Below are 55004 nucleotides of genomic sequence, written 5' to 3' on the forward strand. Positions count from 1 at the left end.
CGTTGATGAGGTTGAGGCTCTGCAGGATCGCGTCGGCGGAGCCCGAGAACCAGCGCTTGCCGAGACGCTGCTGAGCGGGGACGGATGCGACGTACGAGTCCAGCAGCGGCGACATCCGCCACGTCTGCGAGATGTGCCGGTCGAGGCTGTGCGACTTGTACTGCGTCAGCACGACGATCTGTCTGAGTCCCGAGTTGATGAGGTTCGAGATCGCGAAGTCGATCAGCCGATACTGGCCGCCGAACGGCACGGCAGGCTTGGCCCGGTCGGCCGTCAGAGGCATGAGACGCTTGCCCTCGCCTCCGGCGAGGATGATTCCGAAGACCTTTGGCGAAGCCGGCATGCGTCCACCCTAGGACGGGTGTGGCCCGTGTACTAGCGTTCGAGACATGCGCGTCGACCTCATGACGAAGGAGTACCCGCCGGAGATCTACGGGGGTGCCGGAGTGCACGCCGCCGAGCTCGTGAAGGCCCTGCGGGGCCTCGGCGGGCTCGATGTGCGGGTGCGCGCGTTCGGGGCGCCGCGCGACGAGGAGGGCACGACCGCGTACGGCGTTCCGATCGAGCTGCAGGGCGCGAACGCCGCGATCCAGACGCTCGGAACGAACCTCGAGATCGCGACGGATGCCGCCGGCGCCGACGTGGTCCACAGCCACACGTGGTACGCCAACTTCGCCGGGCACCTCTCGTCGCTCCTGCACGGCGTGCCGCACGTCGTGACGGCGCACAGCCTCGAGCCGCTGCGTCCGTGGAAGGCGGAGCAGCTCGGCGGCGGGTACGCGGTGTCGAGCTGGATCGAGCGGACCGCCTACGAGGGTGCGGCGGCGGTCGTCGCCGTGAGCGAGGGGATGCGCGGCGACATCCTGCGGTGCTACCCGGGTCTCGATCCGGCGAAGGTGCGGGTCATCTACAACGGGATCGATGTCGAGGCGTGGCATCCGGTCCAGGATCCCGAGCTCCTCGCGAAGCTCGGGATCGACGCGGACAGGCCGTCGGTCGTGTTCGTCGGGCGCATCACGCGCCAGAAGGGCCTGCCGTACTTCCTGCGGGCAGTGGAGCGGCTGCCCGCCGACGTGCAGGTCGTGCTGTGCGCGGGCGCACCCGACACGCCGCAGATCATGGCGGAGGTCGAGGATCTCGTGCGCGGTCTGCAGCAGACGCGCGAGGGCGTCGTCTGGATCGACCGGATGCTGTCGCGCCACGAGCTCTGCACGATCCTGGGCGCAGCGACGACGTTCGTGTGTCCCTCGGTGTACGAGCCGCTCGGCATCGTGAACCTCGAGGCGATGGCGTGCGGCGCGGCGGTGGTGGGGACCGCGACCGGCGGCATCCCCGAGGTCGTCGTCGACGGCGTCACGGGTCGACTCGTGCCGATCGAGCAGGTGCAGGACGGCACCGGCACGCCGCTCGACCCGGAGCGATTCGTGGCCGACCTCGCGGCCGTGCTCACCGAGGTCGTCACCGATCCGGAGCGCGCTGCGGAATACGGGCGCGCCGGGCGCGAGCGCGCGACGAACGAGTTCAGCTGGTCGCGCATCGCGGAGCAGACGGCCGCGCTGTACGCGGAGGTCGCATCGAGCGGCCGATAGGCTGGAGGCATGGCTCAGGTCCTCCAGTTCTCCGACGTCGTCGTCCGCCGGAACGCTCGCGACATCGTGGACCACGTGGACTGGCAGGTGACCGACGACCAACGCTGGGTGATCCTCGGCCCGAACGGCGCGGGCAAGACGACGATCCTCAAGCTCGCGGCGACGCTCGAGCACCCCACGTCCGGCACGGTGTCGCTGCTCGGTGAGCAGCTGGGCCGCACCGACGTCTTCGAGCTGCGTCCGCGCATCGGCTTCGCGTCGACGGCGATGGCCCGCCGGGTGCCTCAGGAGGAGACCGTCCTCAACGTCGTGCTGACCGCCGCCTACGCGGTGCTCGGCCGGTGGCACGAGGCGTACGAAGACATCGACGAGCGCCGCGCGCTGCGCGTGCTCGCGGAGTGGAAGCTCGACGACCTCGCGGACCGCACGTTCGGCACTCTTTCCGATGGTGAGCAGAAGCGCGTGCAGATCGCCCGCGCGGTCATGACCGATCCCGAGCTGCTGCTGCTCGACGAGCCCACCGCGAGCCTCGATCTGGGGGCGCGCGAAGAGCTGCTGTCGCTCCTGGGTGGATACGCGCAGGCGCCGACGACACCGGCGATGATCATGGTGACCCACCACGTGGAGGAGATCCCCGTGGGATTCACCCATGTGCTGCTTCTGCGCGAGGGGCGTGTCGTCGCGGCGGGGCCGATCCGCGAGACCCTCACGGCCGAGTCGCTCACCGAGACGTTCGGCGTGCCGGTGACGCTCAGCGAAGACGGCGGACGCTACGCGGCGCGCGCCGTCAGCGGCGCCTGAGCCCGCGCGTTCCGCGGCAGCCCTCTTGGACTGATAGAATCGCTCTTCGGTGCGCTCGCACTCAAGACTTTGACCGTCCTGGCAAAATCCAGGGCACCATCCTCAAAGGACTCCAATGAAGACTGACATCCACCCCGACTACCACGCGGTCGTGTTCCGCGACCTCGGCTCGGGCGAGACCTTCCTCACCCGCTCGACGGTGACCAGCGACAAGACGATCGAGCTCGACGGCGTCGAGTACCCGGTCATCGACGTCGAGATCTCGTCGGCGTCGCACCCGTTCTACACGGGCAAGCAGCGCATCCTCGACTCGGCCGGTCGCGTCGAGAAGTTCAACCAGCGCTTCAAGAACTTTGGCGGCAGCGGCTCGAAGTAAGGTACGCTCCGTCGTGAAGGCCCCGCTTCGGCGGGGCCTTCGCCATTCCCGCGACGTCGGAACGCGTCGTCAGCGCACCGGCCAGCGCCCGTCGAGGCGGTCGTCGGGATCGAGCCGGCCGATCTGCACGAAGTACTCTGTGAGGCTCTCCGCCTGCGCCCGCGCCCACGCGATCTGCCGGGTGTGGAGCTCCTGCGCGGTCGGCGGCATGCGCGCGGCGAAGCGACCCGCGAGAGCCTGCGCGATGCGTCCCGCCGCCACGGCATCCGCGGATGCCTCGTGCGCCCCCTCGAGTCGAACGGCGTAGTGCGCCGCGACCACCTCGAGCGTGCGCTTTCCGCGGCGCCACCGGTCGTAGGCCTTGTCGACGACGAGGGGATCGATCACGGGGCACGGATCCTCGATCGGAGTGACGCCGTGGCGCAGCGCCTCGTGCTTGAGCAGCGAGAAATCGAACGCGGCGTTGTACGCCACGATCGGGATGCCGGCGTCGAGCAGCGCGCGAAGCACCTCGACGACCTCCATGACGACCTCGTTCGCGCAGCGGCCTTCGCACCGCGCCCGCTCCGTCGTGATGCCGTGCACGGCGGTGGCGGCATCCGGGATCTCGATCTCGGGGTCGGCGAGCCAGTCGCGCGAGAGGATCACGGTGCCCGTGCCGTCGAGCAGCCCCACGTGGGCGGTGACGATTCGGTCGGCGGTGACGTCGACGCCCGTCGTCTCGAGGTCGAACACGCCCACGACCCGCGTCCACTCCGGCCCCGCGTCGCACGGCCCGCCCGATGCGGGGGAGGCGACGTGGTGACGCGAAGGGTCCATGCGCCTCACGGTATGCGCGTCGTCCGACATCGGTCGTCGAGGGCTCGCACGGATGCGCCCTCCTAGACTCGTGGGGTGACCGTGGCCAACCCGTACGCCGTGCTTCTCGACGCGGTACCCGTCGAGCGGCGCGAAGTCGACGTGCTGGGCGGCCGCACGGCCTATTGGGTGTACGGGCCGCCCGACGCCCCCACGACGATCGTCGCCGTGCACGGATTCCGCGGTGAGCACCACGGATTGGAGCCGGTCGTCGCGCACCTGCCGGAATATCGCATCGTCTCTCCCGACCTCCCGGGGTTCGGCGAGACGGCGCCCGTTCCCGACCGTCGCCACGACCTGGACCTCTACGCCGAGTGGCTGACGGCGTTCGCCGCCGAGGTCGCTCCGGACGCGGTCATCCTCGGTCACTCGTTCGGCTCCATCGTCGTCTCCGCGGCCGTCGCGCGCGGCCTCCGGACGCCGCGCGTCGTGCTCGTGAACCCGATCGGCGCCCCCGCGCTCGAGGGCCCGCGCGGGATCCTCACGCGGCTCGCGGTGTTCTACTACCGGGCGGGCGCGCGGCTTCCGCGCCGGCTCGGTGAGGCGCTGCTGCGCAACCGCGCGATCGTGCGCGCGATGAGCGTGTCGATGGCGAAGACGCGGGAGCGCGACATCCGTCGATTCATCCACGACCAGCACGACACGTACTTCTCGCGCTTCGCAGACCGCGACGTGCTGCACGACGCGTTCGTCGCGTCGGTGTCGCACGACGTGCGCGAGTTCGCACCGCGGATCGAGCAGCCGACACTTCTGGTGGCGGCGCAGCGAGACGACATCACGCCGATCGAGGCGGAGCGGCACCTGGCGACGCTCTTCCCCCACGCGGACCTCGTCGAGATCCCCGACGTGGGGCACCTCATCCACTACGAGACGCCCGCCGAGGCTGCCACAGCCATCAGGCGCTTTCTCGCGCCTTCCTGAGCCGGTACGCGTTCACGTTCATGCGGTTGCCGCAGTTGCCGGTGTCGCAGTACCGCTTCGACCCGTTGCGGGAGTAGTCGATGTAGACCGAGTCGCAGTCGTCGGCGGAGCACACGCGCACGCGGTCGTACTCGTCGGCACGGATGACGTCGACGAACGCCATCGCCGCCTCGACGAGGATGCGGGTCGCCAGCGGCGCGTCGTCGGAGGTCGCGTGGATGTGCCAGTCGTACCCGTCGTGGATGACGAGCTGGGGAAGCGCCTTGCCGTCGCGGAGCATCGCGTTCACGAGCGGCACGGCGCCGTCGCGATCGACGTCCCACAGCTCGCGAAGGCGGGGCCGGATGCGGCGGACCGCCTCGAGCTCGGATTCGTCGCGCCGCACGGCGCCGGAGTAGGGGTTCGCCTCGAGGAAGGCGTCGAAGTCCGCGAGTGTCGTCAGCGTGTCGGGATCGTCGCGCCCGGGGAGCGTGTTGACCAGGTCGGTGACGGCCGTGAGAGCCGTCTTGGTGTCATGAATGAAGACCACGTTGACTCCTGACACGGGCGACCAGTACTGTCATCAGTGTAACCACGGTTCACTCCTGACAGTCGGGCTCGCATGACTTCCACCGCGCCTCTTCCGATCGTCTCTCCGGCGCGGGTCCGCAACGCCGGCACGTCGGGGCTCCTCATGGCCATCGCCTCCGCGCTGGCGTTCTCGTCGAGCGGACCCGTCGTGAAGCCGCTGCTCGAAGCCGGGTGGTCGGTCGGGGCGGCCCTCGTCGTCAGGATGGGGCTCGCCGGCCTCATCCTCATGCCTGCTCTCGTGCGGGCGCTGCGCCGCGACCGCGGATTCGTGCGCCGGCACGGCCTGCTGATCCTGGGATTCGGACTCACCGCCGTCGTCGGCTGCCAGCTCTTCTTCTTCTCGGCGATGCAGCGGATGCCGGTGGCCGTCGCCCTGCTCATCCAATACCTCGCACCCGTGCTGCTCGTGATCTTCGCGTGGATCCGCACGCGGAGGGCCCCCTCGCGGCTCGTGGTGATCGGCTCGGTCGTCGCGATGACGGGTCTCGTTCTCGTCGTCGACATCTCGGGAGCGACGTTCGACCTGCTCGGAACGCTGCTCGCGCTCGCTGCGGCGGTGTGCGCCGGGGCGTACTTCCTCATCTCGGAGCGTGCGGGCGAGGGCCTGCCGCCGCTCGCCCTCGCCTCCGGCGGTCTCATCATCGGCGCCGTGATCATCGGGGCCCTGTGCGCGGTCGGGGTGCTGCCGTTCGCGGCACCCGCCGTCACGGTGCTCCTCGCGGGGTTCGAGCTGCCCGCGTGGGTGCCGCTGCTGTGGGTGGGCGCCATCGCCACGACGCTCGGCTACGCGCTCGGGGTCATGGCCGTGCCGCGCATCGGCTCGCGCGTCGCGTCGTTCGTGGGACTGTCCGAGGTGCTGTTCGCGCTCGGATTCGCATGGCTTCTGCTGAGCGAGGCTCCCGCGCCGATCCAGTTCGTGGGCGGTGCGCTGATCCTCGTCGGAGTCGTGCTCGTGCGGCTCGACGGCGGGGCCCCGCGGGCGTCGGGCCGTCAGTCGACGCGCGGGCCGCGTCCGAAGCGCAGGGTGCGGAAGGCTCGGGTCACGAGCGAGACGGCCGAGACTCGCGTCGCGCGAGCTCCATGAGCGGCCTGACGCGGTAGCCGATCACCTCGCCCATCGCGAGAGAGGTCTCGGTGCGCTCGACGCCGTCGATCGCGAGGATGCGCGCGTCGGTGTCGAAGAGATGCTGCGTGTCGCGGCATGCGACGCGCACGAGAAGGTCCACCGGACCGCTGAGGCCGTGCACCTGCACGACCTCGGGCACGAGCTCGAGCGCGGTCGTGATGCGCGGCAGGTCGGCCTGGCGGACCATCACGTGGATGAACGCCTCGATCGGGAAGCCGAGCGCCGAAGACGAGATCGCGCGCTCGAACGACAGGAACACGCCCGAGCGCTCCAGGCGGGCCATGCGTGCCTGGACCGTGTTGCGCGACAGCCCGAGCCTGTCGGCCAATGCCACGACGGTCGCGCGGGGGTCGTCGGAGAGCGCCGCCAGCAGTTCGAGATCGACGTGGTCAAGAGCGCTCATACTGTGAAGATTATCACGCTTCGAACCCCGGGATCTTGGCAACATGCTCAAGAGGGCGAGTGATGCTTGAGCGAGGTGCAAGAGCGACGTAGTGTCGGCCTTGTCGGCGACGGTGCCGGCGACGACGTGACGAGCGCCCCACGAGGGCGACTCGCACCGAGGAGGTATGACGATGGCGCACACCCTGACCGCTCCCGACCTTGCCGTCGATGTCGATGACGTCGCGCGGCTGCTGACACCCGACGGCGAACGCGTCGCGGACCCCGATCTCGGCCGCTGGGTGGCCGACGTCGACCACGAATTGCTGCGCGGTCTGTACCGCGACATGATGCTCGTCCGCCGCATCGACACCGAAGGCATCGCCCTGCAGCGGCAGGGCCAGGTGGGCCTGTGGGCCCCGTGCCAGGGCCAGGAGGCCGTTCAGGTCGGCACCGCCCGCGCACTGCGTGCGGACGACTTCGCGTTCCCGAGCTATCGCGAGATCGGGGTGAACTTCGTGCGCGGCGCCACACCCGCCGACTTCGTCGTCGCGTGGCGCGGCGAGGAGCACTCGACGTTCAACCCGTACGACATCAACACCGCCGTGCCGCAGATCATCATCGGCGCGCAGACGCTGCATGCCGTCGGCTACGCGATGGGCATCCAGCGCGACGGCGCCGACCAGGTCGCCGCGACCTACTTCGGCGACGGCGCGACGAGCCAGGGAGACGTCAACGAGGCGATGATCTTCGCGTCGTCGTTCCGGGCGCCGGTCGTGTTCGTGTGCTCCAACAACCAGTACGCGATCTCGGAGCCGGTGACGGTGCAGGCGAAGTACCCGATCGCCGGCCGCGCGCCCGGATTCGGCATCCCGAGCGTGCGCATCGACGGCAACGACGTGCTCGCGAGCCTCGCGGCGATGCGCTGGGCGATCGACCACGCCCGCTCGGGCAAGGGCCCCGCCTACATCGAGGCGGTCACGTACCGCATCGGCCCGCACACGACGTCCGACGACCCGACGCGCTACCGCTCGAAGGACGAAGTCGAGCGCTGGAAGCAGCGCGACCCCATCGCCCGCGTCGAGGCGCTGCTGCGCGCCGAGGGCGCGTTCGACGAAGAGTTCGCGATGTCGGTGGCATCCGAGGCCGACGAGCTCGGCGCGCACGTGCGCGAGGCGGCCCTCACGGCGAAGTCCCGCGAGCCCATCGGCGTGCTCGATCATGTGTACGAGGAGCCGCACACCGGCCTCGAGGAGCAGCGTCGCGAGTTCGGCGCCTACCTCGCCGGCTTCGATTCGTCCGAGGAGGCCTCGCGATGACGGAGATGACGCTGGTGAAGGCCATCAACGAGGGCCTGCGCCGCGCGATGGCGGACGACCCGAAGGTCCTCGTGATGGGTGAGGACATCGGTCGCCTCGGAGGCGTCTTCCGCATCACCGACGGGCTGCTCGACGAGTTCGGCGCGGCGCGGGTGGTCGACACGCCGCTGGCCGAGGCGGGCATCATGGGCACCGCGGTGGGTCTCGCGTACCGCGGCTACCGCCCGGTCGTCGAGATCCAGTTCGACGGCTTCGTGTACCCGGCGTTCGACCAGATCGTGTGCCAGGTCGCCAAGCTGCACTACCGCACACGCGGCAACGTCAAGATGCCGATCACGATCCGCATCCCGTGGGCGGGGGGAGTGGGCGCCGCCGAGCACCACTCCGAGTCGCCCGAGGCGTACTTCGTGCACACGTCGGGACTGCGCGTGATCGCGGTCTCGAACCCGCAGGACGCCTACGTCATGCTGCGCCAGGCGATCGCATCCGACGACCCGGTCGTGTACTTCGAGCCGAAGCGCCTGTACCACCAGAAGGGCGAGGTCGATCTCGACGTCGATCTGGCGGATGCGCCGCCCATGGGCCTGGCGCGCGTCGCGCGCGAGGGCGGCGACGTCACGCTCCTCACGTACGGCTCGCAGGTCATGACCGCGCTCGACGCCGCGATCGCGGCGGAGGACGAGGGCGTCTCGATCGAGGTCATCGACCTGCGGTCGCTGTCGCCCGTCGACTACCGCACGGTGACGGCGTCGGTGCGCAAGACCGGTCGCGTCGTCGTGACCCACGAAGCCGCGAAGGAAGCGGGCATGGGCGCGGAGCTCGTCGCGAGCGTCACCGAGCGCTGCTTCCACTACCTCGAGGCGCCGCCGCAGCGCGTGACCGGCCACGACATCCCGTATCCGCCGGCGAAACTCGAGAAGTACCACATCCCGGATCTGGACCGCATCCTCGACGCGGTCGACCGCGTGCTCGACAAGCCGAACAGCCTGACCGGGCTCGAGGAGTGGCGCACGGCCGAGACGGGCCGTGCCGGAGTGGGCGGTGGTGTGCTGTGATCCAGGAGTTCCTGCTCCCCGATCTCGGCGAAGGCCTTCCCGAGGCCGAGCTCGTCCAGTGGACGGTCGCCGAGGGCGACGAGGTCGCCCTGAACCAGACGATCGCCGAGGTCGAGACGGCCAAGGCGGTCGTCGAGCTGCCGTCTCCGTTCGCGGGCATCGTCCGCACGCTGCACGCGCAAGCGGGCGATGTCGTCCAGGTCGGCGCGCCGCTCATCACGTTCGACGTCGCGGGGGCCGAGGCATCCGCTGCATCGGCTCCGGCCGAGGCGGTCGCTTCGACGCCGACGGAGAAGGCGGATGCGGTGCCCGCGCCCGAAGAGAAGGCGCAGCCCAACCTCGTGGGCTACGGTGCCGCGCCGCGCGGCAGCGCGCGTCCGCGGCGCCGAGCGCGCTCGGTCGCCGCGCTCGCACCGACCGGTGGCGGCACCGACACGGCAGTGCTCGAGGCCGCGCCGCACGACGCGATCCGCGTGGCGGAGCCCGAGCGTCCCCTCGAGCGGCCCCGGTCGACTCCGCCCGTGCGACGGTTCGCGAAGGACCTCGGGATCGACCTCGCACTCGTCGAGGCATCCGGCGCGTCGGGCATCATCACGCGCGCGGACGTCGAGGCGTACGCGGCGCGGGTCGGCAGGCTTCCGGGCGCCGAGCCGGCGATGGCGGGTGCCGCGCCGGCCGCATCCGCTCCTCGTCGAGAGGCGGGCGAGCGCACGACGCGAACCCCGATCCGAGGCGTCCGCAAGCACACCGCCGAGGCGATGGTGCGCAGCGCCTTCACCGCACCGCACGTGACGACGTTCCTGACGGTTGACGTGACGGCCACGACCGAGCTCATCGAGTCGTTCAAGGCCGACCGCTCGCTGCAGGGCCACAAGATCGGCGTGCTCGCCGTCGCGGCGAAGGCCGTGTGCCTCGCGCTGCGCAAGCACCCCGAGCTCAACTCCAAGTGGGACGAAGCGGCCGGCGAGATCGTCGAGCACCACTACGTCAACATCGGCATCGCGGCGGCGACCGGCCGCGGGCTCGTCGTGCCGAACATCAAGGACGCGCAGGACATGTCGCTCGTGGAGCTCGCCGACGCGATCCGCGATCTCGCCGAGACGGCCCGTGCGGGCAAGACGGCGCCGGCCGACATGATGGGCGGCACGTTCTCGATCACGAATGTCGGCGTCTTCGGCGTCGACGCCGGCACCCCGATCCTCAACCCGGGGGAGGCGGGGATCCTCGCGGTCGGCGCCGTGCGCCGCCAGCCGTGGGAGCACCGCGGCGAGATCGCGCTGCGCGACGTCATGACACTCGCGCTCTCGTTCGACCACCGCCTCGTCGACGGCGAGCAGGGGTCGAAGTTCCTCGTCGACGTCGGTGACGTGCTGCGCGAGCCCGGACGCGCCATGCTGCTCGGCTGACTTCTCCAGTGGGGCGGCGGCGCGCGCCGAGAGGTCGTGCGTCGCCGCCCGGCGCGCTCAGGGTGTCGCGCCGCGCCGTCGCTCACGCTGCGAGGGCTGCCAGGGCCATCGACTCGAGGATCTGCGAGACGTCCTCGTCGGCGGGGGCGTCGCGCAGCGCGCGCACGCTGTGCGGAGTCGAGTTGATGAGGCCGAAGCACGCGTGGGCACGCACGCGCAGGTCGTTGACGGGACGATCCGGATGCACCGCCGCCAGCACCCCGATCCACAGCTCGACGTACTCGCGCTGCAGACGCCGCACAGCGTGGCGGTCCTCGTCGGCGAGGCTCGCGAGATCCCGGTCCTGCACGCGGATGACGTCGGCGTCGGCAAGAGCGAAGGCGACGTGGAACTCGATGAGCGCGCGCAGCTGCTCGAGGGGCGGCTCACCCGACTCGACGACCGCTCGGCCCCCCGACAGCAGCCGCTCGCTCACACTCACGAGGATCGCGCCGAGCAGAGCCTGCTTGTTCGCGAAGTGCCGATAGACGGCGGGCCCGCTCACGCCGACGGCGGCGCCGAGCTCTTCGAGGCTCACTCCGCTGAAGCCCCGCGCCGCGAACAGCCGGGCCGCCTCTTTCAGAAGAGCGGTCTGGCGGTCGGCCTTGGCGCGACCGCGCTCGGTGAGACCCCTTGCCATTTCAGTTAATCCTCGCTAACCTGACTGCTCAGTTAGTGAACACTAACCAGTCCCATCGCGCGGCGACAACCTGTGTGACGGAATCGTGACGTCGACGGAGATGACATGAGCGCCCTGACGACCTTGGTCGCCCACGACGCGACTTTCGCGCGCACACACGAGGCGCAGAGCGCATTGGCCGAGGAGCTTCACGAGCGGCTCGCGAAGGCCGCACGGGGCGGTCCTGAGCCGTCGCGTGAGCGGCATGTCGCGCGCGGCAAGCTGCTGCCGCGCGACCGGGTGAACCGCCTCCTCGACGAAGGCAGCCCCTTCCTCGAGGTCGCACCGCTCGCCGCCGAGGGGTTGTACGGCGGAGACGCTCCCGCCGCCGGGGTCATCGCGGGCATCGGCCTCGTGCACGGCCGGCACGTGATGGTCGTGTGCAACGACGCGACGGTCAAGGGCGGCACGTATTACCCGCTCACCGTGAAGAAGCACCTTCGCGCGCAGGAGATCGCGCTCGAGAATCGTCTCCCGTGCATCTACCTCGTCGACTCGGGCGGTGCGTTCCTGCCGAAGCAGGACGAGGTGTTCCCCGACCGCGACCACTTCGGGCGCATCTTCTTCAACCAGGCGCGCCTGTCGGCTGAGGGCGTCCCGCAGATCGCCGCGGTGCTCGGCTCGTGCACAGCAGGAGGCGCGTACGTGCCGGCGATGAGCGATGAGACCGTCATCGTCCGAAACCAGGGCACGATCTTCCTCGGTGGTCCGCCGCTCGTGAAGGCGGCGATCGGCGAGGTCGTGACGGCCAAGGAGCTCGGCGGGGGAGAGTTGCACGCCCGCCGCTCCGGAGTCGTCGACCACCTCGCCGAGAACGACGAGCACGCGCTCGAGATCGTGCGCGACATCGTCGCGACCCTGCCGCAGCCCGAAGAGCCCGCGTGGGAGGTCGTCGACGCCGTCGCGCCCGCCGTCGACCCCGCCGACCTCTACGGTGTCGTGCCCGTCGACGTGAACCAGCCGTACGACGTGCGCGAGGTCATCGCACGCCTGGTCGACGCGAGTGAATTCCACGAGTTCAAGCGCGAGTACGGCGATACGCTCGTCACCGGGTTCGCACGCATCCACGGGCATCCGGTCGGCATCGTCGCGAACAACGGCGTGCTGTTCAGCGAGTCGGCCCTCAAGGGCGCGCACTTCATCGAGCTGTGCGACCAGCGCGGCATTCCCCTCCTGTTCCTGCAGAACATCTCCGGCTTCATGGTCGGGCGAGACGCCGAGGCCGGAGGCATCGCGAAGGACGGCGCCAAGATGGTCACCGCCGTCGCGACGACGCGCGTCCCCAAGCTCACGGTCGTGATCGGCGGATCCTTCGGCGCCGGCAACTATGCGATGTGCGGTCGCGCCTACTCACCCCGATTCCTGTGGACGTGGCCCGCGAGCCGCGTCTCGGTCATGGGCGGGACGCAGGCGGCATCCGTCCTCTCGACTGTCAAGGCCGACCAGCTCGCCGCGCGCGGCGAGCAGTGGAGCGACGACGACCGCGCCGCGTTCGAGGCGCCCATCCGCGCGCAGTACGAGGAGCAGGGCAATCCCTATTACGCGACCGCCCGCCTGTGGGATGACGGCGTCATCGACCCGCTCGACACGCGCGACGTGATCGGCCTCGCACTCGACGTCGTCTCGCGCACGCCCCTTCCCGAGCCGAAGTTCGGCGTCTTCCGGATGTGAGACCCATGACCACGAATCCCACCGACTCGGTCCCTGAGCGAGCGCAGCGAGACGAAGGTTTCACCACCGTCCTCGTGGCGAACCGCGGCGAGATCGCGCGACGCGTCCTCCGCACGCTGCGCGAGCTCGGCATCCGCTCGGTCGCCGTCTACAGCGACGCCGATGCGAACGCGCCGCACGTGCGTGAGGCCGACATCGCCGTCCGGATCGGGCCGGCCGCCGCATCCGAGTCGTACCTCAGCATCGACGCCGTGATCGCGGCCGCGCGCGAGACCGGGGCGCAGGCGATCCATCCCGGCTACGGCTTCCTCGCCGAGAACGCCGCGTTCGCGCGCGCGTGCGCCGACGCCGGAATCGTCTTCATCGGGCCGGGCGAGCGTGCGCTCGAGGTCATGGGCGACAAGATCCGCGCGAAGCAGCACGTCGCCGAGTACGGCGTGCCGACGGTTCCCGGATTCTCGGCGGTGGACATGACGGATGCGGCGATCGCCGACGCCGCCCGCGACATCGGCTTCCCCCTGCTCGTCAAGCCGTCGGCGGGCGGCGGCGGAAAAGGCATGCAGGTCGTGCGCTCAGAGAGCGAGCTGCCCGAGGCGCTCGCGACCGCTCGCCGCGTCGCGACGGCCGCATTCGGCGACGACGCGCTCCTGCTCGAACGGCTCATCGAGCGTCCGCGGCACATCGAGGTGCAGGTGCTCGCCGACTCCCACGGAACGGTCGTCCACCTCGGCGAACGCGAGTGCACGCTCCAGCGCCGGCACCAGAAGGTCATCGAGGAGGCTCCGTCGCCCGTCATCGACGCCGCCACGCGCGAGCGCATCGGTGTGGCGGCGTGCGCGGCCGCCGCATCCGTCGACTATCGCGGCGCGGGAACGGTCGAGTTCCTCATCGCGGCCGACCGGCCCGACGAGTTCTTCTTCATCGAGATGAACACTCGTCTGCAGGTCGAGCACCCCGTGACGGAGCTCGTGACCGGCATCGACCTCGTCGAGCAGCAGATCCGCATCGCCGAGGGCGAGCCGATCCCGTTCGAGCAGGACGAGGTGCGCCTCGAAGGGCACGCGATCGAGGCGCGCGTGTACGCCGAGAGCCCCGAGCGCGGCTTCCTGCCGTCGACGGGCGACGTGCTGCTGTGGCGCGCCGCCGAGGGCGTGAGGACGGATGCGGCGATCGAGACCGGCTCCACGGTGACGAGCGACTACGACCCGATGATCGCGAAGGTCATCGCCTTCGGCGCGGATCGGGCCGCGGCGCTCGACACGCTGGACGCCGCGCTCGCCGAGACGGTGGTGCTCGGCGTCGAGACGAACACGGCGTTCCTGCGCGCGCTGATCGCCGATCCCGCCGTGCGCGACGGAGACCTCGACACGGGACTCATCGACCGCCTGCCGCCGTTCGAGGCGCCCGCTCCGTCCGCACGGGCGCTCGCGTGCGCTGCCGCCTTCGTGCGCGGGGGCTCGACATCGAGTCGAGCGCCCGACGGAGGCGCGTCGACAGGTCGCGCACGGCCCACCCGCAGTCGCGCCGGCGGCGCATGGCGCGCGTTGCCCGGCTGGCGCGTGTCGGGCGAGCGCGTGCTGCCGGTGCAGAGGTTCCAGCTCGACGGCGGCGACGTCGTCGAGGTCGCGGACGACGACGCCGCTCCCACGGACCCGGCGGATGCCGCGACCGCACGCGACGGCAGCGTCTGGGTGCACGCCGACGGCGCCACCCACCGGCTGCGGCCCCTCACGCGCCGCGAGGCGATGGAGGTGCGGCTCGCACAGCGCGAGCGCGAGGCCGGCGCATCCGACCCCGATCTCCGCGCGCCCATGCCCGGCGCCGTCGTGGCGATCCACGCCGCCGACGGCGCCGAGGTCGCCGCGGGCGACCGCATCGTCACGATCGAGGCGATGAAGATGGAGCACCCGCTGATCGCCGGACACGGTGGCATCGTGCGCGTGCGCACGGCCGTCGGAGAGCAGGTCTCGCGCGATCAGGTGCTCGCGACCGTGACCGCGCACCCGGCGGAGACCGCAGACCGCGAGGCGCCCGTCGACCAAGCGGGCGCGCCCGGGGCATCCGTCACACCGACCGAGACCGCGGTCGGCTGACCGTCCATCCCACGAGGAGGAGACATGGACCACCACAATCTCACCGAGGACGAGCGTCAGCTCGCCGCGATGGTGCGGGACTTCGCCGAAGAGGTCGTCGCACCCCGCTCGTACGAGGCCGACCGCACGAAGACGCTGCCGCTCGAGGTCGTGAAGCAGATGGGCGACCTCGGGCTGTTCGGTCTGCCGTTCCCCGAGGAGTACGGCGGGCAGGGAGGCGACTACTTCGCGCTGTGCCTCGCGATCGAGGCGCTCGGGCGCGTCGACCAGTCCATCGCCATCACGCTCGAAGCGGGCGTGAGCCTCGGCGCGATGCCGATCTTCCGCTTCGGCACCGAGGAGCAGAAACAGGAGCATCTTCCCGATCTCACGGCGGGTCGCGCACTCGCGGGGTTCGGGCTTACCGAGCCGGAGGCGGGATCCGACGCCGGAGCGACGCGCACGACCGCGCGCCTCGAGGACGGCGAGTGGGTCATCGACGGGTCGAAGCAGTTCATCACGAACTCCGGCACCGCCATCACGCGCTTCGTGACGGTCACCGCGGTCACGGGACAGCAGGACGGCCGCAAGGAGATCTCGACGATCATCGTGCCCAACGGCACTCCCGGCTTCACCGTCGAGCCCGCGTACGACAAGGTCGGCTGGAACGCGTCCGACACGCATCCGCTGACGTTCCAGGGCGCGCGTGTTCCGGAGGGCAACCTGCTGGGGGAGCGCGGCCGCGGATTCGCGAACTTCCTGCACATCCTCGACGAGGGCCGCATCGCGATCGCCGCCCTCGCGACGGGTGCCGCCGAGGGCTGCCTCGAAGCTGCCGTCGACTACGCGAACAAGCGCGTCGTGTTCGGCGACACGCTGTCTAAGCGGCAGGGCATCCAGTTCACGATCGCGCGGATGCAGGCGCGCGTGCACACCGCGCGCCTCGCGTGGCACCACGCGGCGCGCCTCCGCGACGCAGGCAAGCCGTTCAAGACCGAGGCGGCCATAGCGAAGCTCACGGCGAGCGACGCGGCGATGGACAACGCGCGCGACGCGACGCAGATCTTCGGCGGCAACGGCTTCATGAACGAGTTCCCCGTGGCCCGCCACTACCGTGACTCCAAGATCCTCGAGATCGGCGAGGGCACGAACGAGGTGCAGCTCCTCGTCATCTCGCGCGCATTGGGGCTCGAATGAGCGACCCGTCGAACTCCACCCGCTCCGACGGTAGCGTGACGAGGGTGACCGGCGAGCCGATCGTGCAGCGCGGGCTCTACTACGACGAGCTCGAGGTCGGTGCGCGCTACGTGCACCGACCGGGCCGCACCGCGACCGAGGCCGACAACGTCCTGTTCTCGACCCTCACGATGAACACCCAGGCGCTGCACCTCGACGCCGCGCACTCCGAATCGCGGCCGTTCGGACAGCGGCTCATGAACTCGATGTGGACGCTGTCGACGATGGTCGGGGCATCCGTCTCGCAGCTCACGCAGGGCACGCTCGTCGCTCAACTGGGGATGACCGACATCTCGTTCCCCGCACCGCTCTTCCACGGCGACACCCTCTACACCGAGACCGAGGTCGTCGAGAAGCGCCTGTCGAAGTCGCGCCCCGGGCAGGGCATCGTGACGCTGAGGCACACGGGGCGCAACCAGCACGGAGAGGTCGTCGGCGTCGCGACGCGCGTCGCGCTCATGTGGTGCGCGCCGTCGACGGAACAGAGCCCAGGAGGAGACGCGTGACCGGAACACCGTTCGATCTCGGCCCCGCGCTGCTGTTCTGTCCCGCGGATCGTCCCGAGCGCTTCGAGAAGGCGCTCGACCGCTCGGACGGCGTGATCCTCGATCTCGAGGACGCGGTGAGCGCGGATGCCAAGGCGGCGGCGCGCGGCGCGGTGATCGAGTCCGAGCTCGACCCTTCGCGCGTCATCGTGCGGGTCAATCCGCTCGACAGCGACGCGATCGTCGCGGATCTGTCGTCGCTGTCGCAGACCGACTACCGGACGATCATGGTCGCGAAGGCCGAATCGCCCAAGAGGATCGGCCGGCTCGACCCGCGCTTCCGCGTGATCGCGCTGTGCGAGACCGCGCGCGGTGTGCAGGCGGCAGAGCGCATCGCGGCCCTCGACAACGTCGTGGGGCTCATGTGGGGAGCCGAGGACCTCGTCGCATCGCTCGGCGGCACCGCGAGCCGCAACAAGCGCGGGCGGTACCGCGATGTGGCGCGCTACGCGCGCAGCCGCGTGCTCATCGCCGCGGGAGCGCGGCGCAAGGCGGCGATCGACGCCGTGCACCTCGACATCGCAGACCTCAAGGGCCTGCGACGCGAGGCGCGCGATGCCGCCGCGAGCGGCTTCACGGCCACGGCATGCATCCACCCGAGCCATGTGCCGGTGATTCGCGAGGCGTATCGTCCGGACGACGATCTCCTCGCGTGGGCGCAGGGTGTGCTCGCGGCGGCCGAGCACAAGGGCGGCGTGTTCCGACATGAGGGACGCATGGTCGACGAGCCCGTGCTCCGCCACGCGCGCGGGATCGTGCGTCGCGCGGAGTCCTGAGCCCCGCCATGGGGGCTGAGCGAGCGCAGCGCCCTTCGTCTCGTCGCTGCACTCCTCGCTCAGGGACCGGGGGAAGGTCAGCCCTCGAGCGCATCGGCGAGAGCCGAGAGCACCTCGCTCGTGCCGGCGTCGATCTTCACGGTGGCGCGGGCGTCGCCGCGCGTCTGCCCGCGGTTGACGATCACCACGGGCATCCGTCGCCGCCGTGCACGCTCGAGCAGCCGGATGCCCGAGTTCACGACGAGCGATGAGCCGGCGATCACGAGGGCATCGCTCGCGTGGACGAGCTGCTCGGCCTCGCGGAACTTCTCGGCGGGGATGAACTCGCCGAAGAACACGACATCGGGCTTGAGCACGCCCCCGCACACGGTGCACGACGGTACCCGGAAGTCCTCCCAGCTCTCCGGCAGCACGTCGCCGTCGGGGCCGAGCTTCACGTTCTCGGGCACGACGATCCACGGGTTGTCGGCCTCGACACGCACCGCCAGATCGCGGCGGTCGAACACCTGCCCGCAATGCGTGCAGAACACGCGGCGCATCGTTCCGTGCAGCTCGACGACGCGGCGGCTGCCTGCGCGCACGTGGAGCCCGTCGACGTTCTGCGTGATGACACCCGACACGATGCCGCGCTCCTCGAGACTCGCGATCGCGCGGTGGCCGGCGTTCGGCTCGGCGGCCGCGAAGGCGCGCCAGCCGAGGTGGCTGCCGACCCAGTATCGGCGCCGGGCGGCGTCGCTCGAGAGGTACTGGTCCACGGTCATGGGCGTGCGCCGCGGCGCGCCCTCGCCGCGGTAGTCGGGGATGCCGGAATCCGTCGAGACGCCCGCCCCCGTCAGAACGGCGATCCGACGGCCCGACAGCGCGGTGAGCGCCGCGTCGAGCTGCTGCGCGGGAAGCGCGGCAAGGTGCGTTGCGATGCTCACGGATCACCCCCTCCGCTCGCGAGTCTAGGTCTCGTCGTTTTCGGGCATGTTACGCCGGTCGCGGGCTGTGAGCTCCCACAGCGCGACCGCGGACGCCGCGGCGACGTTGAGCGAGTCGACGCCCCCGCGCATCGGGATCGTCACGGTGACGTCGGCCGCCTCGAGCGCCGCACGGCTCAGGCCGTCGCCTTCAGCGCCCAGCATGAGCGCGACCTTGCGCGGCGCATCCGCAGCGAACCTGTCGAGCGGCACCGCGTCGTCGGCCAACGCGAGGGCCGCGAGCCGGAAGCCTGCGTCGTGCAGCAGTTCGCGCGCCACGGGCCACTCGGGAATGCGCGTCCACGGCACCTGGAACACCGTCCCCATGCTCACCCGCACGCTCCGCCGGTACAGGGGGTCGGCGCAGCGCGGGCTCACGAGCACCGCATCGGCGCCGAGGCCTGCGGCACCGCGGAAGATGGCGCCGACGTTCGTGTGATCCACGATGTCGTCGAGCACCACGACCACGCGCGCACCCTCGACGATCGCGCCCACCGTCGCGAGCGGCGGGCGGTGCATCGCCGCGAGGGCTCCGCGGTGCACGGCGTAGCCCGTGAGGTGCTCGGCGACTTCTGCGGGCACGACGAAGATCGGGGCATCCGGATGCGGCGCCGCCAGCCGCTCGATGTCGGGCAGCCACTTGTCCTGCACGAGGAAGGATCGCGGCGTGTGGCCCGCCGCGAGCGCGCGTGCGATGACCTTCGACGATTCGGCGATGTACAGGCCGCCCTCGGGCTCGAGCACGCGGCGCAGCGCGACATCGGTGAGATCGCGGTAGTCGGCGAGCCGCGCATCGGCGGGGTCGTCGACGCGCACGACCGGCATGGCGCCCCTACACCCGGTCGTCGCGCGTCGCGGCGGCGTCGTCAGCCGCCGCCATGGGCTTCGGTGCGTCGTCGCCCTTGCCCGGTGCGAGGGTCGTCACGGGGAGAGGCGACGGGCGCTTCGCCGTGACGTTGTCGCCGGACGACTGGTGACGCAGGCGGCGCAGCACCCACGGCACGAGGTGCTCGCGGGCCCACACGAGGTCGTGTGCACGCGCTTCGCGCCAAGTGCGACGCGGCAGAGGATCGGGCTGCATCGGCTGCAGGTCGTTCGGCACGTTGAGCGCACGAAGCACCATGCGGGCGACCTCGTGGTGACCGAGCGAGTTCAGGTGGAGTCGGTCGTCGTCGAAGAACCTCGGGTCCTGGATCTCCTTGAGGGCCCACTGGTCGGCGACGATGCAGTCGTAGCGGTCGGCGATGGCGCGGACGTTCTCGTTGTAGATGGCGATCTTGCCGCGGAACGGCCGGAACACCGGCGTGAAGTTCGTGTCGATGCCCGTGAACACCACGACGGTCGCGCCCCCGCTGCTGAGCCGGATGACCGCGTCCTCGAACTGGCCCGCGATCTCGTCGGGGTCGGTGCCCGGCCGGATCACGTCGTTGCCGCCCGCGCAGAACGTGATCAGGTCGGGCTTGAGCTCGAGCGCCGGATCGACCTGTTCGGCGACGATCTGGGCGATGAGCTTGCCGCGCACGGCGAGGTTCGCGTACGCGAAGTCGTCGACCTGCTGCGACAGCACCTCGGCGACGCGGTCCGCCCAGCCACGGTGCCCTCCCGGGCTGTTCGGCTCGGGATCGCCGATGCCCTCGGTGAACGAGTCGCCGAGCGCGACGTAGCGGCGCCATGGGTGGGGCTGCGCGTTCGCGACGTACGGAGTGCGCGGATCGTCTTCGTTCGTCATCATCTTCCTCGCTTGTGGCCGGTTACGAGGTTAGCCCGCCTCGCGGACGTCTGCGCCGACGCGTCGCCGGCCTCGTCTATCGTGGTGACTCGTTGTGCCGAGACGAGGGGAGGGCGTCGATGGACGACGAGGCGCTGGTCGCCGAGCACGCGACCGACACCGAGTCGTTTGACCACAGACATGCGGATGCCGCGCACCACGGCACCCGTCACATCGGGTCCTTCGCCGCCGAGCACCTGTCGCCGTCGTTCCCGCAGCGTGCCCCGTGGGGCACCGCGCAGCGCCTCCGCGCGTGGCAGGCCGAGGCTCTCGACCTGTACTTCAGCCTCGACGGTCCGGACGGCCCCGGCGCGGGTCCGCGCGACTTCCTCGCCGCCGCGACCCCCGGCGCCGGAAAGACGACGTTCGCCCTCCGGCTCGCGAGCGAGCTGCTGCGCCGCCGGGTGGTCGACCGCATCATCGTCGTCGCGCCCACCGAGCACCTCAAGACCCAATGGGCGGATGCGGCGGCCCGTGTGTCGATCCGACTCGACCCCGCCTTCTCGAACCGCCACGTCGCCCCCGCGCGCCACTACCACGGGGTGGCCGTCACCTACGCGCAGGTGGCGGTCAAGGCATCCGTCCATCAGCGCCTCACGCTCGATGCGCGCACGCTCGTGATCCTCGATGAGGTGCACCACGGCGGCGACGCGCTCAGCTGGGGCGATGCGCTGCGCGAGGCGTACTCGCGCGCGACGCGGCGGCTGCTGCTGTCGGGGACGCCGTTCCGCAGCGACACCGCGCCGATCCCGTTCGTCGAGTACCACCCCGACGAGAAGGGCATCCGCGTCTCGCGCACCGACTACAGCTACGGCTACGCGCGAGCCCTCGAGGACGGCGTCGTGCGCCCGGTGATCTTCCTCGTGTACGCGGGCTCGATGCGCTGGCGCACCAAGACCGGCGACGAGATGGAAGCGCAGCTCGGGCAGGACAACACGAAGGACGTCACCGCGCAGGCATGGCGTACCGCGCTCGACCCGGCGGGGGAGTGGATCCCGGCCGTGCTGCGGTCGGCCGACCGGCGCCTCAGCGAGGTGCGCGAGCAGGTGCCGGATGCCGGCGGCCTCGTCATCGCGACCGATCAGACCGCCGCGCGCGCCTACGCCGAGATCCTGCGCGGCATCACCGGCGAGGCACCCACTGTCGTGCTCTCCGACGAGGCCGAGGCGTCGTCGCGCATCGAGGAGTTCTCGCAGGGCACGTCGCGGTGGATGGTCGCGGTCCGCATGGTGTCGGAGGGTGTCGACGTTCCGCGGCTGTGCGTCGGCGTCTACGCGACGAGCGCCTCGACCCCGCTCTTCTTCGCGCAGGCGATCGGCCGGTTCGTGCGCGCACGCCGGCGCGGCGAGACCGCGAGCGTGTTCCTCCCGAACGTTCCGCAGCTGCTCGCCCTCGCGAACGAGCTCGAGCGTCAGCGAGATCACGCGCTGGACCGCGACACCGACGGCGACGACGAGTGGAACGCCGAGGAGGACCTGCTCGCGGCGGCGGAGCGGGAGGACAAGGCATCCGATGCTCTCACCGAGGAGTTCTCGTTCCAGGCACTCGGCTCCGCCGCGCACTTCGACCGCGTGCTCTACGACGGGCGCGAGTTCGGGCAGCTCGCGGTGCCCGGAACGCCCGAAGAGGAGGAGTTCCTGGGCCTGCCCGGACTGCTCGAGCCCGAGCACGTCCATGAGCTGCTCATGCAGCGCCAGGCGCGTCAGGGAAGGCACCGCAAGGCGCGCGAGGCACGGCAAGCGGTCGCGGGAACCCCGGTGGAGCCCGCGCCGCCGCCCGCGCTCCACCGCACCCTCAAGGAGCAGCGACAGCTTCTGAACAGCCTCGTGGGGCTCTACGCGCGCCAGTCGGGCGAGCCGCACGGCGCCGTGCACGCCGAGCTTCGACGGATCTGCGGCGGACCGCCCGTCGCTCAGGCCACCGTCGCCCAGCTGCAGGCGCGCATCGACGTGCTGCGCAAGCGCGTGCGCTCCTGAACCGCCCGCGACGCCGGGGCTCGTTCGGAGCCCCGAAATGCTGTCAATCCGCGAGATCGCGGGGCTGCACGGCGTGCTCCCGGCTAGCGTGGAGGCGACCCCCGGCCCCGAATCCTCAGAGGAGGACCGTTGAGCGCGCCCGCCGCACACCATCCTGCGCCTTCGCCCGCGCCGAGCGAACGCGACCGGAGGCGCTGGGCGCGGTTCCTCGTCGACGAGCGTGCCGAGGCGCGCCTGTACCGCCAGCTGGCGAGCCGGCGCACGGGGGAGGAGCGCGCCATCCTCGAGGCCCTCGCCGACGCGGAGGGGCGGCACGAGGCGCACTGGCTCGAGCTGCTGGGCGGCGAGCCCAAGCGCCTTCCGCGGCGCAGCCTCGACACGGTCGTGCTCGGATGGATGGCGAAGCGCTTCGGGTGGATCTTCGTGCTCGCGCTCGCGCAGAACGCAGAGCGGCGATCGCCCTACGACGACGAGCCGTTCGCGACGGCGGCCATGGCGGCGGACGAGAAGATCCACGGCGAGGTCATCCGCACACTGGCCGCTCGTGGGCGCCGTCGCCTGTCGGGAACCTTCCGCGCGGCGGTCTTCGGCGCGAACGACGGTCTCGTCTCGAACCTCGCGCTCGTCATGGGCATCGGTGCGACGGGCGTCGCATCCCAGTTCGTGCTCTTCAGCGGCATCGCGGGCCTCCTCGCGGGCGCTCTGTCGATGGGCGCGGGCGAGTTCGTGTCGGTGCGATCGCAGCGCGAGCTGCTGTCGGCGACCGAGCCCAACGACGACGCCCAGCACGCCCTCATCGACCTCGACCTCGACGCGAACGAGCTGGCTCTGGTCTATCGGGCGCGAGGGATGAGCGAAGCGGATGCCACGGCCCGCGCCCGCCGCGTGATCCAGGTCGCCCAGGGGAGTGAGGCAGACTCCGCGGTCACGGCGCCGATCGGCACGCACGACGACAACGAGGTGGTCGGACGGGCCTGGGGGGCGGCGATCTCGAGCTTCCTGTTCTTCGCCTCCGGAGCGATCATCCCCGTGCTGCCGTGGATCTTCGGTCTGAGCGGCCTCGCCGCGGTGATCACGGCTCTCGTGCTCGTCGGGATCGCTCTCATGCTCACCGGCGCGACGGTCGGGGTGCTGTCGGGCGGTCCGCCCCTCAAGCGCGCCCTCCGGCAGCTCGCGATCGGCTACGGCGCCGCGGCGGTGACGTACGCGCTCGGGCTCCTGTTCGGCGTGACACTGGGGTGACCGGGGCGAGCCGCTCGATTCGTTCCGGAGCGCCGAACGTGCTATCGTCGATCCTCGGTTGCGAAACCGAAAACCACCTCGCGCGGGTGGCGGAATAGGTAGACGCGCTAGCTTGAGGTGCTAGTGCCCGTATAGGGCGTGGGGGTTCAAGTCCCCCCTCGCGCACAAGCAATCTGGGCCCCTTTCGAGGGGCCCAGATTCGTTTCGATGCTCGTTCCAGACAGCGTGAAGGCCCCCTCGCAGTGGGGGCCTTCGTCGTCGAGAGGATAGGTTGGAGCGCATGCCCGAAGCCCCCCTTCCCGAGGTCGTCGAGGTCGCGCGGGACCTCATCCGCTTCGACACCACGAACTACGGCGGCGGCCGCTCGAAGGGCGAGCGTGAGGCAGCCGAGTACGTCGGCGCCTACCTCGAGTCGATCGGCCTGACCCCCGAGTACTACGAGCCGATTCCGCTCCGCACGAACGTCATGGCGCGCGTCCCCGGTCGCGACCGCTCCAAGCCGGCGCTCGTGCTGCACGGACACCTCGACGTCGTCCCGGCGATCGCGGAGGACTGGAGCGTCGACCCGTTCGCGGGAGAGATCAAGGACGGACTGCTGTGGGGCCGGGGCGCCGTCGACATGAAGGACATGGACGCCATGATCCTCACGTCCGTCGCCGACATCCTCCGCGCAGGCGACCAGCCCGAGCGCGACCTCGTCCTCACGTTCTTCGCCGACGAGGAGAACGGGGGCGTGGAGGGCTCTGCGCTCGTCGTGCGCGACCGTCCCGAATGGTTCGCGGGCGCGACCGAGGCGATCAGCGAAGTCGGCGGATACTCGATCACCGCCGGCGGCCGCCGGGCCTACCTGCTCCAGACCGGCGAGAAGGCGCTCATCTGGATCCGGCTCGTCGCGCGCGGAATCGCCGCCCACGGCAGCCGCTTCCATCCCGAGAACGCCATCACGCGCCTCACCGAGGCCGTCGCGGCGCTCGGCCGCACCGAATGGCCCGTGCGCCTCACCGACACGACACGCGAGCTCCTCGAAGGGCTCGCGGCGCTGACGGGCGCATCCGCCGACGACCCCGACGCCCTCGCCGACGCGACGGGTGCGGCATCCGGCTTCATCCGCTCGACGCTGCGCACGACCGCCAACCCGACGGGCCTCACCGCCGGTTACAAGCACAACGTGATCCCCGATCGAGCCGAAGCGCTCATCGACGTCCGCGTGCTCCCCGGCACCGAGGAGGCGGCCCTCGCCGACATCCGTCGCATCGTGGGCGACGACGTCGAGGTCGAGGTCGTCGTGCAGGACATCGGCCTCGAGGTGCCGTTCGAGGGGGCCCTCGTCGACGCGATGGTCGCGGCGCTCGGCCGCCACGACCCGGGCACGCCGGTGATCCCGTACCTCATGGGCGGCGGCACCGACAACAAGGCGCTCTCACGCCTGGGCATCGCGGGCTTCGGCTTCGCACCGCTGCGACTGCCCGCCGACCTCGACTTCACCGGCATGTTCCACGGCGTCGACGAGCGCGTGCCCATCGATGCCCTCGTGTTCGGCAAGACTGTCCTCACCGACCTCCTTCGCACCTACTGACTCACGTCGCCGCGCGCGACACGACATGAGGGATGCCCCGCCCGCGGCATCCCGCACCGAAAGGCGTGCATGCAGCATCTGTTCGAGGCGATCATCCTGGGGCTCGTCCAGGGCCTGACCGAGTTCCTCCCCGTCTCGTCGAGCGCGCACCTGCGCATCGTGGGGGAGTTCCTGCCGAGCGCCGAGGATCCCGGCGCGGCGTTCACCGCGATCACGCAGATCGGCACCGAGGCGGCGGTCGTCGTCTTCTTCTGGCGTGACATCGTGCGCATCATCGGCGCGTGGTTCAAAGCGCTCTTCGGACGCATCCCCCGCAACGACCCCGACGCGCGCCTCGGGTGGCTCATCATCATCGGCAGCATCCCGATCGTGGTGCTCGGTCTGCTGTTCCAGGACCAGATCGAGACCGTATTCCGCTCGCTGTGGCTCGTCGCCGGCATGCTCATCCTCTTCGGCGTGCTGCTCGGCATCGCCGACCACATCGGCGCGAAGCGGCGCAGGCTCCAGGACATCACCGTGCCGCACGGCATCATCTACGGGTTCGCGCAGGCGCTCGCCCTCATCCCCGGCGTCTCACGCTCGGGCGGCACGATCACGGCAGGCCTGCTCATGGGGTACGAGCGGTCCGCTGCCGCGCGGTACGCGTTCCTGCTCGCGATCCCTGCGGTGTTCGGCAGCGGCTTCTACCAGCTCTTCAAGAGCTGGGACGAGCCGGGCGTCTTCACCCTCGGCGAGACGGCCATCGCGACGATCGTCGCGTTCCTCGTCGCGCTCGGCGTGATCGCGTTCTTCATGAACTGGATCTCGAAGCACAGCTTCCTGCCGTTCGTCGTCTACCGTGTCGCGCTCGGCTCGACGATCCTCGTGCTGCTGAGCACGGGGGTGCTCCAACCGCTCTGACGCGGCCTCTCCGACGAGGCGTCAGCGGCGCGGAGGGTCGTCGCGGCCGGGCTTCGCGGGCCCGTCGCCGCGGCGGCGCAGGTACCGCTCGAACTCCTGGGCGATGGCATCGCCGGATGCCTCGGGCGAGTCCCACGTGTCGCGCGTGCGCTCGAGCTGGCGGATGTACTCCGTCATCTCCTCGTCGTCTGCCGCAGCCGCGTCGATCGACGCCTCCCACGCGGCCGCCTCGGTCGCGAGCGTTCCGCGATCGACGGGTGCGCCGGTGAGGTCCTCGAGACGGTCGAGCAGCGCGAGCGTGGCCTTCGGGGACGGCGTGTGACCCGCGACGTAGTGCGGCACGCTGGCCCACAGGCTCGCGGAGGGGATGCCCGCGGCATCCGCCGCGTGGGACAGGACGCTCAGGATGCCGACCGGTCCTTCGTACGTGCTGCGCTCGAGGCCCAGCGACTGGCGCAGCTTCTCGCTGTCGCTGCCGGCGAAGACGGAGATCGGGCGCGTGTGCGGCACGTCGGACATCATCGAGCCGAGGCTCACGAACCCCGTGACGTCTTCGCGCAGTGCGACGTCGATGAGCTCGCCCGCGAACGCCTGCCATGCACGAGCCGGCTCGACGCCGGTGAGGAGCCACAGCTGCGTGCCGCGCGTCGCGTGCACGGGGCGGTGGATCGTCGCCTCGGGCCACTTGAGCCGACGTCGGCCCTCGCCGTCGATCTCGATGTGCGGGCGCGTGTACTGGTAGTCGAAGTACAGCTCGGGGTCCACGGAGTAGACGGGTTCGTACGATCCGCTCGTCTTCAACTGCGCGATGGCGGACGAAGCGGCCTCACCGGCGTCGTTCCATCCGTCGAACGCGGCGACGAGCACTCGGCGTCCCAGTCCGTCCACGCGACCTCCTCCGACCGCGGCGCCCGCCGCCGGTCAGTTCCAGGATAGGCGTCGCGGCCGACGAGGGGGCCGCTCCCGTGCCGACGGCGGTGCCCGCGCACCCCTCGTTAGGATTGAGCGGTGAATCACCGCCTCCCCGCCGCCGTCCTGTGGGACATGGACGGCACCCTCGTCGACACCGAGCCGTACTGGATCGCGGCCGAGACGCCGCTGGTCGAGAGCTTCGGGGGGTCGTGGTCGCACGAGCAGTCGCTCCGGCTCGTCGGGCTGGGACTCGACGACGCCGCGCGCATCTTCCAGGACGCGGGCGTGCGCATGGCGGTCGACGAGATCGTGAACCACCTGACCGACGAGGTCCTGTCGCAGCTCGCGACGAAGGGCGTCCCCTTCCGCCCGGGCGCGCGCGAACTGCTTGCGAGCCTGCGCGAGGCGGGCGTGCGGACGGCGCTCGTCACGATGTCGCTGCGCCGCATGGCGCAGTCCGTCGTCGATCTCATCGACTTCGAGGCGTTCGACGTCATCGTCGCGGGCGACGACGTCGCCCGACCCAAGCCGTACCCCGATCCGTATCTGCGTGCGAGCGAGCTGCTGGGCGTAGACCCCGCCGACACGATCTCCATCGAGGACTCGCCCAACGGGCTGCGCTCGGCCGTGGCCGCCGGCACGGTCGCGATCGGCGTGCCGAACATGATCGGTCTCGAGGGCACCGGCGCCCACGCCCTGTGGACCACGCTCGAGGGCCGCACCGCCGACGACATCGCCGCGCTGCACGGCGCTCATTTCCGGGGAGTCCGCCGATGACCGACCAGCCGCCGGCAGAGAACCGGATTCCGCACCCCGCGTCGCGTCCGAGCGGCCCGTTCCGCGCGGGCGACCGCGTGCAGCTGACGGGTCCGAAGGGCCGCCTGCACACGATCACGCTGCGCCCCGGCGGCGAGTTGCACACCCACCACGGCGTGCTCAAGCACGAGCAGCTCATCGGTCTGCCCGACGGCTCGGTCGTCGCCAACAGCGGCGGGCACGAGTACCTGGCGCTGCGACCGCTCCTGCGCGACTTCGTCATGTCGATGCCGCGCGGCGCGGCGATCGTGTATCCGAAAGACGCGGCGCAGATCCTCGCGGAGGCGGACGTCTTCCCCGGAGCGACGGTCGTCGAAGCGGGCGTCGGGTCGGGCGCGCTCTCGCTGTGGCTGCTGCGGGCGGTCGGCGCATCCGGTCGTCTCCTCTCGTTCGAGCGCCGCGCCGATTTCGCGGAGGTCGCGAAGGCCAACGTCGAGACGTTCTTCGGCCGGATGCCCGCCAACTGGGACGTCGTCGTCGGCGACCTCGTCGAGGCTCTGCCCGCGACCGTGGGCGCGGCGTCCGTCGACCGTGTGATCCTCGACATGCTCGCGCCGTGGGAGTGCATCGACGCCGTCGCCGACGCGCTCACGCCGGGCGGTGTCGTCGTCTGCTACGTCGCGACGGCGACGCAGCTCAGCCGCGTCGCGGAGTACATCCGCAACACCGGGCTGTTCACCGAGCCCGACGCGAGCGAGACGATGGTGCGCGGATGGCACGTCGATGGCCTCGCGGTGCGCCCCGACCACCGCATGGTCGCCCACACGGGCTTCCTCCTGTGGGCGCGCCGCCTCGCACCGGGTGCCGTCCCGCCCGAGCGCAAGCGCCGCGCCTCGAAGTCGAGCTACAGCGATGAGGATGTCGAGCTGTGGACGCCGGGCGCCGTCGGAGACCGCGAGATCACCGACAAGAACCTGCGCAAGCGCGTGCGCGAGGCGCAGCGGGCCGCCGAGGGCGCTCGGCAGGCGGCCGCGGCGGACGACGCCGGATCTGCCGAGTAGGCCGTGAGGGGCGGTGTGCGATGCCGCCTAGACTGTTCCGGTGCGCAAGATCCCCGCTGCCCTCACGGTTGTCGCCCTCGCAGCCGTCGCTCTGACCGGCTGCTCCCCGTCCGCCGCAGACGCCTGCCCGCGTCCTTCCGCCGATCCCGAGGTGGCGAAGCTCGTCACGGTGACCGGCGATCAGGAGGATGTGCCGCGCGTCAAGGTCTACACGCCGCTGCACACCGACGAGCTCGTCGTCGCGGACGTCACGCGCGGCGAGGGCACGCCGATCACGACGCCCGATCAGGTGGCGGTCGTCGACATCTCGGTCATCAGCGCCGAGACGGGGGAGGAGATCGTCTCGACGCCGTATGACGGCGACCTGTCGCGCGCGTTCGCGCTCTCGCGATGGGAGCAGACGTTCCCGACGTTCGACCGGATCGTCGAGTGCGCCACCGAGGGCTCGCGCATCGTCGCAGCGCTCCCGCCCGGTGACGTCGCGCCCGATGCGGCGGCGAGCTTCGGCATGTCCGAAGAGGACTCGGTCGTCCTCGTCGTCGACGTCCGCAAGGTGTTCCTACCTCGCGCGGACGGCGCGAACCAGTTCAACGCCGACCGCGGCGTGCCGAGTGTGGTGCGGGCGCCCGACGGTCGCCCGGGCATCATCGTGCCCGACGGCGCCGCGCCTTCGGAACTCGTCGTCCAGACGCTCAAGAAGGGTGACGGCGAGGCCGTCTCTTCCGATGCGCCATTCCGCGCGCACTACACGGGGCTGACGTGGGATGACCGCGACGCGTTCGAGACGACGTGGGACGGCGAGCCGGCCTCGCTCACACTCGACTCGCTCGTTCCCGGTGTCGCAGAAGCGCTCGAGGGTGCGACAGTGGGCTCGCAGGTGCTCGTGGTGGTGCCGCCCGAGCTGGGGTACGGCGACGAGGAGCGCGCGGGCATCCCCGCCGGTTCGACGCTCGTATTCGTGTTCGACATCCTCGGCATCGACGCGGCTCCGGCGGAGTAGCGGAACGCACTTCGCGAAACCCGGAAGTGGCGGGGCACCGACGCCTAAGATGAGGGAGTGCCTGCCAAAGTCGCCGTGAAGAGCCCGCCCGATGAGCGGCTCGTGAACCTGGTCGTCGCCCTCATGGCGACCGACGTGGGGCTCACGAAAGACACGATCCTCACGTCGGTGGCCGGCTACCGCGAGCAGTACGAGTCGGGCGCGTCGAAGGACGCCCTCGAGAAGATGTTCGAGCGCGACAAGGAGAGTCTGCGCGCGCTCGGCGTGCCCATCGAGACGATCGGAGACTGGGCCGACCCCGACGATCTGCGCGAGGCGCGCTATCGCGTGCCGACGACGGAATACGAGCTCCCCGAAGACATCACGTTCACGCCCGCCGAGGTGGCGCTGCTGAACCTCGCGGGCACCGTGTGGGGCGAGAGCTCGATGTCGGCCGAAGCGCGCACGGGTCTTCGCAAGATCCGGGCACTCGGCATCGACGTCGATGAGCCGATCATCGGCTACACCCCGCGCATCAGCGTGCGCGAGCCGTCGTTCGCACCGCTGCAGCAGGCGATCGAGCACTGCCGCGTCGTGACGTTCCCCTACCTCAAGCCGGGTGAGGCGGAGCCGCGGATGCGGCACGTGCAGCCGCTCGCACTCGTCGAGTTCGAGGGCCGCTGGCACCTCTTCTCGAACGACCTCGACATGAACGCCGACCGCACGTTCCTGCTCGCGCGCATCGTGGGCGACGTCACGATCACGCGTCAGCGCTTCCCCCGCGAGCTGCGGGACGGCGCCGGCGACCGCGCTCTCGCCGGACTCGACGCCGTCGCCGCGCGCAACCGGGCTCTGCTCGAGGTGAACCCGGGCACCGAGGCCGCGCTGCGGCTCAGCCGACGCTCCACGCCCGCCGAGCAGGGCATCTACGTGAACTTCGTCGACATCAACATCTTCGCCGACGAACTGGCGTCCTACGGCCCCGAGGTGCGCGTCGTCGAGCCCGAAGACCTCCGCGAGCACGTCATCCGGCGTCTGCGCGCGACGGCCGAGGTGCACGGGGCATTCGAAGGAGGACGACCGTGAGCGCCCGCCGCCAGCCGCTCGTCGCAACCGACCGCGCCGCGCTCATGCTGCAGCTCGTGCCGTACCTCATCTCGAAGGGCGAGGTGTCGATCGCGGAGGCCGCCGACGAGTTCGACGTCACCCCGCAGCAGATGCGCGCCATGGTCGAGAAGCTGCCGATGATCGGCCTGCCCGGAGACAGCGGCTATTGGCAGATGCCGAACGACCTCTTCGACATCGACTGGGACCTCCTCGACGAGCAGGACCTCATCGTGATCACGAACGCCGTCGGCCTCGAGCGCGCACCGAAGCTGACCGCCCGTGAGGCGGCGGCCCTGCTCACGGGCCTCCAGCTCGCGCGCTCGATCCCCGGCGTGGGCGACTCCGAGCTCTTCGCGGGGCTGCTGCGCAAGCTCTCGCGTGGCGCGTCGAGCGCGCCCGCCGAGGTGATCGTCGCACCGGCCCCCGTCGACGCCGTCCGCGACGCGGTCGCGCGCGCCGTGCGGCAGGGCGTGGCGGTCTCGTTCACCTACAAGGCTCCGGATGCGCCGCCCACGACCCGCACGGTCGATCCGGTCAAGGTGCACATCGCCGACGGCCAGTGGTACCTGCAGGGCTGGTGCCACCTGCGCGAGGCGATGCGCACATTCCACCTCGACCGCGTGAGCGACATCGAGCTGACCGACATCCCGATCTCGCACGGCCACGACCCCGTACCCGACTGGTTCGAGGAGGGCAAGGGCGACATCGTCGCGCGCGTGCGGTTCCCGGCATCCGTCGCCCCGCTCCTCGGCGACTACCTCGACCGCGCCCGCGTCGAGACCGACGGGGAGTGGTCGGTCGCGACGATGCGCATCGCCGACGAGCAGAGCCTCAAGCGGCTCGCCGCTCGCCGCGGCGGGGCCGTCGAGGTGCTCGAGCCCGAGGGCGCGCGGGCCGCGGCGCGGTCGTGGGCCGAGGCCGGTCTCGCGCAGTATCACTGAACACCCGGCGAGTCACACGTGGGTCTCGGCCGCTGAAGCAGGCTGCGGGTTACACTGTCAGCGGACCCGCCGAAAGGAATCGACAATGCTGCAAGGCCTCACAGGGTGGCACTTCCTGATCATCCTCGCCGTGATCCTGCTGCTGTTCGGCGCGGCCAAACTCCCCGCGCTGGCGAAGAGCATGGGTCAGTCCGCCCGCGTGTTCAAGGGTGAGATGAAGGCCATGAAAGACGAAGACGCGGCGCGTGACACCGCGAACACCAGCGGCTCGGCCTCCTCGACCGAGGCTCCGGCAGCGGACGTGCGCACCGACGCGGGCGGAACCTCCGAATCCAAGCCCTGACCGCCGTGGCGACGGCAGGACCGCCGCGCGTGGGAGAGTCCGACCTTCCACGGCGCGACAAGCGCATGTCGCTCGGCCAGCACCTGGTCGAGCTGCGCAAGCGCCTCATGATCGCGGCGATCGGCGTCGTCGCGGGAATGGTCGTCGCGTTCTTCATCACCGACCCGGTCATCTGGCTCATCACCGAGCCCATCCGCGCGATCGCCGAGACGTCGGAGGAGCGCAGCAAGGTCGAGCTCATGTTCACGACGGTGACATCGGCCTTCGATCTCCGCCTGCGCATGTCGTTCGCGATCGGTCTGCTCCTGTCGGCGCCGATCTGGATGTGGCAGATCTGGGCGTTCATCATGCCCGGCCTGACGCGTAAGGAGATCCGGTACACGGTCGCGTTCCTCGCAGCCGCGATCCCTCTCTTCTTCGCGGGAGCCTATGTGGGCCTGCTCGTCATGCCGCACATCGTCGAACTGATGGCGTCGTTCGTGCCCGAGGGTGCGGCGTCGTTCTTCGATGCGGTCTACTACTACGACTTCGTCTTCAAGCTGCTCATCGTGGTGGGCGTCTCGTTCGTGCTGCCCGTGTTCCTCGTCGCGCTGAACTTCGCGGGCATCGTCTCGGGCAAGGCGATCCTCAAGGGCTGGCGGGTCGCGGTGCTCATCGCGTGCATCTTCGCGGCCCTCGCAACCCCCGCGGCGGATGTCGTGAGCATGCTGCTGCTGGCAGGGATCCTCGTCGTGCTGTTCTTCGCCGCGGCATCCGTCTCGCTCATCTTCGACCGCCGTCGGGCGAAGCGCGACGCGGCGCTCCTCGGTGACGGGGCGTCGTGACCGACCTGGGTCCCGCCGAACGCTACGCGCGGGCGCGCGAGGCCTCGGAGAGCGACCGACGGCACCCGATCACGGCGGCTTTCGCCGCGTCGCAGCCGTTCGAGCTCGATCCGTTCCAGCTCGAGGCCTGTCGCGCGCTCGAAGAGGGGCGCGGCGTGCTCGTCGCCGCTCCGACGGGCGCCGGAAAGACGATCGTCGGCGAGTTCGCGGTGCACCTCGCGATGCGCGAGCCCGACACGAAGGCGTTCTACACGACCCCGATCAAGGCGCTGTCGAACCAGAAGTTCCGCGAGCTGCAGGACGCGTACGGGGCCGACCAGGTCGGTCTGCTCACGGGCGACACGAACATCAACGGCAGTGCCCGCGTCGTCGTCATGACGACCGAGGTGCTGCGGAACATGCTCTACGCCGACTCGCCGGCGCTGCGCGGCCTGCGCTACGTCGTGATGGACGAGGTGCACTACCTCGCCGACCGGTTCCGCGGCGCGGTGTGGGAGGAGATCATCATCCATCTGCCGCGCAGCGTGCGGCTCGTGTCGCTTTCGGCGACGGTCTCGAACGCCGAGGAGTTCGGCGACTGGCTCGACACGGTGCGCGGCGACACCGAGGTGATCGTGTCGGAGACCCGCCCGGTGCCCCTCGAGCAGCACGTGCTCGTGCGCGGCGATCTGCTGCCGCTGTTCGATGACCGAGCCGGAGTCGCGACGGCGCAGGTGAACCAGGAGCTCATGCGCATCCGCTCCTTCAAGGGCCCGCTGTACGAGGGCAACCGCCGTGCCCAGTCCTACAACAGTGCCCGGCACGCCGGCTACGAAGCGGCGCGACGTCGTCCGCAGAGAGGCGGCAGGCGACCCGTCCGGTCGGCGAACGTGCGGCGCGTCGAGCGGCTCGACCGACCCGAGGTCGTGGAGCTGCTGCGGCGCTCGAACCTGCTTCCCGCGATCTTCTTCATCTTCAGCCGAGCCGGATGCGACGGGGCCGTGCAGCAGGTGCGGCGAGCCGGCCTGCGGCTGACCACGCCCGACGAGCGGCGCGAGATCCGCCGGACGGTCGAGGAGCGCACGCGCACGCTCCTCGACGAGGACCTCGCCGTGCTCGGCTATCACGAGTGGCTGGACAACCTCGAGCGCGGTGTCGCGTCGCACCACGCGGGACTGCTGCCGGCGTTCAAGGAGGTCGTGGAGGAGCTCTTCCAGCGCAAGCTCGTGAAGGTCGTGTTCGCGACCGAGACGCTCGCGCTCGGCATCAACATGCCGGCGCGCACCGTCGTGCTCGAGAAACTCGAGAAGTTCAACGGCGAGGCGCGCGTCGCGATCACCTCGGGGGAGTACACGCAGCTCACCGGCCGCGCGGGCCGGCGCGGCATCGACGTCGAAGGACACGCCGTCATCCAGTGGACCGAGGGCCTCGACCCGCAGGCTGTGGCGGCCCTCGCGTCTCGACGCACGTACCCGCTCAACTCGAGCTTCCGGCCGACGTACAACATGGCGGTCAACCTCATCGACCGGTTCGGCCGCGCGCGGGCGCGCGAGATCCTCGAGTCCTCGTTCGCCCAGTTCCAGGCCGACCGCGCGGTCGTCGGGCTCGCTCGCCAGGTGCGCGAGCAGGAGGAGTCGCTCGCCGGGTACGAGAAGGCGATGACGTGCGACCGCGGCGACTTCACCGAGTACTCCGCCATCCGGCGCGAGCTGAGCGATCTCGAGAAGCTCAACCGCAAGGACGCGAACGCGAGCCGTGCGACGCGTGACAAGCGTCTGCGCGAGATCGCCGCGTTGCGGAAGCGGATGCAGCGGCATCCGTGCCATCAGTGCCCCGACCGTGAGCGCCACGCGCGCTGGGCCGAGCGGTACTGGAAGCTCAAGCGGCAGATCGACCGGCTGCGACAGCAGATCGACACGCGCACGGGCACGGTGGCGCGCATCTTCGACCGCGTCGTCGAGGTGCTCGAGGTGCTCGACTACGTGCGCGTCGCGGAAGACGGCACGACGACTCTCACCCCGGCGGGGCGAACGATGCGCCGCATCTACGGAGAGCGAGACCTGCTCGTCGCGGAGTCGCTGCGGGTCGGGACGTGGAACGATCTCGATGCGGCCTCGGTCGCGGCGCTGGCGTGCTGCCTCGTGTACGAGCCGCGGCGAGACGAGTCGGGACCGGGGGAGCACGGGCTCCCGCGCGGTCCCTTCCGGCGCGCCCTCTCCGACACGCAGACCCTTTGGCAGCAGCTCGACGATCTGGAGCGCGACCACCGCCTGCCGGGATCCGAGCCACTCGGCACGGGCCTCGCCCTCGCGATGCACTCATGGGCGCGCGGCATGCCGCTCGACCGCGTGCTGAGCGAGGCGGACCTCGCCGCCGGCGACTTCGTGCGATGGGCGAAGCAGACGATCGACCTGCTCGACCAGCTATCGATCGTGGCAGACCAGTCCGTCGCATCGACGGCGCGCAAGGCCCTCGAGTCGGTGCGTCGGGGCATCGTCGCGCACACGACCGTCTGAGAGCGCCCGTAGGGTTGTTCCGTGCCCCTCTCCGAGCCCGAGCGACCCGTCCTGCCGCTGTGGGCCGCCGTCGTCGCATCGGCCGCCGGTGGGCTTCTGCTCGACGTGGCGTTCCCATCGGTGGGATGGTGGCCGATGGCGTTCGCGGCGATCGCGCTCGCGCTCGTGAGTCTCATCGGGCGCACAGCCGGCGGCGCGTTGCTCGCGGGGTTCGTCTTCGGAGTCGCGTTCTATCTCATGAACGTCGACTTCACGGCACGTTGGGTCGGGCCGCTGCCGTGGGTCGCGCTCTCGGTCTTCGAGTCGCTGTTCGTCGCCGCCGGAGCACTGCTCCTGACCCTGGCCTACCGCTGGGTGCCCCGTGTGCTGCCCGCGCGCTGGGCTCGGCTCACGGTGCTCCCGGCGATCGTGGCGGGGCTGTGGACGGCCCGCGAGGAGGTCACGGGCGGCTTCCCGTACGGCGGGTTCCCGTGGGGCAGAGTCGGAACGAGTCAGGTCGGCGGCCCGCTCATCGAGGTCGTCTCGTGGATCGGGACGGCCGGACTGTCGTTCCTCGTCGTCGCGCTCACCGCCGCCGCGATCGAGATCGTCCGCACGGCGTCGTGGCGGGAGCGGGCCACTGCCGTCCGCGAGAGTGCGATCCCGCTCGGGACGGTCGTCGTCGCGCTGGTCGCGCTCGGCATCGTCCCCGCGTGGCAGACGACGCCGGACGGCGACATCCGCGTCGTGAGCGTGCAGGGCAACGGACCTGCAGGCTACTTCGACGTGCGGGAACGGGGCGACATCCTCGTGTCTCAGTTCGATGCGACGGAGCCGCTGTTCGGCGAGCAGGACGTCGACGCCGTGGTGTGGCCCGAGGGCTCGGTCGACCTCGATCCGCGCGACTCGGCGGTCGCGGCATCCGCCCTCAACCGCGTCTCGCGCTCGTTCGACGCGCCGCTCGTCGCGAACATGGTGCGCCTCGAGGGCGACGAGTTCTTCAACACGTCGTTCGTGTGGATCGCGGGCGAGGGTATGACGCAGACGTACGACAAGCGCAATCCCGTGCCCTTCGGCGAGTACGTGCCCGACCGCGCGTTCTATCGCGCGATCGCCCCGGACCTCATCGACATGATCGGCCGGGACTACACACCCGGAGTGAACCCGCCCGTGTTCGACCTCGACCGGTTCCGCGCGGGCCTCGCGATCTGCTTCGACGTCATCTACGACGCGCTCGTGTGGGAGGGCGCCACAGACGGCGCGGACGTGTACTTCTTCCAGACGAACAACGCCGACTTCCGCGGCACCGACGAGAATCTGCAGCAGCTCGCCGTCGCGCGCCTGCGCGCGATCGAGACGGGCCGCTCGGTCGTCAACATCTCGACGGTCGGCACGAGCCAGGTGATCGCTCCCGACGGTACGACGGTGGACTCGCTGCCGGCGGATGAGCCGGGGGCGATGCTCACCGACGTCGAGCTGCGGACGGGGCTCACGCCCGCCGTCGTCGCCGGCGTTTGGGTCAAAGCCGTCGTCGGGTGGGGGAGCGTGGCCACCCTCGCCGTCATCGCGGGGCTCGTCGCCGCCCGCCTGCGTGCGAACGCGAAAACGCCGGCCCCCGAAGGGACCGGCGTCTCTGAGCCGATGTGACCGCGTCAGGCGGTCATGCGGTCGGCTGACTCCTTGGTGACGTCCTCGCCGGCGCCGCGACGCGCGCGGATGTAGGCGAGACGCTCCTCCAGGAGCTCCTCGAGCTCCGGGATGGTGCGACGCTCCAGCAGCATGTCCCAGTGGGTGCGCGGAGCCTTGTCGTCACTGTGGTCGACCGACGCGGTCTTGTCGCCGATGCGCAGAAGAGCCTCGGCGCCGCACGTGCGGCACTCCCAGGTCGGGGGCACCTCGGCGTCGGCTGCGAAAGTAAGGGTCGTGTCACGTCCACACGACGTACACGAGTACGTGTGCTGTGCGCGCTCATGAAAGACGACGCCCTCTTCGCTCTGTAAGCTCTGGGCGCCGATCCGGATGCCGCGCAGGCTGCGGTCTGCCATTGTGTGGTCCTCTCGTCGCTATAGAGGTATAACGAAGCGACCTGTGCGGATACTCCAAACGGAGGCCTCGAGGGCGGCTTTCACAGCGCGCGAGCGGGCCTTTCACAGTGGACGCACAGGCGCGCGATCCACCCGATCAGGACAGCGCGTCGAGGGCGATGTCGGCGCGGTCCGTGACGATCCCGTCGACCCCCATCGCGACGAGCCTGCGCATGTCGGCCGGGTCGTTCACGGTCCACACGTGCACCTCGAGGCCGTGCCTGTGCGCGGCCGCCACGAGACGGGGAGTGACGACCCGCAGTGCGCCTCGCCGCTCCGGCACCTGGAGCGCGTCGACGCCCGCCAGGACGCGCCTCACGAGCCGCTCGGAGCGCACCGCGAGGGCCGACAGGAGGCGCACGACCGTCTCGGTGCCGGGAGAGGTGGCGGGACGGATGCCGCCGCTTTCCTCCGCCGTGCGCAGCGCCTCGCGCCGCCGCGCGTCCGAGAAGCTCGTCACGAGCACGCGGTCGCCGTGCTTCGCCACGAGGCGGCCTACCGGGGTCGCGGCATCCGCCGCCTTCACATCGAGGTTGAACCGCAGAGTCGGGAACGCCTCGAGCGCCTGCTCGAGCGTGATGAGTCCGCCGCGCGACTCCATGAGCCCCTCGAGCTCGCGCGTCGTCACCTGGGCGACGGTGCGCGGATCCCCCGTCACGCGGACGAGGCTCTCGTCGTGGAAGAGCACGACGGTGCCGTCGGCGGTGAGGTGGCAGTCTGACTCGACGTACGTCACGCCCGCGGCGTGCGCGGCGGCGACGGCCGCGAAGGAGTTCTCGACGACGCCGTCACGCGCGTCGGAGGGCACGACGAGACCCCGGTGGGCGAGCACTCGCGGCGCGTCGGTGGCGGTGAACCACGGATGCCGCGCCCCTGGTTCCGGCCGCTCAGGCGCCGGCATCCGCCTCTCGGTTCGTCTCGTTCGCGTCGCCTGCGGCGTCACCCGACGACGGGGCGGGCGGAACAGGAGGCAGCGGCGGCACGGGCGGGATGTCCATCTCCGGCGCGGGCGGGGTCGCCGGTTCGGGCGGGGTGACGTGTCGCTCATCGGGCAGCCTGCCGCTCACGTCGGCGCGCGCTTCGCTCGCGATCTCGTCGGCCTCCGAGGCCGCTTCGTGCGCGGCCGCGACCGCCTCTTCTGCCGTCGAGTGCGCCGCGGTGAAGGACGACCGACGAGGTGTGGAAGAGCCGGCGGCACCGCCACCGCCGCTTCCCGCGGCCCGACCGGCGAACGCCTGCCCGATGCCGTTGAGGGCCTCGGTGAACTCGCTCGGGATGATCCACAGCTTGCTCGAGGGGCTCTCGGCGATCTTGGGCAGCGTCTGCAGGTACTGGTACGCGAGCAGCTTGTCATCGGGGTCGCCGACGTGGATCGCGTTGAACACCGTCTCGATGGCCTCGGCCTCGCCCTGGGCGCGCAGCACCGCTGCCTGCTTGTCGCCCTCGGCGCGCAGGATCTCGGCCTGGCGCATACCCTCGGCCTCGAGGATCGCCGACTGCTTGGTTCCCTCGGCGGTGAGGATCGCGGCGCGACGGTCTCGCTCGGCGCGCATCTGCTTCTCCATCGAGTCCTGGATCGACAGGGGCGGGTCGATCGCCTTGAGCTCGACACGGGACACGCGCAAGCCCCACTTGCCGGTCGCCTCGTCGAGCACGACGCGAAGCTGGCCGTTGATCTCGTCACGGCTCGTGAGCGCCTCTTCGAGGTTCAGGCCGCCGACGACGTTGCGGAGCGTGGTGGTCGTGAGCTGCTCGACCGCGCTCAGGTAGTTCGCGATCTCGTACGTCGCGGCGCGGGCGTCGGTGACCTGGAAGTACACGACGGTGTCGATCGAGACGACCAGGTTGTCTTCGGTGATGACCGGCTGCGGCGGGAACGAGACGACCTGCTCGCGCATGTCGACGAGCGGGCGGAGCCGGTCGATGAACGGCACGAGGAGGTTCAGGCCGGGTTGCAGCGTGCGCTGATAGCGGCCGAGACGCTCGACGATGCCGGCGTACGCCTGGGGGATGATCCGGATCGATCGGAAGATCACCACGACGACGAAGATCGCCAGGACGATCAGCAGGACGATGATGAAGATCTGGCCGATGAAGGCGCCGGGATCGACGGTGTTCATGTGGGGAGCCCTTCGTCGGGTGCAGGGGGAGAGGGCGGAGGGGACGAATCGGCGGCGGGCGTGACCTCGACGATCGCTCCGCGGACCGCTGCCACGACGACACGATCGCCCACATCCAGCGGCGCGGATTCGTGGCCGGGTGCGAGCAGCGCGGTCCACGTCTCGCCGTTGTCGAGGCGCACCGACCCGTTGCCGTCGACGAACCGCACGGTCACGCGGGCGCCGAGGCCCGGGAGCGCGTCGACGTTCGTCTTGACCAGTTCGGAGCTGCGGCGCAGCGTGCGCAGCAGGAGCGGCCGGATCGTGAAGAGGAGCAGGACGGAGAGCGTCGCGGCGACCGCGATCTGCAGCCACCACGGGCCGCCGACCAGCCAGACGCCGAGGCCCCCGATGAGTGCACCGGCGGCGAGCATGAGGAACGTGAACTCGAGCGTGAGCAACTCGATGATGATGAACAACAGCGCCAGGACGAGCCATGCGATCCACGTGTACTGCGTGAGATCCGGCAGCATCGCCCCTCCCGTCCGGTCGGCCTGTTTGAACACTAACACCGGCGGTGAGCGGAACGCCGCTTGATAGGGTCGAGACCGCCCGGCGCGGTGTGCCGCGGCATCCGATTCCCCAGGAGTGCCCCATGTCACAGCCTCTGGCCCCCGATTCGCTGCGCGGCAAGACCGCCCTCGTCACCGGGTCGTCGCGCGGCATCGGCGCCGACACCGCGCGCTATCTCGCGCAGGCCGGCGCGGACGTCGTCATCAACTACCGCAACAAGGCGCCTCGCGCCGAGAAGCTCGCGAACGAGCTCCGCGAGCTCGGCGTGCAGGTGCTCGTCGTGGGCGCCGACCTGACCGACGAGCACTCGGTCGCGGCGATGTTCGCCGAGGTGGAGAGCGCGTTCGGCGGACTCGACATCCTCGTGCTCAATGCGTCCGGCGGCATGGAGTCGGGCATGGGCGAGGACTATGCGCTGCGGCTCAACCGCGACGCTCAGCTCGGCGTGCTCGACGCGGCGCTGCCGCTCATGCGCGACGGCTCCCGAGTGGTGTTCGTCACGAGTCACCAGGCGCACTTCATCCGCACGACGCCGACGATGCCGGAGTACGAGCCGGTGGCGCTGTCCAAGCGCGCGGGTGAGGACGCCTTGCGCGAGCGCATCCCCGAGCTCGCGGAGCGCGGCATCGGATTCGTGGTCGTGTCGGGCGACATGATCGAGGGCACGATCACCGCGACCCTGCTCGAGCGCGCGAACCCGGGCGCGATCGCGTCGCGCCGCGAGTCGGCCGGGCGCCTCTACAACGTGTCCGAGTTCGCGGCCGAGGTCGCGCAGGCAGCCGTCGACCCGATCCCCGACGACAACACCCGCCTCGTGGGCGACATCAGCTCGTTCGCGGGGGAGTGACATGCGCGCCGAAGACATCGAAGCCCTCATCGCGGTCGGGCGGCCCACGATCGCGCGGGACGGATCGTTCGCGGTGTTCGCGATGTCCCGTCCCGACATCGCCGCCAACAGCAACGTCGGCCAGTTGTGGCGCGTCGACCTCCCCGACGGAACTCCTCGCCGCCTGACGCGCGGCAAAGCCGACGGCTCGCCCCGCCTGTCTCCCGACGGCGCACGCATCGCGTTCACCAGGCTCGACGCCAAGGGCAGGCCGCAGCTGTTCGTCGTGGATGCGACAGGCGGCGAGCCGGTTCAGGCGACGGACGCCCCGCTGGGCGTGGGCGACTTCGACTGGTCACCCGACGGCACCGTCCTCGGCTTCACGGCCCGCGTGCCCGAGAAGGGCCGCTACGGCACCGTGGAAGGGCTTGACCCCAACGCCGAATCGCCCCGCCGCATCACCGGCGTCCGGTGGCACGCGAACGGCCTCGGGTACATCGCCGACCGCCCCGCGCACGTGTTCGTCGTGGCCGCACCGCAGACCGACTCCGAGCCCTTCTACGAGCCTGCGCCCGCGGTGATCGCCGAGGGAGACGAACCGCCGAAGAAGAGGATCGTCGCCCACGAGGCGACCCAACTGACGCACGGTGACCGCTCGCACTCGGGCATCGCCTTCTCCGGCGACGAGATCCTCACGACCGTCGACGAGATCGAGCGCGAGCGTCGCGACCTCCGCTCGCCGCTCATCGCGGTGCGCACCGACGGCTCGGGGGAGCGCGAGCTCATCGGCCGCGACGCGAATCTCGGAATCGGCGGTGTGGCGGTCGCCGACGACGGCACGATCGCGTTCCTCGGCGACGACGTCGGGCCCGAGGGCGTGGACTTCGTCGCGCCGATCACGTCGCTGTGGGTGCTCGAGGCCGACGGTCCGCGACGCGTGACGGATGCCGAGACCGTCGACCTCGGTGAGGTCGGCAGCCACATCACGCCACTCGGCGAAGACTTCCTCGTGCAGGACCGAACGCGCGGCCGTGTGCGCCTGCTCCGCGTCACCCGCGCCGGCGCCGTGACCGAGGTGCTCGGCGGAGACGTCGAGGTGGGCGGGCACGACGCCGCGGGCGACCGCATCGTCGCCGCCGCCGCGACGCCGGATTCGTACGGCGAGCTCTTCCTCATCGACGGCGGCGCCGCGCCTCGCGTGCTCACCGCGTTCGGCGCGCGTGCCGCCGCGGCGGGGATCGTCGCCCCGACCGAGCTCTCGGTCGACGCACGAGACGGCTACCCGGTGCACGGATGGGTCGCCAAGCCTGAGGGCGAAGGACCGTTCCCCGTCATCCTCCAGATCCACGGCGGCCCGTACGCCTCTTACGGCGTGCACCTCTTCGACGAGACGCAGGTGCTCGTCGACGCCGGCTACGCGGTCGTGTACTGCAACCCGCGCGGCTCGGCCGGCTACGGGCGAGAGCACGGGCGGAGCATCCGTCAGGCCATGGGGACCGTCGACTTCACCGACGTCATCGACTTCCTCGACGGCGCGGTCGCAGCCGACTCCGCGCTCGACGGCGACCGCCTCGGCGTGATGGGCGGCTCGTACGGCGGATACCTCACGGCATGGGTCATCGCACACGACCACCGGTTCGCCGGAGCCATCGTGGAGCGCGGGTTCCTCGACCCGACTTCGTTCCAGGGAACGAGCGACATCGGCTCGTTCTTCGGGGACGAGTACGTCGGCACCGACCCCGACGCGATCGCGCGGCAGAGCCCCCTCGCGGTCGTCGATCAGGTGCGCACCCCGACGCTCGTCATGCACTCCGAGCTCGACTTCCGGTGCCCGCTCGAGCAGGCGACCCGGTACTACAGCGCGCTCGTGCGCAACGGCGTTGACGCGGAGCTGCTCGTCTTCCCCGGCGAGAATCACGAGCTGTCGCGGTCCGGCCAGCCGCGCCACCGCATCGAGCGCTTCGCGGCGATCCTCGACTGGTGGGCGCGCAGGCTGCCCGTCAAGACGCCCTCCTGACAGATCACGCGAAGAGCCCCCGGAACCGCGGTTCCGGGGGCTCTCGTCGTACGAGGTCAGGCGTTCTTGCCGAAGCGGAACGCGCGGATGATGTTGAGCAGACCGAGCACGATCAGCGCGATGCCCAGGATCAGCCACAGCACCGCGGCGCCCCACGCCGGCGAGAACAGCAGGATGATGCCGGCGATGATGCTGAGGATCGCGAAGAAGATCGTCCAGGCCTTCGAGGCTGCGTCACCGAGCGTCGACAGCGCCACGATGCCCTCGACGATCCACATGATTCCGACGAGGATCCCGAGGAAGACCGCCAGCCACGCCGTCGTCGCACCGAGGTTGAACAGCGCCACGATGCCCGCGATGATGAACAGCACTCCGAGCATGATGTGCCCGATGCGCGCCCAGCCGCCCTTGTGCTTCGAGAAGATGCCGAGGCCCGCGTACACGAGCCCCGCCGCGATCGCGTAGATCGCGATGATCGCGGTCACGACCATCGCCGTCTTCGCCGGCCACACGAGGATGAGGATGCCGACGATGACGGCGAGCACGCCGCCGACGCCGAGAGCGGTGCGGATGCCGTTGACTGCCGTCCTGTCGGCTGCGGATGCGGTGGACATACAACGACCTCTTTTCTGGGAATTCCCTGAGAAGGTTGACCCGATCAGACTAGACCCGCGGCCGGGGGAGCGGGCAAGCGATGTCGCGTGTGTCGCGGCATCCGCAATGTGTCGCAATAACCCCTCGCGCGCACGTTCCCGGGGGCAGTACCGTGTGCCTGCAGGCACTCGAGCACGGAGGTGCGCATGGCGGTGTTCTCTCGAGGATTCGGCGCGCGACGGCGTGAGAGCGATGAGCGGCTGCCGCCCGGGCAGTATCTGACCGAGGACTTCCCGGTGCTGTCGGCGGGCCCGACGCCGCGCGTGGAGCCGGCCGAGTGGCGCTTCACGATACGGAACGAGAACGGCGACGCGACGTCGTGGACATGGGACGAGTTCATGGCGCTCCCGATCGAAGAGATCACGACCGACATCCACTGCGTGACGCGTTGGTCGAAGCTCGGCACCCACTGGCGCGGTGTATCGATCGACACGCTCTTCGAAGGCGTCGAGACGGATGCCGGGTACGCGATGGCCCATTCGTACGGCGGCTACACGACGAACGTGCCGATGGAGGACCTCCTCGACGGCAAGTCGTGGGTCGTGTTCGAGTTCGAGGGCGAGCCGCTCGATCCCGAGCACGGCGGCCCCGCACGGCTCATCGTGCCGCACCTGTACTTCTGGAAGAGCGCCAAGTGGGTGCGGGGCCTCACGCTCATGGATGAGGACGCCCCCGGGTTCTGGGAGCAGAACGGCTACAACATGCACGGCGATCCGTGGACGGAGGAGCGGTACTGGTGATCGTCGGCGACTGGCGTCCGGCCACGGTGTCCGAGGTCGCCGACGTCACCCCGACCGCGCGCGTGCTGCGCATCACGGTGCCCGGGTGGCCCGGCAGCGAGCCCGGACAGCACGTCGACGTGCGCCTCACGGCGGAGGACGGCTACCAGGCGGTGCGCTCGTACTCGCTCGGCTCCTACGGGGGCGGCGACACGATCGAGCTCGCGGTCGACGAGGTTCCCGACGGCGAGGTGTCGCCTTACCTCGTGCGAGACGTGCAGCCGGGCGACATGCTCGAGGTCAAAGGGCCGCTCGGCGGGTACTTCGTGTGGCGGCCCGGGGGAGTGAACCCCGTGCAGCTCATCGCGGGCGGGTCGGGGATCGTGCCGCTGGCCGCGATGGCGAAGGCGAGGGCGGATGCAGGCACCGGTCCGCCGTTCCGGCTGCTGTACTCCGTGCGCCGGCCGGAATCCGCGATATATCGCGATGAGCTCGAGCGGCTGGCAGGCGACGGGGGAGTGAACCTCACGTGGGTCTACACGCGCGGCGGACCCCCGGGATGGACAGGCCGCGTCGGGCGCATCGACGACGAGGTCATCGCGTCGACCGTGTGGCCCGTGGATCAGATGCCGGACGTCTTCGTGTGCGGGCCGACGTCGTTCGTCGAGCAGGTCGCCGACGCGCTCGTGCGGCTCGGGCATCCGCCCGCGAAGATCCGGACCGAGCGCTTCGGAGGTGCATGATGCGGGCCGAGAACGCGAGATCGGTCGTCGACGGCAACGCGATCGCCGGGCTGCTGGCCGAGCTCTTTACGCAGGATATGACGATGATGACGGGAACCTGCGGCGGATGCGGCGCTCAGGCGCCGTTCGCGCACAACGTCGTCGAGCTCGATGAGACGGCCGCGATCGTGCGGTGCCGCTCCTGCACGCACACGCTGTTCACCGTGCTGCGCGACGGGGAGACACTGCGGCTACGGATCGGCTCGCTCGTCGCGCTCGAGGCGCCGTGAGCGGCGCATCCGCTGGATTCCGTCGGCGGTTCGTGACACCATCGCCAACGTGACGAGCGACCCCGAGGCACTCCGGCGACTGCATGAGATCGCACTGCTGCGGCGTGTGCGCGACCGCATCGACCGCGAGTTCTCGCAGCCCCTCGATGTCGAGGCGCTTGCGCGCGGCGTGAACATGTCGGCCGGTCACCTGAGCCGCCGATTCCGCGCGACGTACGGCGAGTCGCCCTACTCGTACCTCATGACCCGACGCATCGAGCGTGCGATGGCGCTCCTGCGGCGCGGCGACCTCAGCGTGACCGAGGTGTGCTTCACGGTCGGGTGCTCGTCGCTCGGCACCTTCAGCACGCGCTTCACCGAACTCGTCGGCATGTCGCCGAGCGCGTACCGGCGGTGGGCCGCGGAGTCGCTCGACGGCGAGCTGCCCTCCTGTCACGCGAAGCAGGTCGTCAGGCCGATCAGGAATCGAGAAGCACGCGGGGTGCCCGCCGGTTAGCGTGGCGGCATGGACATCAAGATTCAGTACGCGTTCCTGCCCCACACCGACGCAGACGCCGCCCTCGCGTTCTACCGCGACGCGCTGGGCTTCGAGGTGCGCAAGGACGTCGGCTACGAAGGCATGCGCTGGATCACCGTCGGACCGGTCGGGCAGCCCGAGACGTCGATCGTGCTGCATCCGCCGGCCGTCGACCCGGGCATAACAGAGGCCGAGCGTCAGACGATCCTCGAGCTCATCGCGAAGGGCAGCTACGCATCGGTGACGCTCTCGACCGACGACCTCGACGGGCTGTTCGAGACGCTGCAGGCGTCAGGCGCCGACGTATTGCAGGAGCCCACCGACCAACCGTACGGCGTGCGCGACTGCGCGTTCCGCGACCCCGCAGGAAACATCCTCCGCATCGACCAGCGAGTCTGACCGGCCCGCCTCACCAGCCCGCCTCGGTGTCGGCCGGGGTCGATAGGCTCGACCCCGCGCCGACGAGCTCAATGGATGGAGACCGATGACCAGCGCCCCCGCGTCCGCCGCACCCCTCGCCGACAGCCACGAGCTGATCCGCGTGCGCGGTGCCCGCGAGAACAACCTCAAGAACGTCGACGTCGATCTGCCCAAGAGAAGACTGGCCGTCTTCACCGGCGTGTCGGGGTCGGGCAAGAGCTCGCTCGTGTTCGACACGATCGCCGCCGAGTCCCGGCGCCTCATCGACGAGACCTACAGTGCGTTCGTACAGGGCTTCATGCCCTCGGTCCCGCGCCCCGACGTCGATGTGCTCGAGGGCCTCACGACGGCGATCATCGTCGACCAGGAGCGGCTGGGAGCCAACCCGCGGTCGACGGTCGGCACGGTGACCGACGCGAACGCGATGCTGCGCATCCTGTTCAGCAAGCTGGGGGAGCCGTACATCGGCGGGCCGACGGCGTTCTCGTTCAACATCCCGACGCAGAAGGCGAGCGGCGTGATGGTCGGACCGAACGGCGAGAAGAAGATCGTGAAGGAGGCGATCTATCTCGGCGGCATGTGCCCGCGCTGCGAGGGCCGCGGATCGGTGTCCGACATCGACCTCTCGCAGGTGATCGACGAGTCGAAGTCGCTCAACGAGGGCGCGATCATGGTGCCGGGTTACACGCCCGACGGCTGGATGGTGAAGGGCTTCTCCGAGTCGGGCTTCTATCCGGCTGACAAGCCGATCAAGGACTTCACCGAGAAGCAGCGCCACCTCTTCCTCTACGGCGAGGTCACGAAGGTCAAGATCCAGGGGATCAACATGACCTACGAGGGCCTCATCCCGAAGATCACGAAGTCGATGCTCTCGAAGGACCTCGACGCACTGCAGCCGCACATCCGCGCGTTCGTCGAGCGCGTCGCGACGTTCACGAAATGCCCCGAGTGCGACGGGACGCGCCTCACAGAGGGGGCGCGGTCGTCGAAGATCGACGGCGTCAGCATCGCCGACGCGTGCCGGATGCAGGTGACCGACCTCGCCGAGTGGGTGAAGGGCCTCGACCGCCCGGAGGCGGGGCCGCTCCTCGACGCACTGCGCGCGAACCTCGAGGCGTTCGTGACGCTCGGACTCGGCTATCTCAGCCTGGAGCGTCCGTCGGGAACGCTGTCCGGAGGAGAGGCGCAGCGCATCAAGATGCTGCGGCACCTCGGATCGTCGCTCACCGATGTCACCTACGTCTTCGACGAGCCGACGGTCGGGCTGCATCCGCACGACATCCAGCGAATGAACGAGCTGCTGCTCCGCCTGCGCGACAAGGGCAACACCGTGCTCGTCGTCGAGCACAAGCCCGAGATGATCGCGATCGCCGACCACGTGGTGGATCTCGGTCCGGGCGCGGGTGCCGCCGGGGGAGAGATCTGCTACGAAGGCACCGTCGAGGGGCTCCGTGCGAGCGGCACGCTCACCGGGCGCCACCTCGACGACAGGGCGTCGCTCAAGCCCGAGGTGCGCGCACCCAAGGGCAGCATCGAGATCAGGGGCGCGAACGACAACAACCTGCAGAACGTCGACGTCGACATCCCGCTCGGCGTGCTGACGGTCGTGACGGGCGTCGCCGGTTCGGGCAAGAGCTCGCTCATCCACGGTTCGGTCTCCAAGCGCGAGGGCGTCGTCGCGATCGACCAGAGCGCGATCCGCGGCTCGCGTCGCAGCAACCCGGCGACGTACACGGGCATGCTCGAGCCGATCCGCAAAGCGTTCGCCAAGGCCAACGGCGTCAAGCCTGCGCTGTTCAGCGCGAACTCCGAAGGAGCGTGCCCGACGTGCAAGGGCGCGGGGATCATCGTCACCGAGCTGGGCTTCATGGACACCGTCGAGACGCCGTGCGAGGACTGCGGCGGCAAGCGGTTCCAGGCGGCGGTGCTGGACTACAAGCTCGGCGGGAAAGACATCACCCAGGTGCTGGATCTGCCTGTGAGCGAAGCGCGGCGGTTCTTCGCCGAAGGCGAGGCGAAGATCCCTGCCGCCGTCGCGATCCTCAGCCGCCTCGAGGACGCGGGTCTCGGATACCTGACCCTCGGTCAGCCGCTGTCGACGCTGTCGGGCGGTGAGCGCCAGCGCATCAAGCTCGCGATCCAGATGGGCGAGTCGGGTGACGTGTACGTGCTCGACGAACCAACGACGGGTCTGCACCTCGCCGACGTCGAGAACATGCTCGCGCTGCTCGATCGGCTGGTGGACTCGGGCAAGTCCGTCATCGTGATCGAGCACCACCAGGCGGTCATGGCGCACGCCGATTGGATCATCGACCTCGGGCCCGGCGCGGGTCATGACGGAGGACGCATCGTGTTCGAGGGAACGCCCGCCGAGCTCGTGAAGGCCAAGTCGACACTCACGGGCAAGCACCTGGCGGAGTACGTGAGCGCTTGAGCGTCGCTGATCCGGATGCGCCTGCGCCGCGGCGCATCCTGCTGTACGGCGCCACAGGATCGGGAAAGACGACCGCTGCACAGCGGATCGCAGAGCGCCTCGGTGTACCGGTGATCCTCGCAGACGAGATCGGATGGCTTCCGAATTGGATGCAACGTCCGCCGGAGGAGCAGATCGAACTGATCGAGCACGCCATCGCGGGCGGTGAGTGGGTTCTCGACAGTGCGTACAGCGCGTGGCAGCACGTCGTGCTCCCGCACGTCGATCTGATCGTCGCACTCGACTATCCGCGCTGGTTCTCGCTCCAGCGCCTCGTACGGCGAACCGTCCGGCGTGTTGTCTCGCGTGAGGAGCTGTTCGCCGGCAATCGGGAGTCCTGGCGCTTGATGCTGTCGCGCGACTCGATCATCGTGTGGCATTTCCGGTCATGGCGCGACAAACGACAGACGATGCGCGCATGGGCCGCCGATCCGGATGCGCCACCGGTGTTGCTCGTCCGGCGCGCTCGTGACATGGAGAAGTGGATCGCTTCGCTGTGACGGTGTTCTGGAGCGTCGAGACCGGGGGTTTCCGGCAGAGCGGCTGAATCAACCCTTCGCCGATAATGCACATTATGTCAGTTCACTTCTAATGCATCCCTGGTTCCTCGATCGGGCGGTCCTCCCCTGGCGGTCGAAGAGGTCGCGGCGCTTAGGATCGCCCCATGAGCGACGACGTCCGGAACATCGACGAGGCACTGTCCCGCATCACCGCCTACTGGCAGCCCCACCGCCTCACGAGCATCAACGACTACGACGTGAAGGTCGTCAAGCTGCACGGAGAGTTCGTGTGGCACGACCACCCCGAAACGGATGAGCTCTTCATGGTTCTGAGCGGCGAGCTCACCATCCAACTGCGCGATCGCGATGTCGTGCTCGGCCCGAACGACGTCTTCGTGGTTCCCCGCGGCGTCGAGCACTGTCCGAAGGCCGACAACGAGGTTCACGCGCTGCTGTTCGAGCCCCAAGGCACCGTGAACACAGGTTCAGCGGGCGGCGAGATGACCTCTCCCCTGCGCGAACTGACCTGACGGCTTCCGCTGGATCGTCGGCGATCTTCAGATCGACACGCCGGCCCGCAGAGGTTCTCACACGTGCGAGAAGGCAGCTCCCTCGTCGGAAGCTGCCTTCTCCTGCGGCCGCACGCGGCCGGCAGTCTGTGGTCGACCGGGCGCTTACACGTACGGGTCGTCGTCGGTGGTCGCCGTGCTCTGGCGTGTGACCCGCTCGTTCGCGGCGGGATCGACAGCGGTGCGCGTGACCGTGTCGGAACGCCGGCGACGCATGAGGAGCACCAGCCCCACAATGAAGACGACGAGTCCGGCACCCATAAGGATGTAGCCGATCAGATCGATGTTCACCCACTCCGTCTCGACGTTGACGGCGAACGTGAGGATGGCGCCGATGGCGAACAGCGCGATTCCGGCTCCGATGCTCATGCGAGTTCCTTTCCGGGGTCCGGGGTCACCCCTCCCCTGCTGTGGGCCGCTTCGGCCCGCAATCCACGATTCCGGGTCGCCGTCAAACGACCCAAGGGGTTGACAAATCCCGGATGCCTCGGATTCCGGTATCGCTCGGTGTTCGGAACTCCCCGGACGCGGGGCTCCCATGGACGTGAATAGGGTGTGAGAAGACCTGGAAGGAGACCGCGTGCCCACCACTCCCCTCTCCGTCTCAGAGGAGGTGCGCGATGCGATCGACCGCGGCGCGCCTGTGCTCGCCCTCGAGTCGACGATCTTCACTCACGGGCTGCCGCGTCCGCGCAACATCGAGGTCGCTCGCGACGCGGAGCAGCTCGTGCGGTCGCTCGGTGTCGTGCCGGCCACGATCGGCGTCATCGAAGGTCGCCCGACGGTGGGCCTCTCCCCCGACGAGATCGAGCGGCTCGCGACCGCAGAAGGTGTCGTCAAGGCGAGCCTGCGAGACCTCCCACTTGCGATGGCCAAGGGGCTGAGCGCCGGCACGACGGTCGCCGCGACCGCATTTCTGGCTGATCGCACCGGAATTCGAGTGTTCTCGACGGGCGGGCTCGGCGGCGTGCACCGCGGTGCGCAGCAGACGTTCGACGAGTCGGCCGACCTGCCGACGCTCGCCGCACTCCCCCTCGTGCTTGTGAGCGCCGGCGTGAAGTCGATCCTCGACATTCCGCTCACGCTCGAGCGACTCGAGACTCTGAGCCTCGCGGTGGTCGGCTACCGCACGACCGACTATCCCGGCTTCTACATCTCGGATTCCGGGTATGACCTGGACTTCTCCGTCGACTCCCCCGAAGAGATCGCGCGCGTCGTCGACGCGCGCGACGGTCTCGGCATCCGTTCCGCCCTCCTCGTGGCGAACCCTGTCGGGGCAGAGCGGGAACTTCCGCGCGAGCTGCACGACGACGTGCTCGCGCGTGCGCTCGACGAAGCGCACCGGCTCGGCGTGACCGGTCACGACACGACGCCGTTCCTGTTGGACTTCCTGCAGCGTGAGACGGGCGGGCGCAGCCTCGACGTCAATGTGGACGTCTACCGCGGCAACGTCGCGCTCGGCGCGCGCATCGCGGCCGCCCTCGCCACCAGTCCCCTCTCCCCCGCCGTCTGATGCTGCTCACGATCGGCGACCTCATCGACGATGTGCTCGTCCGCCGCGCCGGGGGCCTCGAACGCGGCACCGACAACGCCGCCACGATCCGGCACGCGCGCGGAGGAAGCGCCGCGAACGTCGCCGCCGCGGCGGCGGCATCCGTCGCCACTCGATTCATCGGATGCGTCGGCGACGACCCCGCAGGTGACGCGCTCGTCCGCCGGCTCGAGCGGGCCGGGGTCGATGTCCGGGTGCAGCGGGGCGAGCGCACCGGCACGATCGTGATCCTCGTCGATGATGAGGGCGAGCGCACGATGATCACCGATCGAGGCGCCGCGGCCGAACTGGGTGCGATCGATCCGTCGTGGCTCGACGGCGTCGACTGGGTGCACGCGCCGCTCTACGGATTCTCGAGGGAGCCGTCGCGCTCCGCGATCGTCGAGGCGATCGAGCGGATGCCGCGACCTCCCGCCCGCGTGAGCCTCGACCTCTCGAGCATCGCCACGATGCGCGACCTCGGCGCCGGAAGGCTGCAGACGCTCATCGCGAGGCTCCGGCCCGACGTGGTCTTCGCGAACCGCGACGAAGCGCGGTGCGCGGGCGACCTCGGCATCGATCTCTCGTCCGTCGAGGCGTACATCGTCAAGCGCGGAGGCGCGCCGGTCGTCGTCTCGGCGCGCGGCGACGAGGTGCACGTCCCGGTCGAGCCGGTGGAGGGCCTCATCGACTCCACCGGTGCGGGCGACGCGTTCGCCGCCGGCTACATCGCGGCCGCGATGAGCGGGACGGATGCCGCAGACGCCGCCCGCGCCGGAGCAGACCTCGCCCGGCGCGCTCTCACCGAGCTCGGGGCGCTCTAGGTCGACGATCGGAGCGATGTCGGCGGCCGCCGCTACCGTGTCGGCATGCCTCGCGTGGTCTACTACACCGCAACGACTCTGAACGGTTTCCTCGCCGACGACAACCACTCCCTCGACTGGCTCTTCGCCGTTCCGGGCGGCGAGGGCGGCGACGCCGACTTCATGGAGTTCCTCGACGGCATCGGCGTCCTCGTGCAGGGTTCGTCCACCTACGAGTGGGTGCTCGAGCACGAAGACCTCATCGCGCACCCCGAGAAGTGGCCGAAGTACTACGGCGCTCGGCCCACGTATGTGTTCACGAGCCGCAGCCTGCCCAGCGTGCCCGGTGCCGACATCCGGTTCGTCTCGGGCGACGTGAACGAGCCGTGGCCCGAGATCCGCGAAGCGGCAGGCGACCGCGACGTGTGGATCGTCGGCGGTGGCGATCTTGCGGGCCAGTTCGCAGACGCGGGGCTCCTCGACGAGATCCGGGTCTCCGTCGCACCCGCGACGCTCGTGTCGGGCAAGCCGCTGCTCCCTCGCAACCTGGGTTCCGACCGCGTGACGCTGCAGGCTGTGCGCCAGATGGGTCAGTTCGCCGAACTCACCTTCTCGGTCTCGAGCTGACGCCGCCCCGGCGGATCAGCATGGCAGCAGCACGCCGGCACCCACAAGCAGTCCGACGAGGATGTGGAGGGCGAACGACACGCTCCACGGGGCACCCGTCGCGCCGAACAGGCGTGCAGCCCAGTGGCGCGGCGGTTCGCTCATGACGGGGTCGCTTCGTGCGGTGTCGGTTCGATCGTCACCCAGTCCGGGTACTTCGGCTCGCGTCCGTCGCCGGACGATGTTCCCGTGAGCCTGCGTCGCACCCACGGCCCGACATGTGTGCGATAGTACGCGGCGCCACGCGCCGCGGCGGGCGGCAGTTCGGGAAGCGACCACCACTCCTGCGGAGGGTCCATCCCGAGGGCATCGAGCACACGCGCCGCGACGCGGTGGTGCCCGCGCACGTTCATGTGCAGCCGATCCTCCGACCAGTAACCGGACGACGAAAGCTCACGGTCGGGCCAGTTGAGTGCTCGCACCACATCCGGACGATCGCTCACGCGCGCGACGACCGCCGCCGAGAGCAGGTCTCCGCGGCGCTGGATCAGTCGACTCATCGGCAGCTGCGCGGACGGGTTCGCCCCCGACAGAAGGATGAGCTTCACGCCCTCGTCGTCGCAGCGCTTGAGCACGAGGCTGAACGCGTCCGCGACGCTCGCGATGGAGGTGCGCGGGCGCAGCATGTCGTTGCCGCCGCCGTTGAACGACAAGTGGGTCGGCTGGAGCGCGAGGGCCGGCTCGAGCTGCTCCTCGACGATCTGCCACACGAGCTTGCCGCGGATGGCCAGGTTCGCGTACTCGATCGGCTCGCCCGTGGCATCCGCCCACCCCTGCGCGACGAGGTCGGCCCACCCTCTCACGCGCCCGTCGGGAAGCTCGTCGCCGACTCCTTCAGTGAACGAATCGCCGATGGCGACATATCGAACGGATGCCACGGCCTCAGCCTACGGCCGCTCAGCGGTCGTCGAGGGACCGCCCGCGCCGGTCGATGAGACCCCAGGCGCCGCTGGCCGCGGCCACGAAGAACAGCGCGAAGACGATGAACAGCACCGGCGCCCCGCCGAGCGCGAGCAGCGGCGGAACCGTGAGCGGCGCCACGATCGATGCCACACGGCCGACACCGGCGGCCCATCCCGAGCCCGTCGCACGCAAAGACGTCGGATACATCTCGGGCGTGACGGCGTAGAGCGCGCCCCACGCCCCGAGGTTGAAGAACGACAGCGCCATCCCCGCCGCGAGCACCGACCACTCCGCGCCGGCGGTGCCGAAGAGGATCGCGGAGACGGCGGACCCGGCGAGGAAGACCGAGAGCGTGAGCCGCCTCCCCCACACCTCGATGAGCCACGCGGCGGCGGCGTACCCCGGAAGCTGTGCGAGCGTGATGACGAGCGTGAACCCGAACGAGCGCACCAGGTCGTAGCCCTGCGCGACGAGGATCGACGGGATCCAGATGAACGCGCCGTAATACGAGAAGTTCACGCAGAACCACACGAGCCACAGGCACGCGGTCCGGACGCGGAACTCCGCCGACCAGAGCGCGGCGAGCCGCTCGCGGGCGGTCTGTGCAGCCGGCGGCAGCTCGATCGGGCCGGTCGTCAGCCGACGTGCCGATTCGGCCGTCACCGACGATGACTCCTCGAACCCCCGGATGACGGCCTCAGCCTGTTCGTGGCGCCCGCGCCGCTCGAGCCACCGCGGCGACTCCGGCAGCCCCCACCGCACGATGAGCGCGTATGCCGCGGGGATCGCGCCGAGCGCGAACGCCCAGCGCCAACCGGCATCGGATGCGGGGATCACGAGGAACCCGATGAGCGCCGCTGCCGTCCACCCGACGGCCCAGAACGCCTCGAGGATCACGATGAGCCGGCCGCGCATGCGCGCCGGCGCGAACTCGCTCACGTACGTCGAGGCGACCGGCAGCTCCGCCCCGAGCCCGAGTCCGACGAAGAAGCGCAGGATGAGCAGCAGCATGATCCCGCCCACGAGGGCGCTCGCTCCAGTCGCGACGCCGTACACGAGCAGCGTCAGCGCGAACACCTGGCGGCGGCCGAAGCGATCGGCGAGCAGCCCGCCGAGTGCTGCGCCGACCGCCATGCCGACGAAGCCCATCGACGCGATCCACGCCGTATCTTCGGGTGCGAGGCTCCATTCCTGCGCGAGCGCGGCGAGGATGAACGAGATGAGCCCGACGTCCATGGCGTCGAGTGCCCACCCGATCCCGGAGCCGGTCAGCACACGCAGGTGCGCACGCGTGAACGGAAGGCGATCCAGCCTCTGCGACAGCGACGCGGTCGTGGCGGGCGTGGGTGGCGTCGGGACCGACATGACTGAATCGTAGAGCCGTGCGACCGCCTGCG

At 70.1% G+C, this 55004-nt stretch carries 57 protein-coding genes and 1 tRNA gene (1 of these 58 running past the window's edge); 40 read left to right on the forward strand and 18 right to left on the reverse strand.

All coding sequences use genetic code 11. From position 1 onward, the window contains the following. Positions 1 to 343, reverse strand: partial view of a glucose-1-phosphate adenylyltransferase gene (locus tag VNR19_RS15340; RefSeq protein WP_325728143.1) — the start only. Its footprint begins 902 nt before the window's first position; the window shows 343 of its 1245 coding nt (coding positions 1–343); its start codon is at positions 341 to 343; its stop codon lies off the left edge, out of view. Between the two features lie 46 nt (positions 344 to 389). Between VNR19_RS15340 and glgA the strand changes: the two genes are divergently transcribed. The 3 genes from glgA (at position 390) to VNR19_RS15355 (ending at position 2766) form a co-directional block, all read left to right on the forward strand. Then, positions 390 to 1589: a glycogen synthase gene (glgA, locus tag VNR19_RS15345; protein WP_325728144.1), complete on the forward strand. Its 1200-nt coding sequence runs from the start codon at positions 390 to 392 to the stop codon at positions 1587 to 1589. A 9-nt stretch (positions 1590 to 1598) separates the two neighbouring features. Continuing rightward, positions 1599 to 2390, forward strand: coding sequence for an ABC transporter ATP-binding protein (locus VNR19_RS15350; protein WP_325728145.1), 792 nt, complete (start codon positions 1599 to 1601; stop codon positions 2388 to 2390). A 115-nt stretch (positions 2391 to 2505) separates the two neighbouring features. Then, positions 2506 to 2766: a type B 50S ribosomal protein L31 gene (locus VNR19_RS15355; protein WP_325033268.1), complete on the forward strand. Its 261-nt coding sequence runs from the start codon at positions 2506 to 2508 to the stop codon at positions 2764 to 2766. A 69-nt stretch (positions 2767 to 2835) separates the two neighbouring features. On the opposite strand, the gene VNR19_RS15360 is transcribed toward VNR19_RS15355, so the two are convergent. Beyond that, on the reverse strand, positions 2836 to 3585 hold the full coding sequence (locus VNR19_RS15360) for an exonuclease domain-containing protein (RefSeq protein WP_325728146.1): 750 nt from the start codon (positions 3583 to 3585) through the stop codon (positions 2836 to 2838). Between the two features lie 75 nt (positions 3586 to 3660). On the opposite strand from VNR19_RS15360, the gene VNR19_RS15365 reads away from it, so the two are divergent. Then, a complete protein-coding gene (locus tag VNR19_RS15365; protein WP_325728147.1) occupies positions 3661 to 4545 on the forward strand; it encodes an alpha/beta fold hydrolase in 885 nt (294 codons plus the stop codon). Here VNR19_RS15365 and VNR19_RS15370 read toward each other — a convergent pair. Then, on the reverse strand, positions 4520 to 5074 hold the full coding sequence (locus VNR19_RS15370) for a CGNR zinc finger domain-containing protein (RefSeq protein WP_325728148.1): 555 nt from the start codon (positions 5072 to 5074) through the stop codon (positions 4520 to 4522). The genes VNR19_RS15365 and VNR19_RS15370 overlap by 26 nt on opposite strands. Positions 5075 to 5146: 72 nt before the next feature. On the opposite strand from VNR19_RS15370, the gene VNR19_RS15375 reads away from it, so the two are divergent. Then, positions 5147 to 6199 (forward strand): EamA family transporter, encoded by a 1053-nt coding sequence (locus VNR19_RS15375; protein WP_325728149.1) that lies wholly within the window; start codon positions 5147 to 5149, stop codon positions 6197 to 6199. On the opposite strand, the gene VNR19_RS15380 is transcribed toward VNR19_RS15375, so the two are convergent. After that, positions 6156 to 6644, reverse strand: coding sequence for an Lrp/AsnC family transcriptional regulator (locus tag VNR19_RS15380; RefSeq protein WP_325728150.1), 489 nt, complete (start codon positions 6642 to 6644; stop codon positions 6156 to 6158). The genes VNR19_RS15375 and VNR19_RS15380 overlap by 44 nt on opposite strands. 166 nt (positions 6645 to 6810) lie before the next feature. On the opposite strand from VNR19_RS15380, the gene pdhA reads away from it, so the two are divergent. Genes pdhA through VNR19_RS15395 form a run of 3 tightly spaced genes read left to right on the forward strand, consistent with a single transcriptional unit; the run spans position 6811 to position 10402 of the window. Next, positions 6811 to 7941, forward strand: a complete 1131-nt coding sequence (gene pdhA / locus VNR19_RS15385) for a pyruvate dehydrogenase (acetyl-transferring) E1 component subunit alpha (RefSeq protein WP_325728151.1) — start codon at positions 6811 to 6813, stop codon at positions 7939 to 7941. Continuing rightward, the gene (locus tag VNR19_RS15390) at positions 7938 to 8996 is read left to right on the forward strand and encodes an alpha-ketoacid dehydrogenase subunit beta (RefSeq protein WP_325728152.1); all 1059 of its coding nucleotides are present in this window, start codon (positions 7938 to 7940) and stop codon (positions 8994 to 8996) included. The genes pdhA and VNR19_RS15390 overlap by 4 nt, the downstream gene beginning before the upstream one ends. Further along, entirely contained in the window at positions 8993 to 10402 is a 1410-nt protein-coding gene (locus VNR19_RS15395) for a dihydrolipoamide acetyltransferase family protein (protein WP_325728153.1), read from the forward strand. Before VNR19_RS15390 ends, VNR19_RS15395 begins: the two co-directional genes overlap by 4 nt. A gap of 82 nt (positions 10403 to 10484) precedes the next feature. Here the strand turns inward: VNR19_RS15395 and VNR19_RS15400 are convergent, their stop codons facing one another. Beyond that, entirely contained in the window at positions 10485 to 11081 is a 597-nt protein-coding gene (locus VNR19_RS15400; RefSeq protein ID WP_325728154.1) for an SACE_7040 family transcriptional regulator, read from the reverse strand. A 105-nt stretch (positions 11082 to 11186) separates the two neighbouring features. Between VNR19_RS15400 and VNR19_RS15405 the strand changes: the two genes are divergently transcribed. Genes VNR19_RS15405 through VNR19_RS15425 form a run of 5 tightly spaced genes read left to right on the forward strand, consistent with a single transcriptional unit; the run spans position 11187 to position 17420 of the window. Beyond that, positions 11187 to 12791 (forward strand): carboxyl transferase domain-containing protein, encoded by a 1605-nt coding sequence (locus tag VNR19_RS15405; protein WP_325728155.1) that lies wholly within the window; start codon positions 11187 to 11189, stop codon positions 12789 to 12791. Positions 12792 to 12796: 5 nt separating this feature from the next. Further along, positions 12797 to 14884 carry an acetyl/propionyl/methylcrotonyl-CoA carboxylase subunit alpha gene (locus VNR19_RS15410; RefSeq protein ID WP_325728156.1) on the forward strand — a complete coding sequence of 696 codons (2088 nt, stop codon included), beginning with the start codon at positions 12797 to 12799 and terminating at the stop codon, positions 14882 to 14884. Between the two features lie 24 nt (positions 14885 to 14908). Then, a complete protein-coding gene (locus VNR19_RS15415; RefSeq protein WP_325728157.1) occupies positions 14909 to 16060 on the forward strand; it encodes an acyl-CoA dehydrogenase family protein in 1152 nt (383 codons plus the stop codon). Next, positions 16057 to 16605: a MaoC family dehydratase gene (locus VNR19_RS15420; protein ID WP_325728158.1), complete on the forward strand. Its 549-nt coding sequence runs from the start codon at positions 16057 to 16059 to the stop codon at positions 16603 to 16605. The genes VNR19_RS15415 and VNR19_RS15420 overlap by 4 nt, the downstream gene beginning before the upstream one ends. Continuing rightward, complete coding sequence (locus VNR19_RS15425) at positions 16602 to 17420, forward strand: HpcH/HpaI aldolase/citrate lyase family protein (RefSeq protein WP_325728159.1); 819 nt, start codon at positions 16602 to 16604, stop codon at positions 17418 to 17420. Before VNR19_RS15420 ends, VNR19_RS15425 begins: the two co-directional genes overlap by 4 nt. A gap of 77 nt (positions 17421 to 17497) precedes the next feature. Here VNR19_RS15425 and VNR19_RS15430 read toward each other — a convergent pair whose 3' ends face one another. From VNR19_RS15430 to VNR19_RS15440, 3 genes are read right to left on the reverse strand one after another with little or no spacing between them, the layout of a single operon-like run. Continuing rightward, positions 17498 to 18343, reverse strand: coding sequence for a Sir2 family NAD-dependent protein deacetylase (locus VNR19_RS15430; RefSeq protein WP_414684192.1), 846 nt, complete (start codon positions 18341 to 18343; stop codon positions 17498 to 17500). Between the two features lie 24 nt (positions 18344 to 18367). Continuing rightward, entirely contained in the window at positions 18368 to 19207 is an 840-nt protein-coding gene (locus VNR19_RS15435) for a TrmH family RNA methyltransferase (RefSeq protein WP_325728160.1), read from the reverse strand. A gap of 7 nt (positions 19208 to 19214) precedes the next feature. Further along, positions 19215 to 20111 carry an SGNH/GDSL hydrolase family protein gene (locus VNR19_RS15440; protein ID WP_325728161.1) on the reverse strand — a complete coding sequence of 299 codons (897 nt, stop codon included), beginning with the start codon at positions 20109 to 20111 and terminating at the stop codon, positions 19215 to 19217. A 119-nt stretch (positions 20112 to 20230) separates the two neighbouring features. Here VNR19_RS15440 and VNR19_RS15445 point away from each other — a divergent pair, with 119 nt between their 5' ends. The 5 genes from VNR19_RS15445 (at position 20231) to VNR19_RS15465 (ending at position 25844) form a co-directional block, all read left to right on the forward strand. Beyond that, a complete protein-coding gene (locus VNR19_RS15445) occupies positions 20231 to 22126 on the forward strand; it encodes a DEAD/DEAH box helicase (protein ID WP_325728162.1) in 1896 nt (631 codons plus the stop codon). 129 nt (positions 22127 to 22255) lie between these two features. After that, positions 22256 to 23368 (forward strand): VIT1/CCC1 transporter family protein, encoded by a 1113-nt coding sequence (locus VNR19_RS15450; protein WP_325728163.1) that lies wholly within the window; start codon positions 22256 to 22258, stop codon positions 23366 to 23368. Between the two features lie 80 nt (positions 23369 to 23448). Beyond that, a tRNA-Leu gene (locus VNR19_RS15455) sits at positions 23449 to 23533 on the forward strand. A gap of 115 nt (positions 23534 to 23648) precedes the next feature. Next, a complete protein-coding gene (locus tag VNR19_RS15460; protein ID WP_325728164.1) occupies positions 23649 to 24944 on the forward strand; it encodes a M20/M25/M40 family metallo-hydrolase in 1296 nt (431 codons plus the stop codon). A gap of 69 nt (positions 24945 to 25013) precedes the next feature. Then, positions 25014 to 25844: an undecaprenyl-diphosphate phosphatase gene (locus VNR19_RS15465; RefSeq protein WP_325031614.1), complete on the forward strand. Its 831-nt coding sequence runs from the start codon at positions 25014 to 25016 to the stop codon at positions 25842 to 25844. A gap of 21 nt (positions 25845 to 25865) precedes the next feature. Here VNR19_RS15465 and VNR19_RS15470 read toward each other — a convergent pair whose 3' ends face one another. Continuing rightward, on the reverse strand, positions 25866 to 26732 hold the full coding sequence (locus VNR19_RS15470; protein ID WP_325728165.1) for a PAC2 family protein: 867 nt from the start codon (positions 26730 to 26732) through the stop codon (positions 25866 to 25868). A 120-nt stretch (positions 26733 to 26852) separates the two neighbouring features. Between VNR19_RS15470 and VNR19_RS15475 the strand changes: the two genes are divergently transcribed. The 9 genes from VNR19_RS15475 to lnt all read left to right on the forward strand — a co-directional run bounded on the left by VNR19_RS15475 (position 26853) and on the right by lnt (position 36888). Further along, positions 26853 to 27533: an HAD family hydrolase gene (locus VNR19_RS15475; RefSeq protein WP_325728166.1), complete on the forward strand. Its 681-nt coding sequence runs from the start codon at positions 26853 to 26855 to the stop codon at positions 27531 to 27533. Continuing rightward, positions 27530 to 28573: a tRNA (adenine-N1)-methyltransferase gene (locus tag VNR19_RS15480; protein WP_325728167.1), complete on the forward strand. Its 1044-nt coding sequence runs from the start codon at positions 27530 to 27532 to the stop codon at positions 28571 to 28573. The genes VNR19_RS15475 and VNR19_RS15480 overlap by 4 nt, the downstream gene beginning before the upstream one ends. 40 nt (positions 28574 to 28613) lie before the next feature. Continuing rightward, positions 28614 to 29573 (forward strand): FKBP-type peptidyl-prolyl cis-trans isomerase, encoded by a 960-nt coding sequence (locus tag VNR19_RS15485; RefSeq protein WP_325728168.1) that lies wholly within the window; start codon positions 28614 to 28616, stop codon positions 29571 to 29573. Between the two features lie 123 nt (positions 29574 to 29696). Next, positions 29697 to 30638 carry a helix-turn-helix transcriptional regulator gene (locus tag VNR19_RS15490; RefSeq protein ID WP_414684195.1) on the forward strand — a complete coding sequence of 314 codons (942 nt, stop codon included), beginning with the start codon at positions 29697 to 29699 and terminating at the stop codon, positions 30636 to 30638. After that, positions 30635 to 31600 carry a helix-turn-helix transcriptional regulator gene (locus tag VNR19_RS15495; protein ID WP_325728170.1) on the forward strand — a complete coding sequence of 322 codons (966 nt, stop codon included), beginning with the start codon at positions 30635 to 30637 and terminating at the stop codon, positions 31598 to 31600. The genes VNR19_RS15490 and VNR19_RS15495 overlap by 4 nt, the downstream gene beginning before the upstream one ends. A gap of 85 nt (positions 31601 to 31685) precedes the next feature. Beyond that, positions 31686 to 31943, forward strand: a complete 258-nt coding sequence (gene tatA, locus VNR19_RS15500) for a Sec-independent protein translocase subunit TatA (RefSeq protein WP_325031621.1) — start codon at positions 31686 to 31688, stop codon at positions 31941 to 31943. Positions 31944 to 32008: 65 nt separating this feature from the next. After that, a complete protein-coding gene (gene tatC, locus VNR19_RS15505) occupies positions 32009 to 32767 on the forward strand; it encodes a twin-arginine translocase subunit TatC (RefSeq protein WP_325728247.1) in 759 nt (252 codons plus the stop codon). Then, the gene (locus tag VNR19_RS15510; RefSeq protein ID WP_325728171.1) at positions 32764 to 35262 is read left to right on the forward strand and encodes a DEAD/DEAH box helicase; all 2499 of its coding nucleotides are present in this window, start codon (positions 32764 to 32766) and stop codon (positions 35260 to 35262) included. The genes tatC and VNR19_RS15510 overlap by 4 nt, the downstream gene beginning before the upstream one ends. Before the next feature lie 21 nt (positions 35263 to 35283). Beyond that, on the forward strand, positions 35284 to 36888 hold the full coding sequence (gene lnt / locus VNR19_RS15515; RefSeq protein ID WP_325728172.1) for an apolipoprotein N-acyltransferase: 1605 nt from the start codon (positions 35284 to 35286) through the stop codon (positions 36886 to 36888). A gap of 5 nt (positions 36889 to 36893) precedes the next feature. On the opposite strand, the gene VNR19_RS15520 is transcribed toward lnt, so the two are convergent. The 4 genes from VNR19_RS15520 to VNR19_RS15535 all read right to left on the reverse strand — a co-directional run bounded on the left by VNR19_RS15520 (position 36894) and on the right by VNR19_RS15535 (position 39957). Next, the gene (locus VNR19_RS15520; RefSeq protein ID WP_325031624.1) at positions 36894 to 37286 is read right to left on the reverse strand and encodes an RNA polymerase-binding protein RbpA; all 393 of its coding nucleotides are present in this window, start codon (positions 37284 to 37286) and stop codon (positions 36894 to 36896) included. Between the two features lie 136 nt (positions 37287 to 37422). Continuing rightward, positions 37423 to 38226, reverse strand: a complete 804-nt coding sequence (locus VNR19_RS15525) for a glycerophosphodiester phosphodiesterase family protein (protein WP_325728173.1) — start codon at positions 38224 to 38226, stop codon at positions 37423 to 37425. Further along, the gene (locus tag VNR19_RS15530) at positions 38213 to 39445 is read right to left on the reverse strand and encodes an SPFH domain-containing protein (RefSeq protein ID WP_325728174.1); all 1233 of its coding nucleotides are present in this window, start codon (positions 39443 to 39445) and stop codon (positions 38213 to 38215) included. The genes VNR19_RS15525 and VNR19_RS15530 overlap by 14 nt, the downstream gene beginning before the upstream one ends. Then, the gene (locus tag VNR19_RS15535) at positions 39442 to 39957 is read right to left on the reverse strand and encodes an NfeD family protein (protein ID WP_325728175.1); all 516 of its coding nucleotides are present in this window, start codon (positions 39955 to 39957) and stop codon (positions 39442 to 39444) included. The genes VNR19_RS15530 and VNR19_RS15535 overlap by 4 nt, the downstream gene beginning before the upstream one ends. A gap of 122 nt (positions 39958 to 40079) precedes the next feature. Here VNR19_RS15535 and VNR19_RS15540 point away from each other — a divergent pair, with 122 nt between their 5' ends. Continuing rightward, positions 40080 to 40844 (forward strand): SDR family oxidoreductase, encoded by a 765-nt coding sequence (locus tag VNR19_RS15540; protein WP_325728176.1) that lies wholly within the window; start codon positions 40080 to 40082, stop codon positions 40842 to 40844. 1 nt (position 40845) lies between these two features. After that, positions 40846 to 42840 carry a S9 family peptidase gene (locus VNR19_RS15545; RefSeq protein ID WP_325728177.1) on the forward strand — a complete coding sequence of 665 codons (1995 nt, stop codon included), beginning with the start codon at positions 40846 to 40848 and terminating at the stop codon, positions 42838 to 42840. Positions 42841 to 42896: 56 nt separating this feature from the next. On the opposite strand, the gene VNR19_RS15550 is transcribed toward VNR19_RS15545, so the two are convergent. Beyond that, entirely contained in the window at positions 42897 to 43454 is a 558-nt protein-coding gene (locus tag VNR19_RS15550; RefSeq protein WP_325728178.1) for an HdeD family acid-resistance protein, read from the reverse strand. 186 nt (positions 43455 to 43640) lie between these two features. Here VNR19_RS15550 and VNR19_RS15555 point away from each other — a divergent pair, with 186 nt between their 5' ends. The 8 genes from VNR19_RS15555 to VNR19_RS15590 all read left to right on the forward strand — a co-directional run bounded on the left by VNR19_RS15555 (position 43641) and on the right by VNR19_RS15590 (position 49665). Then, complete coding sequence (locus tag VNR19_RS15555; RefSeq protein WP_325728179.1) at positions 43641 to 44234, forward strand: sulfite oxidase-like oxidoreductase; 594 nt, start codon at positions 43641 to 43643, stop codon at positions 44232 to 44234. Further along, a complete protein-coding gene (locus VNR19_RS15560) occupies positions 44231 to 44956 on the forward strand; it encodes a ferredoxin reductase (protein WP_325728180.1) in 726 nt (241 codons plus the stop codon). Before VNR19_RS15555 ends, VNR19_RS15560 begins: the two co-directional genes overlap by 4 nt. Further along, positions 44953 to 45225, forward strand: a complete 273-nt coding sequence (locus tag VNR19_RS15565) for a DUF6510 family protein (protein WP_325728181.1) — start codon at positions 44953 to 44955, stop codon at positions 45223 to 45225. The genes VNR19_RS15560 and VNR19_RS15565 overlap by 4 nt, the downstream gene beginning before the upstream one ends. Positions 45226 to 45274: 49 nt before the next feature. Further along, on the forward strand, positions 45275 to 45721 hold the full coding sequence (locus VNR19_RS15570) for a helix-turn-helix transcriptional regulator (protein WP_325728182.1): 447 nt from the start codon (positions 45275 to 45277) through the stop codon (positions 45719 to 45721). A 9-nt stretch (positions 45722 to 45730) separates the two neighbouring features. Next, a complete protein-coding gene (locus tag VNR19_RS15575; RefSeq protein ID WP_325728183.1) occupies positions 45731 to 46141 on the forward strand; it encodes a VOC family protein in 411 nt (136 codons plus the stop codon). 85 nt (positions 46142 to 46226) lie between these two features. Beyond that, positions 46227 to 48596, forward strand: a complete 2370-nt coding sequence (locus VNR19_RS15580; RefSeq protein WP_325728184.1) for an excinuclease ABC subunit UvrA — start codon at positions 46227 to 46229, stop codon at positions 48594 to 48596. After that, positions 48593 to 49135 carry an isopentenyl transferase family protein gene (locus VNR19_RS15585; RefSeq protein ID WP_325728185.1) on the forward strand — a complete coding sequence of 181 codons (543 nt, stop codon included), beginning with the start codon at positions 48593 to 48595 and terminating at the stop codon, positions 49133 to 49135. The genes VNR19_RS15580 and VNR19_RS15585 overlap by 4 nt, the downstream gene beginning before the upstream one ends. 164 nt (positions 49136 to 49299) lie before the next feature. Continuing rightward, complete coding sequence (locus VNR19_RS15590; protein WP_325728186.1) at positions 49300 to 49665, forward strand: cupin domain-containing protein; 366 nt, start codon at positions 49300 to 49302, stop codon at positions 49663 to 49665. Positions 49666 to 49809: 144 nt separating this feature from the next. Here VNR19_RS15590 and VNR19_RS15595 read toward each other — a convergent pair whose 3' ends face one another. After that, positions 49810 to 50073: a DUF6458 family protein gene (locus tag VNR19_RS15595; protein ID WP_325728187.1), complete on the reverse strand. Its 264-nt coding sequence runs from the start codon at positions 50071 to 50073 to the stop codon at positions 49810 to 49812. 211 nt (positions 50074 to 50284) lie between these two features. On the opposite strand from VNR19_RS15595, the gene VNR19_RS15600 reads away from it, so the two are divergent. From VNR19_RS15600 to VNR19_RS15610, 3 genes are read left to right on the forward strand one after another with little or no spacing between them, the layout of a single operon-like run. Continuing rightward, entirely contained in the window at positions 50285 to 51217 is a 933-nt protein-coding gene (locus tag VNR19_RS15600; protein WP_325728188.1) for a pseudouridine-5'-phosphate glycosidase, read from the forward strand. Next, a complete protein-coding gene (locus VNR19_RS15605; protein ID WP_325728189.1) occupies positions 51217 to 52059 on the forward strand; it encodes a carbohydrate kinase family protein in 843 nt (280 codons plus the stop codon). The genes VNR19_RS15600 and VNR19_RS15605 overlap by 1 nt, the downstream gene beginning before the upstream one ends. 45 nt (positions 52060 to 52104) lie before the next feature. Further along, positions 52105 to 52665, forward strand: a complete 561-nt coding sequence (locus VNR19_RS15610) for a dihydrofolate reductase family protein (RefSeq protein ID WP_325728190.1) — start codon at positions 52105 to 52107, stop codon at positions 52663 to 52665. A 15-nt stretch (positions 52666 to 52680) separates the two neighbouring features. On the opposite strand, the gene VNR19_RS15615 is transcribed toward VNR19_RS15610, so the two are convergent. From VNR19_RS15615 to VNR19_RS15625, 3 genes are read right to left on the reverse strand one after another with little or no spacing between them, the layout of a single operon-like run. Continuing rightward, positions 52681 to 52809, reverse strand: coding sequence for a hypothetical protein (locus VNR19_RS15615; RefSeq protein WP_325728191.1), 129 nt, complete (start codon positions 52807 to 52809; stop codon positions 52681 to 52683). Then, positions 52806 to 53582 (reverse strand): SGNH/GDSL hydrolase family protein, encoded by a 777-nt coding sequence (locus tag VNR19_RS15620; RefSeq protein WP_325728192.1) that lies wholly within the window; start codon positions 53580 to 53582, stop codon positions 52806 to 52808. The genes VNR19_RS15615 and VNR19_RS15620 overlap by 4 nt, the downstream gene beginning before the upstream one ends. Positions 53583 to 53601: 19 nt before the next feature. Then, positions 53602 to 54972, reverse strand: coding sequence for an MFS transporter (locus tag VNR19_RS15625; protein ID WP_325728193.1), 1371 nt, complete (start codon positions 54970 to 54972; stop codon positions 53602 to 53604). Between the last annotated feature and the right edge of the window lie 32 nt (positions 54973 to 55004).

It is taken from the genome of Microbacterium sp., assembly GCF_035556355.1.
Lineage (GTDB): Bacteria > Actinomycetota > Actinomycetes > Actinomycetales > Microbacteriaceae > Microbacterium.

What these genes read in the sequence shown, in the direction of transcription:
- glgA (WP_325728144.1), top strand. Translation starts at nt 390, where the DNA reads ATGCGCGTCGACCTCATGACGAAGGAGTACCCGCCGGAGATCTACGGG.
- VNR19_RS15350 (WP_325728145.1), top strand. Translation starts at nt 1,599, where the DNA reads ATGGCTCAGGTCCTCCAGTTCTCCGACGTCGTCGTCCGCCGGAACGCT.
- VNR19_RS15355 (WP_325033268.1), top strand. Translation starts at nt 2,506, where the DNA reads ATGAAGACTGACATCCACCCCGACTACCACGCGGTCGTGTTCCGCGAC.
- VNR19_RS15360 (WP_325728146.1), bottom strand. Translation starts at nt 3,585, where the DNA reads ATGGACCCTTCGCGTCACCACGTCGCCTCCCCCGCATCGGGCGGGCCG.
- VNR19_RS15375 (WP_325728149.1), top strand. Translation starts at nt 5,147, where the DNA reads ATGACTTCCACCGCGCCTCTTCCGATCGTCTCTCCGGCGCGGGTCCGC.
- VNR19_RS15380 (WP_325728150.1), bottom strand. Translation starts at nt 6,644, where the DNA reads ATGAGCGCTCTTGACCACGTCGATCTCGAACTGCTGGCGGCGCTCTCC.
- pdhA (WP_325728151.1), top strand. Translation starts at nt 6,811, where the DNA reads ATGACGATGGCGCACACCCTGACCGCTCCCGACCTTGCCGTCGATGTC.
- VNR19_RS15390 (WP_325728152.1), top strand. Translation starts at nt 7,938, where the DNA reads ATGACGGAGATGACGCTGGTGAAGGCCATCAACGAGGGCCTGCGCCGC.
- VNR19_RS15400 (WP_325728154.1), bottom strand. Translation starts at nt 11,081, where the DNA reads ATGGCAAGGGGTCTCACCGAGCGCGGTCGCGCCAAGGCCGACCGCCAG.
- VNR19_RS15405 (WP_325728155.1), top strand. Translation starts at nt 11,187, where the DNA reads ATGAGCGCCCTGACGACCTTGGTCGCCCACGACGCGACTTTCGCGCGC.
- VNR19_RS15410 (WP_325728156.1), top strand. Translation starts at nt 12,797, where the DNA reads ATGACCACGAATCCCACCGACTCGGTCCCTGAGCGAGCGCAGCGAGAC.
- VNR19_RS15415 (WP_325728157.1), top strand. Translation starts at nt 14,909, where the DNA reads ATGGACCACCACAATCTCACCGAGGACGAGCGTCAGCTCGCCGCGATG.
- VNR19_RS15420 (WP_325728158.1), top strand. Translation starts at nt 16,057, where the DNA reads ATGAGCGACCCGTCGAACTCCACCCGCTCCGACGGTAGCGTGACGAGG.
- VNR19_RS15435 (WP_325728160.1), bottom strand. Translation starts at nt 19,207, where the DNA reads ATGCCGGTCGTGCGCGTCGACGACCCCGCCGATGCGCGGCTCGCCGAC.
- VNR19_RS15440 (WP_325728161.1), bottom strand. Translation starts at nt 20,111, where the DNA reads ATGACGAACGAAGACGATCCGCGCACTCCGTACGTCGCGAACGCGCAG.
- VNR19_RS15445 (WP_325728162.1), top strand. Translation starts at nt 20,231, where the DNA reads ATGGACGACGAGGCGCTGGTCGCCGAGCACGCGACCGACACCGAGTCG.
- VNR19_RS15460 (WP_325728164.1), top strand. Translation starts at nt 23,649, where the DNA reads ATGCCCGAAGCCCCCCTTCCCGAGGTCGTCGAGGTCGCGCGGGACCTC.
- VNR19_RS15465 (WP_325031614.1), top strand. Translation starts at nt 25,014, where the DNA reads ATGCAGCATCTGTTCGAGGCGATCATCCTGGGGCTCGTCCAGGGCCTG.
- VNR19_RS15480 (WP_325728167.1), top strand. Translation starts at nt 27,530, where the DNA reads ATGACCGACCAGCCGCCGGCAGAGAACCGGATTCCGCACCCCGCGTCG.
- VNR19_RS15490 (WP_414684195.1), top strand. Translation starts at nt 29,697, where the DNA reads ATGGCGACCGACGTGGGGCTCACGAAAGACACGATCCTCACGTCGGTG.
- tatA (WP_325031621.1), top strand. Translation starts at nt 31,686, where the DNA reads ATGCTGCAAGGCCTCACAGGGTGGCACTTCCTGATCATCCTCGCCGTG.
- tatC (WP_325728247.1), top strand. Translation starts at nt 32,009, where the DNA reads ATGTCGCTCGGCCAGCACCTGGTCGAGCTGCGCAAGCGCCTCATGATC.
- VNR19_RS15520 (WP_325031624.1), bottom strand. Translation starts at nt 37,286, where the DNA reads ATGGCAGACCGCAGCCTGCGCGGCATCCGGATCGGCGCCCAGAGCTTA.
- VNR19_RS15525 (WP_325728173.1), bottom strand. Translation starts at nt 38,226, where the DNA reads ATGCCGGCGCCTGAGCGGCCGGAACCAGGGGCGCGGCATCCGTGGTTC.
- VNR19_RS15530 (WP_325728174.1), bottom strand. Translation starts at nt 39,445, where the DNA reads ATGAACACCGTCGATCCCGGCGCCTTCATCGGCCAGATCTTCATCATC.
- VNR19_RS15535 (WP_325728175.1), bottom strand. Translation starts at nt 39,957, where the DNA reads ATGCTGCCGGATCTCACGCAGTACACGTGGATCGCATGGCTCGTCCTG.
- VNR19_RS15540 (WP_325728176.1), top strand. Translation starts at nt 40,080, where the DNA reads ATGTCACAGCCTCTGGCCCCCGATTCGCTGCGCGGCAAGACCGCCCTC.
- VNR19_RS15545 (WP_325728177.1), top strand. Translation starts at nt 40,846, where the DNA reads ATGCGCGCCGAAGACATCGAAGCCCTCATCGCGGTCGGGCGGCCCACG.
- VNR19_RS15550 (WP_325728178.1), bottom strand. Translation starts at nt 43,454, where the DNA reads ATGTCCACCGCATCCGCAGCCGACAGGACGGCAGTCAACGGCATCCGC.
- VNR19_RS15555 (WP_325728179.1), top strand. Translation starts at nt 43,641, where the DNA reads ATGGCGGTGTTCTCTCGAGGATTCGGCGCGCGACGGCGTGAGAGCGAT.
- VNR19_RS15565 (WP_325728181.1), top strand. Translation starts at nt 44,953, where the DNA reads ATGATGCGGGCCGAGAACGCGAGATCGGTCGTCGACGGCAACGCGATC.
- VNR19_RS15575 (WP_325728183.1), top strand. Translation starts at nt 45,731, where the DNA reads ATGGACATCAAGATTCAGTACGCGTTCCTGCCCCACACCGACGCAGAC.
- VNR19_RS15580 (WP_325728184.1), top strand. Translation starts at nt 46,227, where the DNA reads ATGACCAGCGCCCCCGCGTCCGCCGCACCCCTCGCCGACAGCCACGAG.
- VNR19_RS15590 (WP_325728186.1), top strand. Translation starts at nt 49,300, where the DNA reads ATGAGCGACGACGTCCGGAACATCGACGAGGCACTGTCCCGCATCACC.
- VNR19_RS15595 (WP_325728187.1), bottom strand. Translation starts at nt 50,073, where the DNA reads ATGAGCATCGGAGCCGGAATCGCGCTGTTCGCCATCGGCGCCATCCTC.
- VNR19_RS15605 (WP_325728189.1), top strand. Translation starts at nt 51,217, where the DNA reads ATGCTGCTCACGATCGGCGACCTCATCGACGATGTGCTCGTCCGCCGC.
- VNR19_RS15610 (WP_325728190.1), top strand. Translation starts at nt 52,105, where the DNA reads ATGCCTCGCGTGGTCTACTACACCGCAACGACTCTGAACGGTTTCCTC.
- VNR19_RS15615 (WP_325728191.1), bottom strand. Translation starts at nt 52,809, where the DNA reads ATGAGCGAACCGCCGCGCCACTGGGCTGCACGCCTGTTCGGCGCGACG.
- VNR19_RS15625 (WP_325728193.1), bottom strand. Translation starts at nt 54,972, where the DNA reads ATGTCGGTCCCGACGCCACCCACGCCCGCCACGACCGCGTCGCTGTCG.